Consider the following 45,127-nt stretch of genomic DNA (forward strand, 5'->3'; position numbering starts at 1 on the left):
GCTGCGTCCGTCTAGGGGTCTCCCCAACCCTCCCCTTGCAACCCTCTTGCTTGTCCCCCCCGGGGGGGGGGGGGGGCGGCCCCCCCCCCCCCCCCCCCCCCGCCCGTCCGAAGGGACCTCAGCGCAGGAAGGGGTCCACCGCGATCGCCAGGAAGAGCACCGACACGTAGGTGATCGACCAGTGGAAGAGCCGCATCTCCTTGAGCTTGCCGCCCGTGACCTCGGCCTTGGCGCGGTTCTGCAGACCGTGCGCCTCCCACAGCCACATGCCGCCGGCCAGCAGGGCGACCGCCGTGTAGAACCAGCCGGTGTAGCCCAGCGGCTGCAGCAGCAGCGACACGGCGACCATCACCCAGCTGTAGATGACGATCTGCCGGGCGACGACCTTGTTGGAGGCGATGACCGGGAGCATCGGCACGCCGACGCGCGCGTAGTCCTCCTTGACCTTCATGGACAGCGGCCAGTAGTGCGGCGGCGTCCAGAAGAACATGACCCCGAAGAGGATGATCGGCGCCCAGGACATCGAGTTCGTCACGGAGGACCAGCCGATGAGCACCGGCAGGCAGCCCGCGATGCCGCCCCAGACGATGTTCTGCGAGGTGCGGCGCTTGAGGATCATCGTGTAGACGACGACGTAGAAGAGGAGCGCGCCGAGCGACAGCCAGGCCGACAGCCAGTTCACAGTGAGGCCGAACAGCAGCGTCGAGACGATCGCCAGGGTGATGCCGAAGGTGAGGCACTCGCGCGGGCTGACCATGCCGGTCACCAGCGGCCGCTGTGAGGTGCGGTCCATCAGCGCGTCGATGTCGCGGTCGATGTACATGTTCAGCGCGTTGGCGCCGCCTGCGGACAGATAGCCGCCGACGCAGGTCAGCAGCACCAGCTTCAGATCCGGAACACCCTGCTCGGCGAGGAACATCACCGGAACGGTGGTGATGAGCAGAAGTTCGATGATCCGCGGCTTGGTCAACGCCACGAACGCCTTGACACGGGCCCCGAACGGCCGGTGACTCGGGCCCTGGCTCGTCCCGATTACCCCCGCAGGACGGGATTCAACGGCCGTCACGCACACCCCTGACAGAGACATCCCAGCAAGCCTCCCCGTGTGAAGTGGCGGTAAAGGCTCGCGCGTACCACGCCACTTTAGACGTTGCCCATACCTCGGCCTTCGCGGGGGTGGGGTCGTGTTGAGAAGGGCGCTCCGACGTGCGCCGGACCAGTCGATTGAGCGGTCAGATGAGCGCCTCCGTATTCACTTGCCGAATGCGGTTTCACCCAGTCGACAGGCGGATCCAGAAGAGTCCCGGCAGTCTGGTTTCCAGCGGAAAAACGCACGTACTTACGGGGGTAGGCTCAGCAACGGCCGGCCGACTCAGGACGCGCCGGCAGCCGGTGGGCGCCACGTGCACCGGCATCCGACATGTGGAGAGGAGCCCTGACTCAGGGTGAGCACCAAGCCGACCACCACAGACCTCGAGTGGACCGAACTGGACCAGCGGGCCGTGGACACCGCCCGCGTCCTGGCCGCCGATGCCGTACAGAAGGTTGGCAACGGCCATCCGGGTACGGCGATGAGCCTGGCGCCCGCCGCCTACACCCTCTTCCAGAAGGTGATGCGGCACGACCCCGCCGACGCGGACTGGGTCGGGCGCGACCGTTTCGTGCTGTCCGCCGGCCACTCGTCCCTGACCCTCTACACCCAGTTGTACCTGGCCGGCTTCGGCCTGGAGCTGGACGACCTGAAGTCCTTCAGGACGTGGGGCTCGAAGACCCCCGGTCACCCGGAGTACGGGCACACCACCGGCGTCGAGACCACGACCGGCCCCCTGGGCCAGGGTGTCGCCAACGCGGTGGGCATGGCGATGGCCGCCCGCTACGAGCGCGGCCTGTTCGACCCGGAGGCTCCCGAGGGCGAGTCGCCGTTCGACCACTTCGTCTACTGCATCGCCGGTGACGGCTGCCTCCAGGAGGGCATCTCCGCCGAGGCGTCCTCCATGGCCGGTCACCAGAGGCTGGGCAACCTGGTCCTGCTGTGGGACGACAACCACATCTCGATCGAGGGCGACACCGAGACCGCCGTCTCCGAGGACACCTGCAAGCGGTACGAGGCGTACGGCTGGCACGTGCAGCGCGTCGCCCCCAAGCCGGACGGCGACCTGGACCCGAACGCGATCTACGACGCGGTCCAGGAGGCGAAGAAGGTCACCGACCGCCCCTCCTTCATCGCGATGCGCTCGATCATCGCCTGGCCCGCCCCGAACGCGCAGAACACCGAGGCCGCCCACGGCTCGGCGCTCGGCGACGACGAGGTCGCCGCGACCAAGCGGGTCATGGGCTTCGACCCGGAGAAGACCTTCGAGGTCTCCGACGAGGTCATCGAGCACACCCGCAAGGCGCTGGAGAAGGGCCAGGCGGCCCGCGCGGTGTGGGAGAAGTCCTTCCAGCAGTGGCGGGACAACAACCCGGAGCGCGCCGCCGAGTACGAGCGCGTGGCCAAGGGCGAGCTGCCCAAGGGCTGGGAGGAGAGGATCCCGGTCTTCGAGGCGGGCAAGGGCGTCGCCACGCGTGCCGCGTCCGGCAAGGTCCTCCAGGCCCTCGGCGCGGTCATCCCCGAGCTGTGGGGCGGCTCGGCCGACCTCGCGGGCTCGAACAACACGACGATCGACAAGACGTCGTCCTTCCTCCCCGCGGGCAACCCGCTGCCGGAGGCCGACCCGTACGGCCGCACCATCCACTTCGGCATCCGCGAGCACGCGATGGCCGCGGAGATGAACGGCATCGCCCTGCACGGGAACACCCGCATCTACGGCGGAACGTTCCTGGTCTTCTCCGACTACATGCGCAACGCCGTCCGTCTGTCGGCGCTGATGCACCTGCCGGTGACGTACGTGTGGACGCACGACTCCATCGGCCTCGGCGAGGACGGCCCGACCCACCAGCCGGTCGAGCACCTGGCCTCGCTGCGCGCCATCCCGGGCCTGAACGTGGTCCGCCCGGCCGACGCCAACGAGACGGCGATCGCCTGGCGCGAGATCCTGCGCCGCTGGACGAAGGAGTTCGGCAAGGGCCAGCCGCACGGTCTGGCGCTGACCCGCCAGGGCGTGCCGACGTACGAGCCCAACGAGGACGCGGCCAAGGGCGGCTACGTCCTGTTCGAGGCCGAGGGCGGCGAGCCGCAGGTCGTGCTGATCGCCACCGGCTCCGAGGTGCACGTGGCCGTCGAGGCGCGCGAGGCGCTCCAGGCCGACGGTGTGCCCACGCGTGTCGTGTCGATGCCGTCCGTCGAGTGGTTCGAGCAGCAGGACCAGGGGTACCGGGACAGCGTCCTGCCCCCGTCCGTGAAGGCCCGGGTCGCGGTGGAGGCCGGGATCGGACTGACCTGGCACAAGTACGTGGGGGACGCCGGCCGCATCGTTTCCCTGGAGCACTTCGGTGCTTCGGCCGACGGCAAGGTGCTCTTCCAGGAGTTCGGCTTCACTGCCGAGAACGTGGCCGCCCAGGCGCGGGAATCGATCGCCGCGGCCCAGCGCTGACGCTCACACACGACACGTAGGAGATGCATTTTCCATGACAGACGCACTCAAGCGCCTCTCCGATGAAGGCGTCGCGATCTGGCTGGACGACCTGTCGCGCAAGCGGATCACGTCCGGCAACCTCGCCGAGCTGATCGACCAGCAGCACGTCGTGGGCGTCACCACCAACCCGTCGATCTTCCAGAAGGCGATCTCGCAGGGCGACGGCTACGACCAGCAGCTCTCGGACCTCGCCGTCCGCCGGGTGTCGGTCGAAGAGGCCATCCGGATGATCACCACGGCGGACGTCCGCGACGCCGCCGACATCCTGCGCCCGGTGTACGACAACACCGGCGGCAAGGACGGCCGGGTCTCCATCGAGGTCGACCCGCGCCTGGCGCACAACACGCACGCGACGGTCGCCGAGGCCAAGCAGCTGGCCTGGCTGGTGGACCGGCCCAACACCTTCATCAAGATCCCGGCCACCGAGGCGGGCCTCCCGGCGATCGCCGAGACCATCGGCCTGGGCATCAGCGTCAACGTCACGCTGATCTTCTCGCTGGAGCGCTACCGCAAGGTCATGGACGCCTTCCTGACCGGTCTGGAGAAGGCCAAGGAGCGCGGCCTGGACCTGTCAGAGATCCACTCGGTGGCGTCCTTCTTCGTGTCCCGCGTGGACACCGAGATCGACAAGCGGATCGACGCCCTCGGCACCGACGAGGCCAAGGCACTGCGCGGCAAGGCCGCCGTCGCCAACGCCCGCCTCGCCTACCAGGCGTACGAGGAGGTCTTCTCCTCCGACCGCTGGGCCGCCCTGGAGAAGGCCGGTGCCAACAAGCAGCGCCCGCTGTGGGCGTCGACCGGCGTCAAGGACAAGGCGTACAGCGACACCATGTACGTCACCGACCTGGTGGCGCCCAACACGGTGAACACGATGCCGGAGGCGACGCTGTTCGCCACCGAGGACCACGGCGAGATCACCGGCGACACCGTCGCCGGCACCTACGAGCAGGCCCGCGCGGACCTCGACGCGGTCGAGAAGCTGGGGATCTCCTACGACGAGGTGGTCCAGCTCCTCGAGAAGGAGGGTGTCGACAAGTTCGAGGACTCCTGGAACGACCTGCTCAAGTCGACGGAGGCAGAGCTCAAGCGCCTCGCTCCCTCGGAGGGCTAGAAATTGTCAAGCAGCAACCCGCTGCGTGACCCCGCAGACCGACGGCTCCCGCGCATCGCGGGGCCGTCGGGTCTGGTCATTTTCGGCGTCACCGGTGACCTCTCCCGCAAGAAGCTCATGCCCGCCGTGTACGACCTCGCCAACCGGGGTCTGCTGCCGCCGGGCTTCTCGCTCGTCGGGTTCGCGCGCCGCGACTGGGAGCACGAGGACTTCGCCCAGGTCGTGCACGACGCCGTCAAGGAGCACTCCCGCACACCGTTCCGTGAGGAGGTCTGGCAGCAGCTCATCCAGGGGATGCGCTTCGTCCAGGGCACCTTCGACGACGACGACGCCTTCGAGCGGCTGCGCGCCACCATCGACGACCTGGACAAGGCGCAGGGTACGGGCGGCAACTTCGCCTTCTACCTGTCGGTACCGCCGAAGTCCTTCCCGGTCGTCATCCAGCAGCTGAAGAAGCACCAGCTGGCCGACCAGACGAACGGCTCCTGGCGCCGTGCGGTGATCGAGAAGCCCTTCGGCCACGACCTGAAGTCGGCCGAGGAGCTCAACGCGATCGTCCACGAGGTCTTCGCTCCGGACCAGGTCTTCCGCATCGACCACTACCTGGGCAAGGAGACCGTCCAGAACATCCTGGCGCTGCGCTTCGCCAACACGATGTTCGAGCCGATCTGGAACCGGTCCTACGTGGACCACGTGCAGATCACCATGGCCGAGGACATCGGCATCGGCGGCCGGGCCGGCTACTACGACGGCATCGGCGCCGCCCGCGACGTCATCCAGAACCACCTCCTCCAGCTCCTCGCGCTCACCGCGATGGAAGAGCCCGCCTCCTTCGACGCGGACGCGCTGGCCGCCGAGAAGACCAAGGTGCTCGGCGCGGTCCGCCTCCCCAAGGACCTGGGCCGCGACACCGTGCACGCCCAGTACGCGGCGGGGTGGCAGGGCGGCGCGAAGGTCATCGGCTACCTCGAAGAGGACGGCATCGACGCGAAGTCGAAGACCGACACCTACGCCGCGATCAAGGTCGGCATCGACAACCGCCGCTGGGCGGGCGTCCCCTTCTACCTGCGCACCGGCAAGCGCCTGGGCCGCCGCGTCACCGAGATCGCGGTCGTCTTCCAGCGGGCCCCGCACTCCCCCTTCGACACGACGGCCACCGAGGAGCTGGGCTCGAACGCGATCGTCATCCGCGTCCAGCCCGACGAGGGCGTCACCGTCCGCTTCGGCTCCAAGGTGCCGGGCACGTCGATGGAGATCCGGGACGTGTCGATGGACTTCGCGTACGGCGAGTCCTTCACGGAGTCCAGCCCGGAGGCGTACGAGCGCCTCATCCTGGACGTCCTCCTGGGCGACGCGAACCTCTTCCCGCGCACGGAGGAGGTCGAGCTGTCCTGGAAGATCCTCGACCCGATCGAGGAGTACTGGGACGAGCACTGCGTCCCGGCCCGGTACCCGGCCGGCACCTGGGGCCCCGTCGAGGCGGACGAAATGCTCGAGCGAGACGGACGGAGCTGGCGCCGGCCATGAAGACAGACCTCACGGACACCACGGCCAGCAAGATCAACAAGGCGCTGGTGCTGGGTCGCCGGGCGATCGGCACGCCGGCCATCGGCATGGTGCTCACGCTGGTCATCGTCACCGACGAGGAGAACGCCTACGACGCGCTGAAGGCCGCGAGCGACGCGGCGCACGAGCACCCCTCGCGCACGCTGGTCGTCATCAAGCGCGTCTCCCGCTCCCCCCGGGACCGCACGAAGTCCCGCCTGGACGCCGAGGTCCGCCTCGGCGCCGACGCGGGCACCGGCGAGACGATCGTGCTGCGGCTGTACGGCGACGTGGTCGACCACGCCCAGTCGGTCGTCCTGCCGCTGCTGCTGCCGGACGCGCCGGTCGTGGTGTGGTGGCCGGTGAACGCGCCGCTGGACCCGGCCGGGGACCCGCTGGGCGCCCTGGCCCAGCGCCGGGTCACCGACACCTACGCCTGCGAGGAGCCGATCCGGGAACTGACGGCCCGCGCCGACGCCTACGCCCCGGGCGACACCGACCTGTCCTGGACCCGCATCACGCCGTGGCGCTCGATGCTGGCGGCGGCCCTGGACCAGGTCGACTGCGAGGTGCAGTCGGTCGAGGTGGAGGGCGAGGAGTACAACCCGAGCTGCGAGCTGCTGGCGATGTGGCTGGCGGACCGGCTGGACGTGCCGGTGCAGCGCACCGCGTCCGACGGCCCCGGCCTGACCGCGGTCCGCATGGACACCGACTGCGGTCCGGTCGTCCTGGACCGGGCCGACGGTTCGCTGGCGACGCTGTCCGTCAAGGGCCAGCCGTCGCGGGCGGTGGCGCTCAAGCGGCGTGAGACGGCCGAGCTGATCGCGGAGGAACTGCGGCGCCTCGACCCGGACGACACGTACGCGTCGGCGCTGCGGTACGGGGTGAACCGGCTGAACGCGCCGGGCGGCCCGGCCGACGGTAAGAGCGGCGACGGTGAGGAGGCGGTGGCCGTCCCCGCTCCCGTCGAGACGGCCGCGAAGGCTCCCGCGAAGAAGGCGGCGCGGGAGAAGGCACCGGTGAAGAAGGCGGCGGCGAAGTGAGCACTCCCCAGCTGGTCGTGCACCGCGACAAGGAGCTGATGGCCGAGGCCGCGGCGGCGCGGCTGATCACGAGGATCGTGGACGCGCAGGCTTCCCGGGGCTCTGCGTCCGTGGTCCTCACCGGCGGACGCAACGGCAACGGTCTGCTGACCGCGATCGCGGGCTCCCCGGCCCGGGACGCCGTCGACTGGTCCCGCCTGGACCTGTGGTGGGGCGACGAGCGCTTCCTGCCGGAGGGCGACCCGGAGCGCAATGTCACCCAGGCGCGGGAGGCCCTGCTGGACTCGGTGCCGCTGGACCCGGAGCGGGTGCACGCGATGCCGGCGTCCGACGGTCCGCACGGCTCGGACGCGGAGGCGGCGGCCGCCGCGTACGCGCGGGAACTGGCCGAGGCCTCGGTCCCCGAGAACCACGCGTCGGTCCCATCCTTCGACGTCCTCCTCCTGGGCGTCGGCCCGGACACGCACGTGGCGTCCCTGTTCCCGGAGCACCCGGGCGTCCGGGAGACCGACCGCACGGTCATCGGCGTCCACGGCTCCCCCAAGCCCCCGCCCACCCGCGTCTCCCTCACCCTTCCCGCCATCCGCACCGCCCGCGAGGTGTGGCTGCTGGCGGCGGGCGAGGACAAGGCGAACGCGGTGGCGATGGCCCTGTCGGGAGCGGGCGAGATCCAGGCCCCGGCGGCGGGGGCGCGGGGGCGGTCCCGCACGCTGTGGCTCCTGGACACGGCGGCGGCTTCGCGGCTGCCGAGGTCCCTCTACCCACCGGCGTCGGCCTGATCCAGCCCGTCGGAAGGGGCGGCGGGGGCGAGAACCCTCCCCGCCGCCCGCCCTCCGTCACTTCACGGACCCCGCCATGACCCCCTGCACAAAGTGCCGCTGGAACGCGAAGAACACCACCACCGGCACCACCAGCGACAGGAACGCCCCCGGCGCCAGCACGTCGATGTTGCTGCCGAACTGCCGGATCTGCGACTGGAGCTCCACCGTCAGCGGCTGCGACGAGCTGTCCGCGAACAGCAGCGCGACCAGCATGTCGTTCCACACCCACAGGAATTGGAAGATGGCGAGGCTGGCGATGGCCGGCTTCCCCACCGGCAGCACCAGCCGCGTGAAGACCCGCCACTCGTTGCCGCCGTCCATCCGCGCGGCCTCCAGCATCTCCTTGGGCATCTCGGCGAAGTAGTTCCGCAGCAGGAACACGGCGAACGGCAGCCCGTACGCCACGTGGAACAGCACCACACCCGGGATCGTCCCGAAGAGCCCGAGCTGCCCGAAGAGCTTGGCGACCGGCAGCAGCCCGATCTGCACGGGCACCACCAGCAGCGCGACGACGACCAGGAAGACCGCCTCGCGCCCCGGGAAGTCCAGCCAGGCGAAGGCGTACCCGGCGAGCGCTCCGACGACCACGACGAGCAGGGTCGTCGGCACGGAGATCAGCACCGTGTTCCAGAAGGCCTGGGTGATGCCCGAGTTGCCGAGCAGCGCCGAGTAGTTGTCGAGGGAGAGCTGCCCGGGGCTGGCCAGGGCCGTCCACCAGCCGCCCTTCGCCGTGTCCTCGGACGACCGCAGCGAGGACAGGAACAGCCCGGCCAGCGGCGTCATCCACACCAGCCCGATGAGCACGAGGAAGGCCTGGACGATCCCGTTGCCCAGATACCGCCGGACGGCGTTCATCGCTGACTCCTCTTGAAGCGGCGGACGTTGAAGACCATGGCCGGGACGACGAGCAGCAGGAGCAGTACGCCGAGCGCGCTGCCGAGCCCCTGGTTGTTGCCGCCGCCGAACGACACCAGCCACATCTGCGTCGCGAGTACCGTCGCGTCCTCCTGCACGGGGCCGGGCGCGATGATGTAGACGAGGTCAAAGACCTTCATCACGTTGATCACGAGGGTGATGAAGACGACCGTGAGCACCGGGGCCAGCAGCGGCACGGTGATCCGCCGGAAGATCTGCCACTCGTTGGCACCGTCCATCCGCGCCGCCTCCAGCGCGTCCCGCGGCAGCGAGGACAGCCCGGCGCCGATCAGCACCATCGCGAACCCGGTCCAGATCCACAGGTACGCCCCGATGATCGCGGGAGTGACGAGGGCGGGGCCGAGCCAGGAGACGCCCTCGTAGGGCGGGGCGAAGTTCGACGCGGGGAGCTTCACGGTGTAGGAGCCCTCGTCCAGCCCCTCGAAGCGGAAGGAGCCGTCGTCCCCGGTGGTCGTGGTCGCGACCGTACGGCCGTCGCGCACCGCCTCGACCGTCATCTCGGGCAGCCCGCTCTCCCGCCGGTCCACCCGGCCCTGCTCCCCTCCCCCGCCGGGTGTGAAGTCCAGGTAGACGACCCCGCGCACCTCGTCGGCGGCGGCGTCCCGTCCCGCCGCCCGGTACGCGTTCTCCGCACCGGACGGCAGATCGTCGGGGCCCACGCCGACCAGGCCGAGCGCCACCGTGTCACCGGGTGACACGCCCGCACCGGTCCGGTACGAGCCGTCGGCACCCTTGACCAGGCCGCCCTCCTGGCCCTCCCGTGCCCGGGCGCCCGGGTAGCTCGACGTGCCGGCGAAGGCGTCGTGCACGCCGGTCACGGCGGCGTTGAGGACGCCCTTGTCCGGGTCGTGGTCGTAGGCGAGCCGGAAGATGATGCCGGCGGCGAGGAAGGAGACCGCCATCGGCATGAAGAGCAGCAGCTTGAACGCGGTGGCCCAGCGGACCTTCTCCACCAGGACGGCGAGGATCAGCCCGAGGCCGGTCAGCAGCGTCGGCGCGACGACTACCCAGATCGCCGTGTTGCGGATGGCCTTGAGGGTGGCCGGGTCGCGGAACATCTCGGTGTAGTTGTCGCCGCCCACGAAGCGCGTCCCGGACGCGTCGAAGAAGCTCCGGCCGGCGGAGAACAGCACGGGGTAGACGACGAGGGCGCCCAGCAGGAGCAGCGCGGGCAGCACGAAGAGCAGGGCGACGGCCGCCCGGCGCCGCCGGGGGCGCCGCAGGGGCGCCGGGTCGGCAGCGGCGGGCGGGCTCGCCTCTTTCACCAGGGTGGAGGTCATGACCGGTCAGCCCTCAGCCCTTGTAGGCCTTGGCCGCCGCGGCCTCCAGCTCGGCGGCGGTCGCCTTCGGGTCGGAGGGGTCGCGCAGGAAGTCCTGGAGGATCTTCCACTCGCCCGCGCCCTTGGTGCCGCCGAAGGCCGCGGGTGCCTGGTCGGACATGTCGAAGCGGACCGAGTCGCCGGCGCCGACGAGGGACTCGGCGGTGGCCCGGGTGACGTCGTCGCCGTAGGAGGCGAGGTCGAGGTTCTTGTTCGGGGAGAGGAAGCCGCCCGCCTCGGCCCACACGGCCGCGGCCTCCGGCGTCGCGAGGTACTCCAGGAGCGCCATGCCGGCCTCGGAGTTCTTGCCGTCCTTCAGGACGACGGCCGCGTCACCGCCGCTGACCACCGGTGCCTCGCCGCCGTCGACCGCGGGGAACGGGAAGAAGTTCGCGTCCTTGCCGATCTCCTTGCCGAACTGGTCCTTGGCGACCCCGGCGACGAAGTCGCCCTCGTAGACCATGCCGGCCTCGGGCTTCGGACCGAAGACCTTCTCCACGGAGCCCGGGAAGTCGGTGTTCAGGGCGCCCTGCCGGCCGCCCTCGACGAGCTGCTTGTCCTTGAAGAGCTTGCCGAGGGTGGTGAGCGCCTCGACCACGCTCGCGTCGGTCCACTTCAGCTCGTGGGCGGCGAGGGCGTCGTACTTCTCGGGTCCGGCCTGGGAGAGGTAGATGTTCTCGAACCAGTCGGTCAGCGTCCAGCCGTCCTGCCCGGCGACCGAGAAGGCGGCGAGCCCGGAGTCGGAGACGGTCCGCCCGGCCTCCAGCATCTCGTCGTACGTCTTCGGCGGCTCGACCCCGGCCTGGGCGAGGGCGTCGGGGCTGTACCAGACGGTCGACTTGTGAGCGGCCTTGAAGTAGAGGCCGTAGAGGGTGTTGTCGACGGTCCCGTACGTCTTCCAGACGTCCGCGAAGTTCGAGTCGACGGACTTCTGGGCCGTCTTGGACAGCGGCTTCAGCCAGCCGTTGCCGGCGAACTGCCCCAGCACGCCGACCTGCGGGACCATCACGACATCGGGGGCGTTGCCGCCCTCGATCTTGCTGCCGACGACGGTGGAGACGTTGTCGCCGGTGGAGACGAAGGAGGTCTTGGCGCCGGTCTTCTCGGTGAAGGCGTCCAGCACCTTCTGGAAGTTCTCCTGCTCGGTGCCGGACCAGACGCCGGCCACGGTGACCGACTGTCCGCTGAGCGCCTTGTCGCCGCCGCCGGCCGTGACGGGTCCCGAGCCGCCGCAGGCGGTGGCGCCGAGGGCGAGGACGAGGGCGGTGCAGCCGGTGAGCAGGGAGGAGCGTCGTCGCATCATCGTTGATGTCCCTTCGAAGGGTCGGGTGGAGCGAGGTTAGAGGTCGGCGATCCACCAGGCGGCGGTGGAGCCGGGCAGGACGCCGGGCGGGCAGGGCCCGTCGCTGGCGAGCAGCGGGGCGCCGGGGACGGGGGCCGGCGTGGGGGCGGTGCCGAAGTTGACGGCGCAGACCAGGCCGTCGCCGCGGACGAAGGCCAGCACGCCGGGCGGGGTGTCCAGCCAGCGCAGGGTGCCCTCGCCCAGCTGGGGCAGTTCGGAGCGGAGTTGCAGGCCGTCGCGGTAGAGGTGCCAGAAGGAGCGGGTGTCGGCGAGGGCGCGGTCGGTGGCGTACTCGGCGAAGTACTCGGGCTGCGGCAGCCAGGGCTTGGCACTCCCGTCGCCGGAGGTGAAGCCGAACGGGGAGGCCTGTCCCGACCAGGGCAGCGGCACCCGGCAGCCGTCGCGGACGCGGGCGCGGCTGCCGGTGCGGTGGAAGATCGGGTCGGTGAGCACGTCGTCGGGCAGGTCGACGACCTCGGGCAGGCCCAGTTCCTCGCCCTGGTAGATGTACGCCGCTCCGGGCAGCGCCAGCATCAGCAGCGCGGCGGCGCGGGCGCGGGCGGTGCCGAGGCCGCTGCCGTCGGTGGCGGGTTCGCCGTAGCGGGTGACGGTGCGGACCTGGTCGTGGTTGTTGAGGACCCAGGTGACCGTGGAGCCGGTGCCGGCGATGTCCTGCATGGCCTCGGAGATGACCTTGCGGAAGGCGTCGGGGTCCCAGGGGGCGCCGAGGAGGTCGAAGAAGAAGGCCTGGTGGAGTTCGTCGGGGCGGACGTAGCGGGCGTGTTCGCGGGCGCTGGGCACCGACACCTCGCCGACGAGGAGGCGTTCGCGGCCGTCCCGGGCGGTGTACTCCTCACAGACCGCGCGCCAGTGCCGCCACACGTCGTGCACCTCGGGCCGGTTCCAGGCGAGCGGGTTGACCGAGTCGCGGGTGCGGGCGTCGGCCTCCGGGTCCGGGGAGTCGGGCAGTTCGGGGTGCTTGTAGAGGCCGGCGGCGACGTCGATGCGGAAGCCGTCGACGCCCCGGTCCAGCCAGAAGCGGAGTATCCGGTCGAACTCGGCCGCGACCTCGGGGGTGCGCCAGTTCCAGTCCGGCTGCTCGGGCGTGAACATGTGCAGGTACCACTGGCCGGGGCGGCCGTCGGGCTCCGTCACGCGGGTCCAGGCCGGACCGCCGAACATGGCGTGCCAGTTGTTCGGCGGCTCGTCGCCGTCCGGTCCGCGGCCGTCGGCGAAGTGGAAGCGGGCGCGGGCCGGGCTGCCGGGCGGGGAGGCCAGTGCCTCGCGGAACCACGGGTGCTCGCTGGAGCAGTGGTTGGGGACGATGTCGAGCAGGACCCGGATGCCGAGACGCCGGGCCGCGGCGACCAGCGCGTCGAACTCGTCGAGGTCGCCGAAGAGCGGGTCGACACCCCGGTAGTCGGCGACGTCGTAGCCGTGGTCGTGCTGGGGCGAGGGGTAGAAGGGGCTCAGCCAGATCCCGTCCACGCCGAGTTTGCGCAGGTACGGCAGTCCGGCCCGGACACCGGCGAGATCGCCGACGCCGTCGCCGGTGCTGTCGAGGAAGCTGCGGACGTAGACCTGGTAGATCACCGCGTCACGCCACCAGTGGTGCCTGTTCACCCCGGAACCTGTCTGTAGAGAGGGCCGCTGTTATGCATGCATGTTAGGTAGCGATGACGCGAGGGTGTCAATGAACGGAACAGAGACCACCGGACAGTTGGGGCTGCATATGCCTACTTTTCACCCCAGAGCGGACACAGATGAGACGCTGGCATTACCTAACGCGTAACTAGGAGATCGCGGCCAGCTCGCGCGCCAGTCGTCGCACCGCCGCCTCGGGCGTCTGCCGCCCGGTCATCGCGTCGTGCACGACCGCCTGCACGGCCAGGCTGACCTGGTCGTAGCGCGGGCTCTTGGGGCGCGGGGCGGCGGCGAGCACGCTCTGGCGCAGGGTCGGCAGGTAGGGGAACGCCTCGACGAGCGCGGGGTCCTCGTACAGGTCGGCCCGTACGGGCGGCAGCGCGCCGCGCGTGAGGACCTGGCGCTGGACGCGCTCGCTGGTGAGGTAGGCGATGAGGCGCGCGGCTGAGTCGGGGTGCCGGGCGTGGGTGCCCACGGCCAGGTTGGAGCCGCCGAGGACGCTGGTGCCGGGGCCGTGGGGGCCCGGCAGCGGCACGGCGCCGACCTTCCCGGCGACTTCGGAGTCCGGGGCGGAGGCGCTGACGTAGGCGTAGGGCCAGTTGCGCAGGAAGAGCAGGCGGCCGTCCTGGAAGGCCCGCTTGGACTCCTCCTCCTTGTAGGTCAGCGCCGCCTTCGGTATCCAGCCCTCGCGCACCCCGCGCGCCAGGAATCCGATGCCCTCGCGGGCCGCCGCCGAGTCCACGGTGACGCGTGCGCCCTCGTCGCCGAGGATGCCGCCGCCGGCCGAGTAGACGGCCTCGGCGGCGTTCACGGTCAGGCCCTCGTAGGGCAGGAACTGTCCGGCGTAGCCGTCCAGTCCGTGCTCCGGGGCGATGGTCTCGGCGTACCGTTCCAGCTCCGCCCAGGTGCGCGGCGGCGGGACGCCCTCGGCGGCCAGGACGTCCTTGCGGTACAGGAGCAGGCCGGCGTTGGTGACGTACGGGACGGCGTAGAGGCGGCCGTCGTAGGTCGCCGTGCCGACGACGGGCGGCAGGAAGGTGCCGAGCGGGAAGCGGTCCCGGGGCAGCGGGCGTATCCAGCCGGCGGCGGCGAACTCGGAGGTCCAGTTGACGTCGATGTTGAGGACGTCGAAGCGGTGCCGTCCGCCGTCGCGCAGGTCGGTGGCCATCTGCGCGCGGGTCTCGTCGGCGGAGTCGGGCAGTTCGACGAGGGTGACCCGCTCACCGGGGTGGGCGCGGTTCCAGCCCTCCAGCAGCGGGCCGAGGTAGCCGGTGAGGTCCCCCGCGGTGGCCAGGGTGAGCGGGCCGCGACCGCTCGCGGCACCCTCGTCCGCGCGGGCGCCGGAGGCCACGTACCCGGTCAGGACGACGAGGAGGACGAGGAGGCCCCTACCGGCGGCGTGGATCCACCGCATAGGTTCCTCCCTGTACACCCTCGTACACCGGGCCGCCCGCTCGCACCGGCACCGGGCGTCCTCGTCCCGGGTCAGAGGCCATGTATACCTGTTAGGTATGCGCGATACTAGGGCCTGGAGCACATCCGGGGACTCGAACAGAAGCGGGAGGACGGCTGAGTGCGCCTGCACCTCCTGGCTCTCCTGGCCCGCGGTCCGGCCCACGGCTACGAGCTGAAGCAGGACCTTGAGCAACTGCTGGGCTCCGCGTACCCTCAGCCGAACGTCGGCCAGATCTACGTCACCCTCGGCCGTCTCGAGAAGACGGGACTGATCGAGGGCGAGGACATCGAGCAGTCGAGCCGGCCCAACAAGAAGGTCTACCACCTCACCGAGGCCGGGCGCGACGAGCTGCGGGCCTGGTACGAGGAGACGGCGGACGAGCCGCGGGTGCGGGACGAGTTCTTCATGAAGCTCGCCCTGGCTCCGCAGACCGGGCTCGCCGACCAGATCGCCCTGATCAACAAGCAGCGGCGGCAGTACCTGAACACCATGCGGCAGCTGTCGAGGCTGGCCGCCGCCGAAGACCGGGACAACCGCGTCGCCCACCTCCTCATCGAGGGCGCGATGCTGCACCTGCAGGCCGACCTCGACTGGCTGGAGCGGTGCCAGGAAGAGCTGGAGGAGCTGGAGTGAGCGCTGGCACGAGTGCCGATCCCGCTCCCTTGCTGCGCGCCGAGGGCCTGGTCAAGACGCATCACGGGGAGGGCGCCCCGGCGCACGCCGTGCGCGGGGTCGACCTGTGCGTGCGGCGGGGCGAGTTCGTGGCGGTCACCGGGCCGTCCGGCGCGGGGAAGTCGACGCTGCTGCATCTGCTCGGCGGGCTCCAGCGGCCGGACGCCGGACGCCTCTGGCTGGACGGCGCGTGCACGGACGGATACAGCGAGAAACGCTGGGCGGTCGAGCGCAGGAAGCGGATCGGGATCGTCTTCCAGTTCTTCAACCTCGTCTCCGACCTGTCCGTCGCCGACAACGTCGAGCTGCCCGCCCTGCTCGCCGGGCTGCCGCCGAAGCGGGCGCGCGCCGAGCGGGAGGAGCTGCTGGCCGAGCTGGGCCTGACGGGCAAGGAGCGCAGTATGCCCGGTGAGCTGTCCGGCGGCGAGCAGCAGCGGGTGGCTCTGGCGCGGGCCCTGGTGAACCATCCGCCGCTGCTGCTGGCGGACGAGCCCGCGGGCAGCCTGGACAGCAAGGGCACCCGCGAGGTGATGCGGCTGCTGTCCCGCTTCCACCAGCGGGGCCAGACGATCCTGCTGGTCACCCATGACGCGCGGCTCGCCAGCGCCGCCGACCGGGTGATCAGCTTCTTCGACGGACGGATAGCCGACGACGCCGAACTGGACGCCGGTGCGCCGCCGCGCCGCCGCCCGGGGGCGTCCGCCGTGCTGGAACTCAAGGACTGACATGCGGGCGTACGACCACCGCGCGCACCGCGCACCGGAAGGCTGAGGCCCGTGCGAGCCACCCTGCGCTGGGCCCACTCCGATCTGCGCACGCACCGGGGCGAGGCGCTGTTCCTCGTCCTCGCCACCGCCGGGATCGTCGCCTCGCTGCTGCTGGCCACGGCCCTGTTCGGGTACGCGACCAACCCCTGGCAGCGGGTCTTCACGCAGGCCCGCGGCGCACACGTCTGGCTGCACACCGACCGCGCCGCCGACACCGGGAAGCTGGCCGCGCTGGACGGCGTCCAGTCCGTCGCCGGCCCCTATCCGACCGCCTCCGCCACCGTCGCCGTACGCGGCACCCGGGCCTCCGTCGAACTGCGCGGGACCGCCGAGGAGCCGGACGTGGGACGGCCGCTGCTCACCGCCGGGCACTGGCTCGACCCGGCCGATCCCGACGGGGTGGTTCTGGAGAGCCGTCTCGCCCGCGCGCTGCTGGCCCAGCCCGGCGACACCCTCACGCTGCCCGGCACACCGCGCACCCTCACGGTGCTCGGCATCGCCGACAGCCCCGAACGCCGCTACCGGCCGGGTGAGCAGCCGGGCCTGGTGTGGACACCGCCGGACGCGGTGCCCGATCCGGGCGGTCAGGTGATCGGGCTGCGGCTGACCGACCCCGAGGAGACGGACTACGCCGTGCAGCGGGCGGTGACCGTGCTGGGCGCCGGTGCGATCGGGCAGGTCTCCACCTGGGAACAGGCCCGTGCGGAGGCGCAGGGCGACAACCGCCTGCTCGGCCAGGTGCTCGGCCTGTTCGGGCTGGGCGCGCTGCTGGCCGCGGGGCTGGCGGTGCACGGGGCGATCGGCACCCGTATCCGCGGTCATCTGCGGGACATCTCGGTCCTGAAGGCGATCGGCTTCACCCCGGGCCAGGTGGTGCGGGTCTTCCTGCTCCAGCACCTCGCGTACGCGCTGCTCGGCGCCGTGGCCGCCGCCGGGCTCGCCCAGGCCCTCGGCAGCCGGGTCCCGGGGCGGCTCGGGGACGCGCTCGGCGTGTGGCAGGGACTGCCCGGGCACACCGTCGCGCTGTTGGCGGTACCGGCGTGCGTGGTCCTGTTCATCGGCGCCACCACCGGCCTCGCGGCCTGGCGGGCGGGCCGGGTGCCGCCGGTTCCGGTGCCGCGCCCGGCGGCGGCGCAGGGCGGCGGGCTGTCGGGGGCGGCTCGGCGGGTGCTGGGGCTGCGGGTGTTCCGGGTACGGGTACGGGGGCGAGGTGGCCGGGGTGCCGGGGATTCCGGCGTCCGGACCGTCGCGGTCTCCGGTCCGCCCACCCCGGCTGAGCCCGGCGCCCCGGGTCACGTGGACGCCGGCCCGGCGGGCAGCGGCGGCCCGGGGGCCAAAGACGTCGGCGGGCCGGGCCGTGCCGAGGCCGGGGACCCGGGCAGCCGAGGAGCCGGCACCGGTCGTCGCGGGGCGGCCGGCGAGCGGGCGTCCGGCACGCGCGAGCTGGAGGTGCGGGTGCCGCCCGCGCTCGTGCTCGGCTGGCACAAGGCGTTCGCCCGCCGCCCGCGCTCGTTCGCCACCGTCGCGCGCCTCACGCTGCCGCTGCTGCTGATCGTGGTCGCGATGAGCGCGTGGACCACCATCGACCGCTTCCACGACCGCCCCGAGCAGATCGGCCTGCCGACCGCGCTCACGGTCCGCGCCGAGGCCGGTTCCGTCACGGCCGGCACCCGGGCCCTGCTGGAGCGCGACGCCGGTGTCGCCGCCGCCTACCCGGGTGTCGAGGTGGCCGCCCTGGTGCCGGGGCAGACCGCGACGATCGCGCTGCGCGGGCTCGGCACCCGCGAGGACCCGTACCCGTACGCGCTGGCCGAGGGCCGCCGTGCGAACGGGCCGGACGAGGCGGTGGCCGGGCAGGGGCTGCTGGACCTGCTGGAGGTCGGGGTCGGCGACTGGGTGCGGATGACCGTCGGGGACCGGCCGCAGATCCTGCACATCGTGGGCCGCAGCATCGAGCCGGAGAACGCGGGCCGGGTCATCTCGACGTCCCTGGACACCCTCCGGGAGAACGACCCGCGGCTCGAACCGGCCCTCTACCAGCTGCGTCTGCACTCCGGCGCCGACCCGGACGAGGTCGCCGGCCGGCTCGCCGAGGCCGGGCACGGACGGTTCGACGTGCACGCCGTGGCGAACCCGGCCGACGGGCTGTCCCCGCTGCGCCCAGTGGTCCTCGGGCTGATCGCCGTACTCGCGCTCGTCGGGCTGATCGAACTGCTCACCGCGATCGGCGGCACCGTCCGGGAGAGCGAACGGGACCTGCTCGCCCTCAGGGCGATCGGACTGTCCCCGCGCCAGATCACCGGCATCACGGTCACGGCCACCGGCTGCACCGCCCTGGCGGCCGTGCTCCTGGCCGCCGTCCTCGGGCTGCCGCTCGCCCATTGGCTGATCGACGCCCAGGGCGCCTCCAGCGGTATCGGCGCGGGGATCGCCCAGGCCCCTTCACCGGTGCTCCTGGTGCTGGTGGGCACGGCGGCCGTGCTCGGTGCGGCGGCGCTGGCCGCGGTGCCGTCGGCCCGTGCGGCCCGGCGCCGGCTCGCGGACACGCTCAGCGCGGTGGCCTGACCGGACCGGCCGGGCCACCGCTCACGCGCTCTTCGCTCACCGCCGGCCGCGCAGCTCCCGGTAGGCGGCGACCAGCGCCTGGGTGGAGGCGTCCAGGCCGGGGACCGAGCCCGCCGCGGCAGCGGCTGATGAAAACGTCTCGGTGAGGGCGGGTTCGAGGCGCTTGGCGAGGACCTTGCCGAGTTCGACGCCCCACTGGTCGAAGGAGTCGATGTTCCAGACCGCGCCCTGGACGAACACCTTGTGCTCGTAGAGGGCGACGAGCTGCCCGAGCACCGACGGGGTCAGCTCGCGGGCGAGGATGGTGGTCGTCGGGTGGTCGCCCTTGAACGTCTTGTGCGGGACCAGCTCCTCCGGGACGCCCTCGGCGCGCACCTCGTCGGGTGTCTTGCCGAAGGCGAGCGCCTGGGTCTGGGCGAAGAAGTTGGCCATCAGCAGGTCGTGCTGGGCCTTCAGCTCGTCGCTGAGCTCGGCGACCGGCTGGGCGAACCCGATGAAGTCCGCGGGGATGAGCTTCGTGCCCTGGTGGATCAACTGGTAGTAGGCGTGCTGCCCGTTGGTGCCGGGCGTGCCCCACACGACCGGGCCGGTCTGCCACGCGACCTCGCGTCCGTCCCGGCCGACGTACTTGCCGTTGGACTCCATGTCGAGCTGCTGGAGGTAGGCGGTGAACCTCGACAGGTAGTGGCTGTACGGCAGTACGGCGTGCGACTGGGCGCCCAGGAAGTTGCCGTACCAGATGCCCAGCAGGCCCATCAGCAGGGGCACGTTGGACTCGGCGGGGGCGGTGCGGAAGTGTTCGTCGACGAGGTGGAAGCCGTCGAGCATCTCGCGGAAACGGTCCGGGCCGATGGCGATCATCAGGGAGAGGCCGATCGCCGAGTCGTACGAGTAGCGGCCGCCGACCCAGTCCCAGAACTCGAACATGTTGGCCGTGTCGATGCCGAACTCGGCGACCTTCTCGGCGTTCGTCGACAGGGCGACGAAGTGCTTGGCGACCGCGGCCCCGTCACCGAGGGCGTTCAGCAGCCAGGTCCGGGCGGAGGTGGCGTTGGTGACCGTCTCGATGGTGGTGAAGGTCTTGGAGGCGATGACGAACAGCGTCTCGGCCGGGTCCAGGTCGCGGGTGGCCTCGTGCAGGTCGGCGCCGTCGACGTTGGAGACGAAACGGACCGTCAGGTCCCGGTCGGTGAAGGCGCGCAGCACCTCGTACGCCATCGCCGGGCCCAGGTCGGAGCCGCCGATGCCGACGTTGACGACGTTCCTGATGCGCTTGCCGGTGTGGCCCTTCCACTCCCCGGAGCGGACCCGGTGGGAGAAGTCGGCCATCTTGTCGAGGACGGCGTGGACCTTGGGGACGACGTTCTCGCCGTCGACCTCGATCACCGCGTCCCGCGGGGCGCGCAGCGCGGTGTGCAGGACCGCCCGGTCCTCGGTGATGTTGATCCGCTCGCCGCGGAACATGGCGTCGCGCAGCCCGAAGACGTCGGTGGCGGCGGCCAGCTCGCGCAGCAGCCGCAGGGTCTCGTCGGTGACGAGGTGCTTGGAGTAGTCGACGTACAGGTCTCCCACCCGGAGCGTGCAGCCGGTGCCGCGGTCCGGGTCGGCGGCGAAGAGTTCGCGCAGCCGCACCTCTCCGAGCTGGTCACGATGCTTGGCCAGCGCGGTCCATTCGGGCGTCTGGTCGAGCCTGGTACGGCCGTCTGCGTTCATGTCGGACGTCAGCCTTCTTCCTTGGGTGTCCCAGCTGTCCCGGCTGGTCCAACCTAATTGATCAGTACGGTCAGTACGGAAGAAGAGCGACAGCGACGGGGACTAGATCTCGCCCCGCAGTTTCGCGAGCGCCTCGGCGAGGATCGCCTCGCCGTCCGCGTCGCTGCGGCGCTCGCGCACGTATGCGAGGTGGGTCTTGTACGGCTCGGTGCGCGGCGGGTCCGGCGGGTTGTCCCGGTCCTGTCCGGCGGGGAAGCCGCAGCGCGGGCAGTCCCAGGTCTCCGGGACCTGGGCGTCGCTCGCGAAGCTCGGCTGTGTCTCGTGTCCGTTGGAGCACCAGAAGGAGATGCGCAGACGCGGCGCGGACTCGCCGCGCTCGGCCTCGCCCATCGGCCCCGCCCCGACCCGGCTTCCCCGGATCGCGTTGCCACTTGCCACGGTGTAACTCCCTGCGTGATGGTGCCGCGAAGCGAGTCGGCGTTTCGCTTCGCTGCGAGCGCCTCAGTCTACGTAAGGCCCAACGCGCGTCCAGTGATTGGAGTTACAAGCTCCAGCGCTCAGACGCAAGCCCCATGATAGGCGGCGCCTTGCGGCGCGTACCGAACATGGGGCTTTACGTGCTCGAGTGCGTGACGTGTCAGTTGTTCGCCTTCATCAGCAGGCCGAGCACCATGATGCACGCGAACCACAGCAGACCGACCACCACGGTGATCCGGTCGAGGTTGCGCTCGGCGACCGAGGAGCCGCCGACGGACGACTGCATGCCGCCACCGAACATGTCGGAGAGGCCGCCGCCCTTCCCCTTGTGCATCAGCACCAGCAGCATCAGCAGCAGGCTGAATACGATCAGGGTGATCGAGAACCCCAAAACCACGGCTGGACCAACTTCCTCGGATTCGGATGAACGACGGGGGCACGGTGACAGCAGGCCACCATGCCCCCGCAAGGGTACGACGTATCGCCGCTAGCGCATACTCACCGGTCGACCTGCCGTCCGGCTCACTGGTCGCGGAAGCGGACGATCTTGACGAACTCGTCCGAGTCCAGCGAGGCACCGCCGACCAGGGCGCCGTCGATGTCGGCCTGGGACATGATCTCGGCGACGTTGCCGGACTTGACCGAGCCGCCGTACTGGATGCGGACCTTGTCGGCCAGCTCCTGCGAGTACAGCTCGGCGAGCTTGCCGCGGATGGCCGCGCAGACCTCCTGGGCGTCCTCGGCGCCGCAGACCTTGCCGGTGCCGATGGCCCACACGGGCTCGTAGGCGATCACGACCGACTCGGCCTGCTCGGCGGGGAGATCCTTCAGGCCGCCCTCGACCTGGGCGAGGGTGTGGGCGACGTGGTTGCCCGCCTCACGGACGTCCAGCTCCTCGCCGACGCACAGGATCGGGGTCAGACCGTGCTTGTAGGCGGCCTTGACCTTGGCGTTGACCAGCTCGTCGGTCTCGGCGTGGTACTGCCGGCGCTCGGAGTGGCCGATCGCCACGTAGGTGCAGCGCAGCTTGGCCAGCATCGGGCCGGAGATCTCGCCGGTGTAGGCGCCGCCGTCGTGGGCGGAGACGTCCTGGGCGCCGTACTTGATCTTCAGCTTGTCGTGCTCGACCAGGGTCTGCACCGAGCGCAGGTCGGTGAAGGGGACGAGGACGGCTACCTCGACGGCGTCGTAGTCCTTGTCCGCGAGGGCGAAGGCGAGCTTCTGGACGTGGGCGATGGCCTCGAGGTGGTTGAGGTTCATCTTCCAGTTGCCCGCCATCAGCGGCGTGCGGGTGGTCATCGGGGTCAGTCCTCCAGTGCGGCGAGGCCGGGGAGCGTCTTGCCCTCGAGGTATTCGAGGGAGGCGCCGCCGCCGGTCGAGATGTGGCCGAATGCGTTCTCGTCGAAGCCGAGCGTGCGGACGGCCGCGGCGGAGTCGCCGCCGCCGACCACGGTGAAGCCCGGGGCGTCGACGAGGGCCTGGGCGACCGCCTTGGTGCCCTCGGCGTAGTCGGGGTGCTCGAAGACGCCCATCGGGCCGTTCCAGAAGACGGTGGCGGCGTCGGCGAGCTTCGAGGCGTACAGCTTGCGGGTCTCGGGACCGATGTCCAGACCCTCCTGGTCGGCGGGGATGGCGTCCGCGGCGACGGTGGCGGGGTCGGCCGGAGCCTTGGTCTTCAGGTCCGGGAACTCGGACGAGACCAGCACGTCGACCGGGAGGACCAGCTCGACGCCGTTCTTCTCGGCGCGCTCCATGTACTCCTTGACGACCGGGATCTGGTCCTCCTGGAGCAGCGAGATGCCGACCTCGTGGCCCTTGGCCTTGAGGAAGGTGTACGCCATGCCGCCGCCGATGAGGAGCCGGTCGGCCTTGCCGAGCAGCTGGTCGATGACGGCGAGCTTGTCGGAGACCTTGGCGCCGCCGAGGGCGACCACGTAGGGGCGCTGGACGTCGTCGGTGAGCTTCTTCAGGACGCCGACCTCGGTGGCGATGAGGTAGCCGGCGTAGTGCGGGAGCTTCTTCGGCAGGTCGTAGACCGACGCGTGCCGCCGGTGCACGGCGCCGAAGCCGTCGCCGACGTACACGTCCGCGAGGCCGGCCAGCTTGTCGGCGAAGGCGGCGCGCTCGGCGTCGTCCTTGCTGGTCTCGCCGGCGTTGAAGCGAAGGTTCTCGATGACCGCGACCTGGCCGTCCGCGAGGCCGGCGACCGTGGACTCGGCGGCGGTGCCGACCGTGTCCTCAGCGAAGGCGACGTCGGTGCCCTCACCGAGCAGCTCACCGAGGCGGGCGGCGGCGGGGGCGAGGGAGAAGGCCGGGTCCGGGGCGCCCTTGGGGCGGCCCAGGTGCGAGGCGACGATCACGCGCGCGCCCGCGTCGGCCAGGGCCTTGACGGTGGGCACCACGGCGCGGATGCGGCCGTCGTCGGTGATGGTGGTGCCGTCGAGCGGCACGTTGAGGTCGGCGCGGACGAAGACGCGCTTGCCGGTGACGCCTTCGGAGAGCAGTTCGTCGATCGTCTTCATGCAGTGGGCTCCTGGGTTCTCGGATCGCTCGTGATCCTACGAGGGCCGGCAGCCGCGGACGCGACGCAGGGCCCGGACAGCGCGGCCTTGCGCTGCCCGAGCCCTGCTACCGCATGCGAGGTGCCTGCTGGGTCCGGCTGGATCAGAGCTGGTTGCCGACGAAGACCGTGAGGTCGACGAGGCGGTTGGAGTAGCCCCACTCGTTGTCGTACCAGCCGATGACCTTCACGTTCTTGCCGTCCTGGACCATGGTCAGGGACGAGTCGAAGGTGCAGGACGCCGGGGCGTTGACGATGTCCGAGGAGACGATCGCGTCCTCGGTGTACTCCAGGATGCCCTTGAGCTCACCCTCGGCGGCCTTCTGGAAGGCGGCGTTGACCTCTTCCTTGGTGACCTCGCGGCCGAGCTCCAGGACGAGGTCGGTGACCGATCCGGTCGGGACCGGGACGCGCATGGCGATGCCGTCCAGCTTGCCCTTGAGCTGCGGGAGGACCAGCGCGGTGGCCTTGGCGGCACCCGTGGTGGTCGGGATGATGTTCTCCGCGGCGGCACGGGCGCGGCGCAGGTCCTTGTGCGGGAAGTCCAGGATGCGCTGGTCGTTCGTGTACGCGTGGACCGTCGTCATCAGGCCCTTGACGATGCCGAAGTTCTCGTCGAGGACCTTGGCCATCGGCGCCACGCAGTTGGTGGTGCAGGAGGCGTTGGAGATGACGTGGTGGTTCGCCGGGTCGTACTTGTCCTGGTTGACGCCCATCACGATGGTGACGTCCTCGTCCTTGGCCGGGGCCGAGATGAGGACCTTCTTCGCGCCGCCCGCGATGTGCTTCTCGGCGTCGGCCTTCTTCGTGAAGATGCCGGTCGACTCGATGACGACGTCGACACCCAGCTCGCCCCAGGGGATGTCGGCCGGGTTGCGCTCGGCGAGGACCTTGATGGTCTTGTCGCCGACGGTGATGGTGTCCTCGGTGTGCGAGACCTCGTACGGGAGGCGCCCGAGGATGGTGTCGTACTTCAGCAGGTGGGCGGTGGTCGCGGTGTCACCCAGGTCGTTGACAGCCACGATCTCGATGTCTGCACCCTGCTCCAGCAGCGCGCGGAAGTAGTTACGACCGATGCGGCCAAAGCCGTTGATGCCTACGCGGATCGTCACGAACCGATCTCCTCGTTGGTACGCCGGCCCGATGTGCCGGCGAGCTGTATTTGGGATGTCCCCGACCACCACCGACCCTACCTCTCCGGGGCCCCGGGGGTGACATCGAGACGCCCCATTCCCGGCAGGGCGGCCCGTACCCGCCAGTAGGGGTACGGACCGCCCGGGGCGACGGGGACCGATCACCCGATTTCGCTACACCGTGTCAGTCCCCCGCATCCCGGTTTTCACTCGTCCAGGGCACGCAGCGCCTGCCGGACCAGTGCCGTCCGGGCGGCGGGTTCGGTGAGGTGCTCCAGGCCGAAACCGAGCAGCACGGTGTCGTCCGTGGTGATGGCGCCGTAGGTCTGGAACAGGGTGCCGGTGCGGGTCCAGTCCTTCAGGACGGCGGGGCTGCCGGCCGGCGGTCCCGCCACCTGCCAGGCGCCGAGCGAGGTCTCGAAGCCCTCGGTCTGCGCGGCGGTGCCGCCGACGACCAGCGAGGCCTCGTCGGCGAGGACGCCGCGTCCGCCGCTGCCGGGGTCGGTGACGTAGGCGAGGGACACCTCGACGGACTTCCCGGCGTAGGCGCTCAGGTCGAACTCGACCTGCCGCCATCCCCCGGAGGAGCCGGTGAGGCTGTTCCACTGCCCGGTGGTGCCGGTGGCGGTGCAGCCGTCGTCGGACAGGGTGAGGTAGTGCTCCAGCCAGGGGTGCTCGCCCATGTAGAAGCCGGCCCCGCACTCGGACGGTACGGCGGTGCCGGTCGCGCCGCCGGCCTCGGGGAGCGTGGTCCAGTCGTCGGCGCCGGTGGTGTGCGCCTCGACCAGGGCGTGGTCGTAGCCGCGTTCGGTGTCCCACAGGAGCTGGGTGCGCAGGGTGGGGCGGTCGGCGGCGGTGACACCGGTGAGGTCGACGGTGCGGGTGAGGCGCTTGTAGGCGTCGTCGGTGTGGACGGCGGCGGCCATCCACTCGCCCGCGTAGGGCCCGTACGGGTTGACGGTCCCGGCGAACTTCCCGGCGCCCTCGCTGGCGAACTGGGGGTAGGTGCCGGCGGGCAGCTGGTCCGAGGTGACGCTGTAGGTCCCGGCCGCGTCCAGCGGGTTGCCCGGGGCGTCACCGAGGGCGCCGGTGGTGCCGCCGAGCTTGCCGGAGCCGGTGAATCCGGTGGCTCCGGAGGTCGAGGTGCGAGTGTAGGCGCCCAGGTAGTACTGGCTGAAGTCGTTCGACAGCGTGCCGTCGCCGAGGTCGACGCTGCCGCCGGCCCGCTCGCCCGCCTCGATCAGCCTGCCGCCCTCGTTGAGGTAGGCGCGGAGCTGGAGCTGGGTGGCGTTGCCCGGGTTCGCCGCACCGGTGTAGTGGACGACGGTGTCGAAGTGGCCGAGGACGCCGAGCGCGTCGGGCGCGCCCTGGGTGGCGACGTCCCAGACGGCCGCCCGCTTGCCGTTGGCCCTGAGGGCGTCCACGTACGTCTGTGCCTGTGTGGCCTTCGCGCCCTCCTCGGCGACGACGAGGACGTCCGCGCGGGGCCGCTCGGCGATCGTGTACGTGAAGTGCTCGCTCTCGGTCCGCTTGCCCTTCTTCGTCTCGCCGGTGAACCAGACCTCGACCTTGTCGCCGCGGTCGCCGTCCTTGACCTTGGCGCGGTACTCGTCGAAGTAGAGGTTGTCCTCACCGCCGTACGTCTCGCCGCCGCGCCAGGGCTTCAGGGCCATGTCGTGGACGCGTCCGCCGTTGACCCGGTATTTCAGCTCCTTGTCGCGCACCGACTTGCGCGCTACGACGGAGACCTCCTGGTCGGCGCCGCGCGAGTAGGACGTGGTGAAGGGGGCCGGGGTGAAGTCGGCGGCCTCGACACCTACGGACGACGACGGGCGGTCGGGGTGCGCGGCGGACTCGGCGACGGAGAGCGCGAAGGGGATGTTCTTCTCGAACTCCTCCTGGATCAGCTTCTCGTCGTCGGGGAAGTTGAAGCCGGACTGGCAGTCGCCCGCGTTCCACTCGTCGTCGGGGTACTGGTCGGAGATGGTCTGGCAGGTCGACATCTCCGGGGTGAACATCGCCACGCCGTTGACGTTGGCCGCGTGGCCGTCCGCCTCGCCGTTGGTGGTGTAGAGCTCCGAGGAGACCTGCGGGCGGTAGCCCGGGATCGCGGAGTTCTCGGGCGTGCCGGCGAGCGCCTGGTAGAGGACGTCGTCCGGGGTGTGGGTGGCGACCTGCCAGCCGACGCCGTAGAGGAGCAGTTCGGCGGCGGAGTGGTAGTTGATGCCGTAGGCGAAGCCGATCCGCTTCTGGAAGCGGTCCAGGGCCTTGGTCTCGGGCTCGGAGTTCGGGCCGGCGCCGCGGTAGGTCTGGCTGGTGGGGTTCGGGGACGAGCCCTCGTCGTCGTAGCCCCACTTGTAGGCGAAGTTGCGGTTGAGGTCGACGCCGTCGCCGGTGCTGATGGTGCCGTCGCCGTTGTTGTCGCGCAGGTTCTTGCGCCACAGGCGGTTGTCGGTGTTCTCGAAGGTGTAGTCGTAGCCGTCGGGGTTGGCCGACAGCAGGAACCACAGTTCGGTGGAGTCGACCAGCTTCTTGATCCGCCGGTCCTTCTTGTAGTTGTCCAGGTAGTGGTGCATCAGCCGCCGGGTCATCTCCGGGGTGATCCACTCTCGCGCGTGCTGGTTGGACATGTAGAGGACGGCGGGCTTGGAGCCGTCCCGGGTCTTGTCCGCGTGCTTGGTGAGCTTGAGGGCGAGGAATGTCCTTGCCGTTCACCGTCTTGCCGATGGAGACGACCTTGGTGAGGCGGGGGTGTTCCCGCGCGGTGCGGAGGATCTCCTCCTCGAGGCCGCCGCTGCCGCTGTAGGGGCGGAAGACGCCTTCGGCGGCGTCCTCGACCCGCTTCTCGGCACGGGTGGAGAGGGTGTGCTCCTTGAGGTCGACGCCCTGTTTCTCCAGCTTCCCGGCCTGCTGGTCGGTGAGGTAGACCTCGACGGTGGCGGTGCCCTTGTCGGGGATCCGCTCACCGAGTTCGTGGCCGTCCTGGCCGGCGGCCAGCAGCAGGGGGACCTGCTCCTGGGTGACGTCGGCGCGGAAGACCTTGACCTCGTCCGCGTCGGTGTCCGCGGAGTCCGAGGGTTGTGCCTGGGCGATGGGTGCGAAGCTCGCTCCGCCGATCAGGAGCGCGCCGACAGCGAGGATCGATCTCGCTCTTCGTCTCATGAACCCCCCTAGATGGGGCCTGTCCGACAGGCCTGGGTTCGCCACAGCAGCGAACAGATGCCAGGCTCATGACAGCTCATGATCGAGTCAAGAGCGCGGGAAGGACACGCGAAGGCGGATGCGGGCCACCCGAGTGGGCGCTTGCCCGGCTGGTTGACGACTCAGTTGCTGCGGGGTCGGGGTGCGTGCGGTGGGCCGTCGTGCGTTCGGTCGGCCGACAGGCTTGGGAGGGCCGGCCGGGCGAGGGACCAGCCCGGTCGGCTTGCGCGCCCTGTCGGCTTGCCCGCCCGGTCGTCCGACCCGCTCGATAGCCCGGTCGGACGAGGGGCCAGCCGGTTCGGTCGGCCGGCGGACTTGTGTGCCCGGCCAGACGGCAGACGTGCGCGCCCGGCCAGCCGGCAGGCGCTGCACCCCGGACGACCGACCGGCTTGCCCACCCCATCGGGCGCGAGGCCAACCAGTCCGATCGGCCGACAGGCCTGCGCTGTCAGACGGCAGACGCGCGCCCCCTCAATCGACCCGCTCCGCGCGTCCGGTCAGCCGACCGGCTTGCCAAACCCAGTACGACGACAGACCTGCCCGCCCGGCCAGACAGCGGCCATGCGAGCCCCGTCAGCCGACAGGCTCCGCACCCCCGGACGGCCGACCGGCCTGTCGACTCAGTCGGCCGAGAGCCCACCCGCCCGGTCGGCCAGCAGGCCTGCGCGCCCCGTCAGCCGACAGGCCTGCGCGTCCGGTCAGCCGACCAGGTTGTCGGCCAGTTCGTCGCTGAGGTTGGCGTCCGTGCCGGGGATGCCGAGGTCGGAGGCCCTCTTGTCGGCCATGGCAAGCAGTCGGCGGATGCGGCCGGCGACGGCGTCCTTGGTCAGCGGCGGGTCGGCGAGGGCGCCCAGCTCCTCCAGCGAGGCCTGCTTGTGCTCCATCCGCAGCCGGCCCGCGGCGGCGAGGTGCTCGGGCACGTCGTCGGCGAGGATCTCCAGGGCCCGCTGGACCCGGGCCCCGGCGGCGACGGCCGCGCGGGCCGAGCGGCGCAGGTTGGCGTCGTCGAAGTTGGCGAGGCGGTTGGCGGTGGCCCGGACCTCGCGGCGCATCCGCCGCTCCTCCCAGGCCAGCACCGAGTCGTGTGCGCCGAGCCGGGTGAGCAGGGCGCCGATCGCGTCGCCGTCGCGAACCACGACCCGGTCCACGCCCCGCACCTCGCGGGCCTTGGCGGCGATCGACAGCCGACGGGCGGCGCCGACCAGGGCGAGCGCGGCCTCGGGGCCCGGACAGGTGACCTCCAGGGAGGAGGACCGGCCGGGCTCGGTGAGCGAACCGTGCGCCAGGAACGCGCCCCGCCAGGCGGCCTCGGCGTCGCAGGTGGCCCCCGAGACCACCTGCGGCGGCAGACCGCGGATGGGCCGGCCCCGCCCGTCGACCAGGCCGGTCTGCCGGGCGAGCTGGTCACCGCCCGCGACCACCCGAACGACGTAACGCGACCCGCGGCGCAGCCCGCCGGGCGCCATCACGATCAGCTCGGAACTGTGCCCGAAGATCTCCAGGATGTCCCGCTTGAGCCGGCGCGCCGCGTTCGCCGTGTCCAGCTCCGCCTCGATCACGATGCGCCCGCTCACCAGGTGAAGGCCGCCGGCGAACCGCAGAACGGCGGAGACCTCCGCCTTTCTGCAGCAGGTCCGGGTGACGGGGAGCCGGGAGATCTCGTCCTTCACCGCTGCCGTCATCGCCATGGGCCGATCCTTCCATGCATCCGAAAAATACGGTCGTACGCGGCGGCCAGCAGCTCCGGGTCGTGCCTCGGGGTCCCGTCGGTCCGGGCTACCGGAGCCAGCTCGACCGCGGCGCCGAACCGTTTCGCGGCATCGGTGAGCGAGTCACGGTCGGGCACGGCGGCCTCGTCGGCCAGCACCACGTCCAGGGCGAGTTTAGGGGCGTGTCGTCCCAAAACCTCCAAATGACGCTGCGGTGAGAAGCCCTCGGTTTCCCCGGGCTGCGGCGCGAGGTTCAGGGAGAGCACCCGGCGCGCCTTCGTCTCGACGAGCGCGTCCAGCAGGTCGGGCACGAGCAGGTGCGGGATGACCGAGGAGAACCAGGAGCCGGGGCCGAGCACCACCCAGTCGGCGTCCAGGACGGCCTCGACCGCCTCGGGGACGGCCGGCGGGTCGTTCGGCACCAGGTGCACGGACTGCACCTCCCCCGGGGTGAGCGCCACGGTCGCCTGACCACGCACGGTGTCCACCTCGTCGGGCCGCTCCGGGTCGTGCCCCTTCACCAGGGCCTGCAGCTCCAGCGGCACGGCGGACATGGGCAGCACCCGTCCGTGCGCGCCGAGCAGCTTGCCGACCAGGTCGAGGGCCTGGACGTGGTCACCGAGCTGCTCCCACAGGGCGACGATCAGCAGATTGCCGACCGCGTGTTCGTGCAGGTCGCCCTGGGACTGGAAGCGGTGCTGGATGACGCGGGCCCAGGTCTGGCCCCAGTCGTCGTCGCCGCACAGCGCGGCCAGCGCCTTGCGCAGGTCGCCGGGCGGCAGCACACCGAGCTCGTCACGGAGGCGCCCGCTGGAACCGCCGTCGTCGGCCACGGTGACGACCGCGGTGAGGTCGCCGGTGATCCGGCGCAGTGCGGCGAGCGAGGCGGACAGGCCCATGCCGCCGCCGAGGGCGACGACCTTGGGCTGGGTGCCCCGGCGGCGCGGCTTGCCGCCGCGCGCCTGCTCGGGCCGGGCGGCGCGGGCCTCGGCGGGTCTGCCGCCGCGCCCTTCGGGCACGACCCGGCGCAGCCTGCTCAGCCGCGGAGTACGTCCTGTCATTCCCGTCCCATGTCCCGGTGGACGACCACCGTCTCCACGCCCTCGGCGGCGAGCCGGGCGGCGAGCTTCTCCGACATGGCCACGGACCGGTGCTTGCCGCCGGTGCAGCCGACGGCGACGGTCACATAGCGCTTGCCCTCCCGACGGTAACCCGCCGCGATCATCTGGAGCAGCTCGGTGTAGCGGTCGAGGAACTCCTTGGCCCCGGGCCGGCTGAGGACATAGGAGGACACCTCCTCGTTCAGGCCGGTGAACGGGCGCAGCTCCGGGACCCAGTGCGGGTTGGGCAGGAAGCGCATGTCCACGACCAGGTCGGCGTCGACCGGGAGGCCGTACTTGAAGCCGAAGGACATGACGGTGGCCCGCAGCTCGGGCTCCTCGTCCCCGGCGAACTGGGCGTCCATCTTGGCGCGCAGCTCGTGCACGTTGAGACTGGAGGTGTCGATCACCAGGTCGGCGTCGCCGCGCAGCTCGCGCAGCAGCTCCCGCTCGGCGGCGATGCCGTCCACGATGCGGCCGTCGCCCTGGAGGGGGTGCGGCCGGCGCACCGACTCGAAGCGGCGCACCAGGGCGTCGTCGGAGGACTCCAGGAAGACGATCCTGCGGGTGACGCCGCGGGCGTCGAGGTCGGCGAGTGATTCGCGCAGGTTGTCGAAGAAGCGCCGGCCGCGGACGTCGACGACGACCGCGATCCGCGCCACGTTGCCCTGCGAGCGGGCGCCGAGCTCCACCATGGTGGGGATCAACGCGGGCGGCAGGTTGTCGACGACGAACCAGCCGAGGTCCTCCAGACACTTGGCGGCCGTCGAGCGGCCGGCCCCGGACATGCCGGAGATGATCACCAGCTCGGGGATGGCCGCCTCGTGCGCCCCGGCTGTTTCCTTGCCCGTACTCACCTGTGCTCCGTCGTTCTGGCGCGGGTCCGGTCCGGCCGTCCGCGGGTCCGCGTCCTCGCCGGCCGTGCCGTGGGCCTGTTCTCGTCCCGCTGTGGGCTGTGCCTCGTGCTCGGTCATCTCTCCTGCCCCCGTCGTTCGTCCGGGGTGCCCGCGGGCACGGGCTCCCCCGGGGCATCCGCCGTCGTCTCGGGTGCCCCGTCCTCGTCATCCATGATCTCTCCGGTCGCCGTGTTCACGGCGGGCGCGGCCGGAGTGGCCCGGGCGAGGGCCACGGCGACGGTCTCCGCCGTCTTGCGGCCTATGCCGGGCACCGCGCAGATCTGGTCGATCGTCGCCGACCTGAGCTTCTTCACCGAGCCGAAGTGCTTGATCAGCGCCTGCTTGCGGGTCTCCCCCAGTCCGGGCACGTCGTCCAGGGGGCTCGACCGGAAGCGCTTGGCGCGCTTGGCGCGCTGGTAGGTGATCGCGAAGCGGTGGGCCTCGTCACGGACCCGCTGGAGCAGGTACAGGCCCTCGCTGGTGCGGGGCAGGACCACCGGGTCGTCGTCGCCGGGCAGCCACACCTCCTCCAGACGCTTGGCGAGGCCGCAGACGGCGATGTCGTCGATCCCCAGCTCGTCCAGCGCCCGCTGGGCCGCCGCGACCTGCGGCTGCCCGCCGTCGACGACGACGAGCTGGGGCGGGTAGGCGAAGCGTCTGGGCCTGCCGTCGTCGTCCTTGAGGGCGGGGCCGTCCACGAGGGCCTCGCCATCGGCCTGCGCGGCCGGGCCGTCCGTGAGGGACCGGCCGTCGGCGCCCTTCTCGGCACCAGCTGCTTCCGCCGCGTCCGCGTCCGGGCCGTCCGCCCACTCGCCGGTCCTCTCCTTCTCGGCGAGGTAGCGGCGGAAGCGGCGGGTGATGACCTCGTGCATGGAACGGACGTCGTCCTGTCCCGCGAAGCCCTTGATCTGGAACCGGCGGTATTCGCTCTTCCGGGCCAGCCCGTCCTCGAAGACGACCATGGAGGCCACGACGTCGTCGCCCTGGAGGTGCGAGATGTCGTAGCACTCGATGCGCAGCGGGGCGCTGTCCAGGTCCAGGGCCTCGGCGATCTCCTCCAGCGCGCGCGAGCGCGTGGTCAGGTCGGAGGCGCGCTTGGTCTTGTGCAGGACGAGCGCCTGCTGGGCGTTGCGCTGGACGGTCTCCATCAGCGCCTTCTTGTCGCCACGCTGCGGGATGCGCAGCGAGACCCCCGAGCCCCGGCGCTCGGTCAGCCACTGCTGGACCGGCTCCACCGGGTCGGGCAGGGCGGGGACCAGGACCTCCTTGGGGACGGCGTCCCCGGTTTCCTCGCCGTAGAGCTGCTGGAGGGCGTGCTCGACGAGGGCGCCGGTGGTGATCTCCTCCACCTTGTCGGTGACCCAGCCGCGCTGGCCGCGCACCCGTCCGCCGCGCACGTGGAAAATCTGGACGGCCGCCTCCAGCTCGTCCTCGGCGACCGCGATCAGGTCGGCGTCGGTCGCGTCGGCGAGCACGACCGCGCTCTTCTCCATGGCCTTCTTCAGGGCGCCGATGTCGTCGCGCAGGCGTGCCGCCCGCTCGTACTCCAGGTCCTCGGCCGCGTCGGCCATCTGCCGCTCCAGACGGCGCAGGTAGGTGCCGGTGCGGCCGGCCATGAAGTCGCAGAACTCCTCGGCGAGCTCCCGGTGGTCCTCGGGGGCGATCCGCTCCACGCAGGGCGCGGAGCACTTGCCGATGTAGCCGAGCAGGCAGGGGCGGCCGGTGCGGGCCGCGTTCTTGAAGACGCCGGCGGAGCAGGTACGCACCGGGAAGACGCGCAGCAGGAGGTCGACCGTGTCGCGGATCGCCCAGGCGTGTCCGTACGGCCCGAAGTAGCGCACGCCCTTCTTCTTGTGGCCGCGCATCACCTGCACGCGCGGGAACTCCTCGTTCATCGTCACCGCGAGGTACGGGTAGCTCTTGTCGTCGCGGTACTTGACGTTGAACCGGGGGTCGTACTCCTTGATCCAGGAGTACTCCAGCTGCAGCGCCTCGACCTCCGTGGACACCACCGTCCACTCCACGGAGGCGGCCGTGGTGACCATGGTGCGGGTGCGGGGGTGCAGGTTCGCCAGGTCCTGGAAGTAGTTCGCCAGGCGCTGGCGCAGGCTCTTCGCCTTTCCGACGTAGATCACCCGGCGGTGCTCGTCACGGAACCTGTACACCCCCGGGGAGTCCGGGATCTCACCCGGCCTGGGGCGGTAGCTGGAGGGGTCGGCCATGACTCACACCCTACTGGCGGGGACCGACACTCCGGCGGGGCTGTGGACGACGGGCCGCGGGACCTGTGGACACCGGCCGCGGGGGCACGTGGACACCCCGGCGCGCGGCTGGGGCGAGACGGTCCGGGGCCGGCCGGTCACGCCGGGTGCCCTCGGGACGCCCGGCCCGTGCGTTCTCGGCCAGGACCGCGTCACGGTCGGGCTTCAGGTGTTGTCGCGACCAGGCCAACACGCTTCAATGCGGGGGGACTCGGGGCCCTGAGGCGCGGCGCACGGATGTGCAGACCCCTGCGCCACGACCGGGGGGGGGCGGCCCCGGTCGATCCACGTCGAACGGTCTGACCAGCCGTCGTGTCCTTCACAGAAAGGCCCCTGCATGCCGCACGCCACCCAGCACCTGGACGTCGCCACCGCGGACCTCGACTCGGCCCTGCGCGGTGGCCCCTTCCACGTGGCCCTGCGCGCCGCGATCGCCGCTCGCGGGCTGCCGCTGCAGCGCGTGCAGCACCATCTGTCGCGCCGCGGGGTGAAGGTGGGCGTCACGAGCCTCAGCTACTGGCAGCAGGGCGCCCGGCGCCCCCAGCGCCCGGAGTCGCTGCGGGCCGTGCGGGCCCTGGAGGAGATACTCCAGCTGCCCGAGGAGTCACTGATACGCCTGCTGTCCGAGGCCGAGGAGGCCCCTTCGGACCGGCGGCCCGCCGCCCGCTCCTACCGCGCCCACGTGGAGGCCTCCGGTGTCCTGGAGCGGCTGCTGGCCGAGCTGGGCCATCCCCCGTCGGACGGCGGGGTACACGTCCTCGGGCACCACGAACGGATCCGGATCGGAGCCCGCCGCGAGCTCGCCGCCCGCGAGTCGCACCACATCGTCCGCGCCCACCGCGACGGCGTCGACCGCTTCGTCGCCGTCCACCACGGCGACCCGGGCTGCGCTCCCGCGCGGATGACCGTTCACGCGCTGGAGAACTGCCGCACGGGACGGGTCCGCACCCACCACGACACCGGTGTGCTGGTGACCGAGCTGCTCTTCGACACGCGTCTGCGGGCCGGCGACACCCACCTCTTCCGCTACGGCGTCGAGGACGGCACGGCGGGGGTGAGCCGCGAATACGTCCGCGGGTTCGGCGCGGCGGGCGGGCAGTACGCCCTCCAGGTGCGGTTCGACGCGGCGGCCCTGCCGGTGCGCTGCCACCGGTTCACTCAGCACTCGCCGGCGGCTCCGCGCGGTGGCCGGCAGGAGCTCGTCCTCAGCGGGCGGCACCACTCCGTGCACCTCGTGGAACCGCGGATGCGGTCGGGGATGCTCGGGATCGGGTGGGACTGGGAGTGAACGGGCGGGAACCCCGGTGAGCGGGCGGCCGCGGTCCCGACCGGTCAGGTACCGGGGCTCGCGACGATCCGGCCCTGCTTCACCTCGACCGGCAGCTCGATGAGCGGCACGGTCGCCGGGGCGTGCAGCACCTCGCCGGTCCGGGCGTCGAACTCGCTGCCGTGACAGGGGCAGACGAGTTTCGTCCCCTCCAGCTTCCTGATGGGGCACCCCGCGTGCGTACAGACCGTGCTGAACGCCTTCAGGGAGCCGTCCTCGGCCCGGCTGACCACAACGTTGTGGTCCCGGTCCAGCTTCGTCGCCCCCTTGGCGACCGCCCCGTCCGCGCCGAGGTCGACGGGTGCGGTCGGGCGGGCGGGCGCGGCACCGTCGTCGCCCGGTGAGCAGGCGGCCGCGCCGAGGCCGGCGACGGGCGTGAGGGCCGCCGTACGCAGGACGGTACGGCGGCTCGGGGCGGGACGGCCGGGCATGCGGACTCCACTGGTCAGGGGGTGTGCAGGGCGACGATATCCGGCGGCCGGGGCCGCGCCGCGGGGTGGGTGCGCGGAAGTGGCGCTGGTCCGGAGGCCTTCGGAGCGGGGTGGCGCATACGTTCGCGCAAGCGTTTACGCGCCCGCTGGGGATGGGGTACGGTCCCGGCCAGACGCGCACGGTGCGGTGTGGCGGCCGACGCGGCCGTACACGGGAAGGGGAGCCGTCGATGGCGACCATGGCCGATGTCGCACGGAGCGCCGGAGTCTCCGTGGCGACCGTCTCGCACGTGCTCAACGACACCCGTCCGGTGCTGCCCCACACCCGGCGGGCGGTGCTGGACGCCGTGGAGCGGCTCGGCTACACCCCGAACACCCTCGCCCGCTCCCTGGTGACCTCCCGCACCCGCTCCATCGGGCTGGCGGTGTCGGCGATCAGCAACCCGTACTTCACTGAGATCCTCCAGGGCGTCGAGGCCGCCGCCCTGGAGCACGGCTACGGCCTGCTCATCGCCGATCCGCACGACGACCCCGAACACGAGCGCAAGGCCGTCCGGCTGCTGCACGAGCGTCGCGTGGACGGCATGATCGTCGCGCCCTCCGCCGACCCGCGCGACCTCGTCGCCTACCTCGGCCGCCACCGGGTGCCGACCGTGTTCCTCGACCGGGTCGTGGACACCCCGGACGGCGACGGCGCCCCGCGCTTCGACCAGGTCTGCGCCGAGGGCGCCGAGCCGACGGCCCGGCTGGTGACCCATCTCGCCGGGCTCGGCCACCGCGGGATCGGTCTGGTGGCGGGCCGGCGGGGGTTCAGCACGACGCGTGAGCGGATCACCGGGTACCGGCACGGCCTCGCCGCCGCCGGGTTGCCCTACGACGAACGGCTCCTGGTCCACGGCGACTCGGAGGCGGCGGGCGGCGAACGGGCCACGACCGCCGTGCTGTCCCTGCCGGTGCCGCCCACCGCGCTGGTCACCGCCAACAACGCGATGACCATCGGAGCGCTGCGCGCCGTGCGGGACCGCGGTCTGTCCGTGCCCGGCGACCTCGCACTGTGCTGCTTCGACGACTTCCCCTGGGCCGACCTGTTCTCCCCCCGGCTCACGGCTGTGGCGCAGCCCAGCAGGGAGCTCGGCACCCGGGCCGTCCGGTTGCTGCTGGACCGCCTCGCCGAGCCGGATCGGCCCGCCAGGACCGTGCGGTTGCCGTGCGCCTTCGTGCACCGCACCTCGTGCGGCTGCCCCGAGCGGGGCGAACAGCCCGAGCAAGCTTCCGTAATGGTTCACGAAAGGACACTCCCGTGATCGTCGTCGCCGGTGAGGCCCTGATCGACCTGGTACCGCAGGGCACGGGCGCCCTCGCCGCCCTGCGCCCGGCGCTCGGCGGCGGGCCCTACAACACGGCGGTCGCCCTGGGCCGGCTCGGCTCCCCCGCCGCCTTCTGCTCCCGGGTGTCCCACGACGCCTTCGGCGAGGCGCTGCTGGAGCGGCTGCGCGAGACCGGTGTGGACGTCACGCCGGTGCAGCGGGGGGCCGAGCCGACGACCCTCGCCGTGGCCTCGGTGGACGCGGACGGTAGCGCCGCCTACTCCTTCTACGTGGACGGGACGGCGGACCGGCTGTTCTCGGTGCCCGCCGTGCTGCCGTCGGATACCCGTGCGGTCTCCTTCGGGACCTGCTCGCTGGTGCTGGAGCCGGGCGCGAGCGCCTACGAGGAACTGCTGCGGGAGACGGCCGCGCGGGGCGTCTTCACGGCGCTGGATCCCAACATCCGGACCGGCCTGATCCCGGACCCCGACGCCTACCGGGCCCGGTTCAAGAGCTGGCTGCCGTCCGTGGCCCTGCTGAAACTGTCCGCCGAGGACGCCGAGTGGCTCGGCGGCACGCCCCGGGAATGGCTGGCGGCCGGTCCGGCGGCGGTCGTGGTCACCCGGGGCGGTGCCGGGCTGACGGCATACACCCGCGACGGGAGCGAGTACTCGGTGCCGGGCGAGCGGGTCGAGGTGGTGGACACGATCGGCGCGGGCGACACGGTGAACGCGGCGCTGCTGCACGGCCTCGCGGTACGGGACGCGCTCAGCGCGGAGGCGGTGGCCGCACTGGGGCCGGAGGGCTGGGCGGGACTGCTGGGCTTCGCCGCCCGCGCCGCGGCGGTCACCTGCTCGCGGGCGGGCGCGGAGCCGCCGTACGCTCACGAGGTGACCGGCTGAGCGCCGACGGCACCGGCCCCTGCCGCGGGCGTCGGCCCGTCGGCCGTACCGAGGTCAGCGAACAGACAGGTTCAGCGCGTCGGCGACGGCGTCGGGCACCTGGACGGACGGGTTGCGGTCGCGGACCTGTCCCAGCCGGGTGCGGTACTCGACGCGGACCCCGGCGAGCGTGGCCGTTCGGCGCGGCACCGGCCGGGGTCGGCATGCAGTTCGTGGAGTCGGCCGGTGCCTGAGCGGCTGGGCCGGGCGAGCGCCGAGCCGGGCTCCACGGGATCGTCCGTGGAGCCCGGCTCGGCTCCGGTTCAGGCTTTGCTCGTCCGCGTCGTCTTCTTCGCGGCGCTCTTGGTGGCGGTCTTGGCCGTCTTGGTGGCGGGCTTCTTCGCCGCCGTGCCGGTGACCGCCTTGGTGGTGGTCTTCTTGGCGGACGCCTTGGCCGCCACCGTCTTCGCCGCCGCCTTGCGCGGGGCCTTCACGGGGGCGGCGTCGCTGATGCGGTCCGCGCCGAGGACGTCCCGCAGGAACTTCCCGGTGTGGCTGGCGGGCACGGCGGCGACCTGCTCGGGCGTGCCCTCGGCGACCACCAGGCCACCGCCGGCGCCGCCCTCGGGGCCCATGTCGACGACCCAGTCTGCGGTCTTGATCACGTCGAGGTTGTGCTCGATGACGATGACCGAGTTGCCCTTGTCGACGAGGCCGGACAGGACGGTGAGCAGCTTGCTGATGTCCTCGAAGTGCAGCCCGGTGGTCGGCTCGTCCAGGACGTAGACCGTGCGTCCGGTGGAGCGGCGCTGCAGCTCGCTGGCGAGCTTGACGCGCTGGGCCTCACCGCCGGAGAGGGTGGTCGCGGACTGGCCGAGCCGGACGTAGCCGAGACCGACGTCCTTGAGGGTCTTCATGTGCCGGGAGATCGCGGGGACCGCCTCGAAGAAGTCCGTGGCCTCCTCGATCGGCATGTTCAGCACGTCGGCGATGGACTTGCCCTTGTAGTGGACCTCCAGGGTCTCCCGGTTGTACCGGGCGCCGTGGCAGACCTCGCACGGGACGTAGACGTCCGGGAGGAAGTTCATCTCGATCTTGATGGTGCCGTCGCCCGCGCAGTTCTCGCAGCGGCCGCCCTTGACGTTGAAGGAGAAGCGGCCGGGCAGATAGCCGCGGACCTTCGCCTCGGTCGTCTCGGCGAACAGCTTGCGGATGTGGTCGAAGACACCGGTGTACGTCGCCGGGTTGGACCGCGGGGTGCGGCCGATGGGCGACTGGTCGACGTGCACGACCTTGTCGACGAGGTCGTCGCCGTCCACGCGCGTGTGCCGGCCGGGCACGTTGCGCGCGCCGTTCAGCTCGCGGGCCAGGTGGGTGTAAAGGATGTCGTTGACCAGGGTCGACTTGCCGGAGCCGGAGACGCCGGTGACGGCCGTGAAGACGCCGAGCGGGAAGGAGACGTCGATGTCCTGGAGGTTGTTCTCGCGGGCGCCGTGCACGGTGAGCTGCCGGGCCGGGTCGCGGGGGCGCCGGATGTCGGGCAGCGGGATGGCCTTGCGGCCGGACAGGTAGAGGCCGGTCTGCGACTCGGCGTTGTCCAGCAGCTCCTTGAGTGAGCCGCTGTGTACCACCTTGCCGCCGTGCTCGCCGGCGCCGGGACCGATGTCGACGATCCAGTCGGCGACCTTGATGGTGTCCTCGTCGTGCTCGACGACGATGAGGGTGTTGCCCATGTCGCGGAGCCGGACGAGGGTCTCGATCAGCCGGTGGTTGTCGCGCTGGTGCAGGCCGATGGACGGCTCGTCGAGGACGTAGAGCACGCCGACGAGGCCGGAGCCGATCTGGGTGGCCAGGCGGATGCGCTGGGCCTCGCCGCCGGAGAGGGTGCCGGCCGCGCGGTTCAGCGAGAGGTAGTCCAGGCCGACGTCGACCAGGAACCGCAGCCGCTCGTTGACCTCCTTCAGGACGCGCTCGGCGATCTTCTTGTCGCGGGCGTTGAGCTTCAGCTCGCCCAGGAAGTCCGCGCAGTCGCTGATGGACATCGCCGACACCTCGGCGATCGACTTGCCCATGACGGTGACCGCGAGGACGAGGGGCTTGAGGCGCGTGCCCTCACAGGTGGGGCAGGGCACCTCGCGCATGTAGCCCTCGAAGCGCTCGCGGCTGGCGTCGCTCTCGGCCTCGCTGTGCCGGCGCTTGACGAAGGGGATCGCGCCCTCGAAGGCCGTGGTGTAGCGGCGCTCGCGCCCGTACCGGTTGCGGTAGCGGACCTCGACCTGGGTCTTGTGGCCGTTCAGCAGGGCCTTGCGGGCGCGCAGCGGCAGACCGGCGAAGGGGATGTCCGTGCGGAAGCCGAGGGCGTCCGCGAGGGCACCGATGAGGCGGCCGAAGTAGTCCTTGGTGTGCCCGTGCGACCAGGGGTGGATGGCTCCCTCGTCGAGGGACTTCTCCTCGTCGGGGACGATCAGCTCCGGGTCGACCTCCATGCGCGTGCCGATGCCGGAGCAGTCGGGGCAGGCGCCGAAGGGCGAGTTGAAGGAGAAGGAGCGGGGCTCCAGCTCCTCGAAGGACAGGTCGTCGTACGGGCAGTACAGGTGCTCGGAGTACATGCGCTCGCGCTCGGGGTCGTCCTCGGGGAGGTCGACGAAGTCGAGCACGACCATGCCGCCGGACAGACCGAGCGCGGTCTCCACGGAGTCGGTGAGCCGGCGCTTGGCAGTGTCCTTCACCGTGAGGCGGTCGACGACCACCTCGATGGTGTGCTTCTCCTGCTTCTTGAGCGTGGGCGGGTTGGAGAGCTGGATCGTCTCGCCGTCCACCCGCGCGCGGGAGTAGCCCTTGGTCTGGAGGTCCGAGAAGAGGTCGACGAACTCGCCCTTGCGCTCGCGCACCAGCGGTGACAGCACCTGGAAGCGGCTGCCCTCGGGCAGCTCCAGGACCTTGTCGACGATGGCCTGCGGCGACTGGCGCGAGATCGGCCGGGAGCACTGAGGGCAGTGGGGCTTGCCGATGCGCGCGAAGAGCAGGCGCAGGTAGTCGTAGACCTCGGTGATGGTGCCGACCGTGGAGCGCGGGTTGCGGGAGGTCGACTTCTGGTCGATGGAGACCGCCGGGGAGAGCCCCTCGATGAAGTCGACATCCGGCTTGTCCATCTGGCCGAGGAACTGCCGGGCGTAGGAGGAGAGCGACTCCACGTAGCGCCGCTGGCCCTCGGCGAAGATGGTGTCGAAGGCCAGGGAGGACTTGCCCGACCCGGACAGGCCCGTGAAGACGATGAGCGAGTCGCGAGGCAGGTCGAGCGAGACGTTCTTCAGGTTGTGCTCGCGCGCGCCACGGACGATGAGACGGTCGGCCACGCCGGTCCGCACCTTTCTTGAGAGAAGTGACAGGGGCGAGGCCCCCGTCTTTCTCAGACTAGGGGGAGCCACTGACAACGCCGGTCGGATTCACCGGTTGTCAACAAACCCCGACTTCCCAGCATGCCCGACGCCGCTTCCGACCATATAGCACGCACATTCGAATCGCGGGGGCCGTTCACAACCTTCACCCGAAGGTGTGGCGCGGTCTAGGGTCAGCACCATGATTGATCACGCTCATGACCTGGTGTGTGTACAGGACGCCACCGACCGGCTGCTCGCCGCGGTCGGGAAACTGGACAACGCGTCCGTGACGGAGTCGTCACGGCTTCCCGGCTGGAGCCGTGGCCACGTCCTCGCCCACCTCGCCCGCAACGCGGACGCCCTCGTGAACGTCCTCGAAGGACGCCCCATGTACGTCTCCGGCGAGGCCCGGGACGCCGACATCGAGCGGGACGCGCCACGCCCCCTCGACGCCCAGCTCGCCGACGTGCGCGAGAGCGCGGCCCGCTTCCAGGGCGCCGCCGCCGTCCCCGCGGACTGGTCGCGCACGGTGGAGCTGCGCAACGGGATCACCGACTCGGCGTCCCGGCTGCCGTTCCGGCGCTGGGTCGAGGTCGAGCTGCACCACGTGGACCTGGGCATCGGGTACGAGCTGGAGGATCTTCCGGCGGAGTTCACGGAGCGGGAGACCGACTTCCTCGCCGCGCGGTTCGCCGGGCACCCGGACGTGGCCTCCACCCGGCTCACCGACGGCACGCGCGCGTGGCGCACGGGCCGGGAGGCGGACGCTCCCGAAGTGACCGTCACCGGACGCCCGGCCGACCTGCTCGGCTGGCTCGCCGGACGCCGCGCGGGCTCCGCGCTGACGGTGGAGGGCGGTCCGCTGCCGGCGCTGCCTCCGCTGTAGCGTCCCCGGGAGGCGGTCTGCGGGCCGCCTCCCGGCGCTAGGCTGGCCTGCATGACGTACAGCGGAGAGGTCAGGGTCGGCGGACCCGCCGACGTGCACGAACTCAAAGACCTGATGATCACCAAGGTCGCGGTCGGCCCGATGGACAACAACGCCTATCTGCTGCGCTGCCGGGCCACCGACGAGCAGCTGCTGATCGATGCCGCCAACGACGCGCACACGCTGCTCGGCACGATCGGTGACGACGGCATCGCCTCCGTCGTCACCACCCACCGGCACGGCGACCACTGGCAGGCGCTCGCCGAGGTCGTCGCGGCCACCGGGGCCCGCACCCACGCCGGACGGCACGACGCCGAGGGTATCCCCGTGCCGACCGACGTCCCGCTCGACGACGGCGACACGGTCCGGGTGGGGCAGGTGGAGCTCACGGCACGCCACCTGGTCGGGCACACACCGGGCTCCATCGTCCTGGTGTACGACGACCCGCACGGGCATCCCCATGTGTTCACCGGGGACTGCCTCTTTCCGGGAGGTGTGGGCAACACCCATGACGATCCCAAGGCGTTCGCGAGCCTGATGCGGGACGTGCAGACCAAGGTCTTCGATGTGCTCCCGGACGAGACGTGGGTCTATCCCGGGCACGGCAGGGACACCACGCTCGGCGCGGAACGGCCGCACCTGCCGGAGTGGCACGCGCGCGGCTGGTGAGGCCACGGGGCACGGAGGGGCCGGCCTCGGTGTCGCAAGGCCGGCCGCGCCTCAGGCTTGGGCCGTTCCCGTCCCGGCCAGCACCGCGATCCGCTCCACGCCGAACACGTACCCCTGCACCCCGCACCCCGCGATCACCCCGTCGGCGCGCTGCGACACGTAGGAGTGGTGCCGGAACGGCTCACGCTGGTGGATGTTGGAGATGTGGACCTCCACCACCGGCAGGCCGTCGCAGGTGTTGAGCGCGTCCAGGATCGCGACGGAGGTGTGCGAGTAGGCGGCGGGATTGATCACGATCCCGCAGTGGTTCAGCCGGGCCTCGTGGATCCAGTCGACCAGTTCGCCCTCGTGGTTGGACTGCCGGAAGTCCACCGTGCCGCCGTGTGCCGCCGCCGCCTTCACGCACCGCGCCTCGACGTCGGCGAGGGTGTCGGAGCCGTAGATCTCCGGCTGGCGCTGGCCCAGCAGGTTCAGGTTGGGGCCGTTGAGGATCATGATCGGGGCGTTCGCCAGGGTGCGGGGCACGGTTCCTCCGGTCCGTTCGGGTGCGGCGGTCCTCGTACGGGCCGCCGCTCGGACCCCGGTTTATCACGGTGCGCCGACCGCCCGGCCGGCCCTACCCTCCGTCCATGACGACGATCGAGTACCCGCCCAAGCCGTCGCCCGGTGACCGCGTCGCGGTGATATCGCCGTCCTCAGGGCTGCCGGGGCTCTTCCCGCTCCCCTACGAGCTGGGCCTGGAGCGGCTGCGCAAGGAGTTCGGCCTGGAGCCCGTCGAGTATCCGGCGACGCGGAAGATGGGCTCGACGCCGGCCGAGCGGGCCGCCGACATCCACGCGGCCTTCGCCGACCCGGGGATCAAGGCCGTCATCGCGTCGATCGGCGGCGACGACCAGATCACCGTCCTGCCGCTGCTGGACCGGGAGCTGATCCGGGCCAACCCGAAGCCGTTCTTCGGCGTGAGCGACAACACGAACCTGCTCGCGTACCTGCGCAACACGGGCATCGTCGGCTACCACGGCGCGAGCGTCATGGTGGAGCTGGGCCGTCCCGTCGCCATGCACCCGCAGACCGCCGACTCACTGCGCGCGGCGCTGTTCACGTCCGGCCCGTACGAGCTCAGGCCCGCCGAGCGCTTCAACGACGTCAACCGCGACTGGGCCGACCCGGCCACCTTCGAGGCGGAACCGTCGATGCGGACCGGGTCGGGCTGGTCCTGGGTGAACGCCGACCGGGTGGTCGAGGGACGGACCTGGGGCGGCTGCCTGGAGATCCTGGCCTGGCTGCTGATGGCCGACCGCGAGATCGCCCGCGACCCGGCGGAGTACGACGGCGGCGTGCTGCTCCTGGAGACCTCCGAGGAGCTGCCGAGCGCGGCGGAGGTCTTCCGCACCCTGCGCAACATGGGCGAGCGCGGGCTGCTCGGCCGCTTCTCCGCACTGCTGATGGCCCGCCCGAAGACCTGGTCCTTCGAGCGCCCCAACAGCCCCGAGGAGGGTGAACGGTACGCGGCGCAGCAGCGCGAGGCGGTGCTGCGGGCGATGCGGGTCTACGCCCCCGAGGCCACGATCGTCTTCGACGTGGACTTCGGCCACACCGATCCGCAGGTCGTCGTCCCGTACGGAGGGACCGTGCGGGTCGACGGGCCCGCGCGGCGCATCACCGTCACGTACTGACGCTCCCCGCGTTCGGGGGATCGGCCGGCGCGAGGGATTGATCGCGAGTTCCAGGTACGCCGCGAACAGCACCGATACTGGCCACGGCGGAACCGAGAGCGAGGTTCAGGCTGGTCTGCACCCGGTCGCCGCGCGCGGAGCGCAACGCGGCGATGATCTCGGGGAGCAGTACGAGCAGGGCGATGACGACACCGACGACGGCGTGGTGCAGCCCGCGGCCTTCACCCCGTCCTCGACGGTGGGCGACACCCCTTTGGCCAGGCCGGCCACACCATCGGGGCCAGGGCGAGCAGCGCCAGGCTGATCAGTGCGGTGCGGGCGGACGGTCCCTGGGCGTGGTTCTCGGCGGCGATCACCTCGCGCTGCCGGGTGATCGGCAGGAAGTAGTCCCTGTGTCAGGGCCGCGCTCTTGTCGCCGCCGTCGGCCATCAGGGACCCGCGAAGGGTTCGCCGACCCCGCGTCCCCAGGTGGAGACCAGCAGCACGACCGCGACCACGGGCGTGACGGCCGTCCATTGGGTGACGAACTCCCTGGGAGGACTCCAGCACGCGGCCCCGAACGGAAGAGCGGCGGGGGGGGGGGCGCCCCCCCCCCCCCCCCCGGGGGGGGGGCCGGGGGGGGGGGGGGGGGGTGGGGGGGGGGGGGGGGTGGGTGGGTGGGGGGCGAGGCGGGCCGGGGTGCCGC

At 71.5% G+C, this 45,127-nt stretch carries 34 protein-coding genes and 2 pseudogenes; 14 read left to right on the forward strand and 22 right to left on the reverse strand.

The genetic code is table 11. The annotated features are described in order from the left end of the window. Nucleotides 1–118 precede the first annotated feature (118 nt). Nucleotides 119–1,072, reverse strand: a complete 954-nt coding sequence (locus ACFW47_RS30725) for a heme o synthase (RefSeq protein ID WP_386282928.1) — start codon at nt 1,070–1,072, stop codon at nt 119–121. A 373-nt stretch (nt 1,073–1,445) separates the two neighbouring features. Between ACFW47_RS30725 and tkt the strand changes: the two genes are divergently transcribed. From tkt to pgl, 5 genes are read left to right on the forward strand one after another with little or no spacing between them, the layout of a single operon-like run. Beyond that, nucleotides 1,446–3,533, forward strand: coding sequence for a transketolase (gene tkt / locus ACFW47_RS30730; protein WP_386307732.1), 2,088 nt, complete (start codon nt 1,446–1,448; stop codon nt 3,531–3,533). A 34-nt stretch (nt 3,534–3,567) separates the two neighbouring features. After that, nucleotides 3,568–4,686, forward strand: coding sequence for a transaldolase (tal, locus tag ACFW47_RS30735; RefSeq protein WP_386307733.1), 1,119 nt, complete (start codon nt 3,568–3,570; stop codon nt 4,684–4,686). Between the two features lie 3 nt (nt 4,687–4,689). Further along, nucleotides 4,690–6,213 (forward strand): glucose-6-phosphate dehydrogenase, encoded by a 1,524-nt coding sequence (zwf, locus tag ACFW47_RS30740; RefSeq protein ID WP_386282400.1) that lies wholly within the window; start codon nt 4,690–4,692, stop codon nt 6,211–6,213. Further along, nucleotides 6,210–7,274 (forward strand): glucose-6-phosphate dehydrogenase assembly protein OpcA, encoded by a 1,065-nt coding sequence (gene opcA, locus ACFW47_RS30745; RefSeq protein WP_386307735.1) that lies wholly within the window; start codon nt 6,210–6,212, stop codon nt 7,272–7,274. The genes zwf and opcA overlap by 4 nt, the downstream gene beginning before the upstream one ends. Next, nucleotides 7,271–8,053: a 6-phosphogluconolactonase gene (gene pgl / locus ACFW47_RS30750; protein ID WP_386282404.1), complete on the forward strand. Its 783-nt coding sequence runs from the start codon at nt 7,271–7,273 to the stop codon at nt 8,051–8,053. Before opcA ends, pgl begins: the two co-directional genes overlap by 4 nt. A 57-nt stretch (nt 8,054–8,110) precedes the next feature. Here pgl and ACFW47_RS30755 read toward each other — a convergent pair whose 3' ends face one another. The 5 genes from ACFW47_RS30755 to ACFW47_RS30775 form a co-directional block, all read right to left on the reverse strand. Beyond that, nucleotides 8,111–8,950 (reverse strand): carbohydrate ABC transporter permease, encoded by an 840-nt coding sequence (locus ACFW47_RS30755; protein ID WP_386307736.1) that lies wholly within the window; start codon nt 8,948–8,950, stop codon nt 8,111–8,113. Then, nucleotides 8,947–10,311, reverse strand: a complete 1,365-nt coding sequence (locus tag ACFW47_RS30760) for an ABC transporter permease subunit (RefSeq protein WP_386307738.1) — start codon at nt 10,309–10,311, stop codon at nt 8,947–8,949. Before ACFW47_RS30760 ends, ACFW47_RS30755 begins: the two co-directional genes overlap by 4 nt. A gap of 13 nt (nt 10,312–10,324) precedes the next feature. Continuing rightward, nucleotides 10,325–11,653 carry an ABC transporter substrate-binding protein gene (locus tag ACFW47_RS30765; protein ID WP_386282412.1) on the reverse strand — a complete coding sequence of 443 codons (1,329 nt, stop codon included), beginning with the start codon at nt 11,651–11,653 and terminating at the stop codon, nt 10,325–10,327. 36 nt (nt 11,654–11,689) lie between these two features. Further along, a complete protein-coding gene (locus ACFW47_RS30770) occupies nt 11,690–13,315 on the reverse strand; it encodes a glycoside hydrolase family 13 protein (RefSeq protein WP_386307740.1) in 1,626 nt (541 codons plus the stop codon). Between the two features lie 169 nt (nt 13,316–13,484). Beyond that, nucleotides 13,485–14,750, reverse strand: a complete 1,266-nt coding sequence (locus ACFW47_RS30775) for an ABC transporter substrate-binding protein (protein WP_386282417.1) — start codon at nt 14,748–14,750, stop codon at nt 13,485–13,487. 159 nt (nt 14,751–14,909) lie between these two features. On the opposite strand from ACFW47_RS30775, the gene ACFW47_RS30780 reads away from it, so the two are divergent. From ACFW47_RS30780 to ACFW47_RS30790, 3 genes are read left to right on the forward strand one after another with little or no spacing between them, the layout of a single operon-like run. Then, nucleotides 14,910–15,425, forward strand: a complete 516-nt coding sequence (locus tag ACFW47_RS30780) for a PadR family transcriptional regulator (protein ID WP_383280405.1) — start codon at nt 14,910–14,912, stop codon at nt 15,423–15,425. After that, a complete protein-coding gene (locus ACFW47_RS30785) occupies nt 15,422–16,189 on the forward strand; it encodes an ABC transporter ATP-binding protein (protein WP_386282420.1) in 768 nt (255 codons plus the stop codon). The genes ACFW47_RS30780 and ACFW47_RS30785 overlap by 4 nt, the downstream gene beginning before the upstream one ends. 51 nt (nt 16,190–16,240) lie before the next feature. Then, entirely contained in the window at nt 16,241–18,796 is a 2,556-nt protein-coding gene (locus ACFW47_RS30790; RefSeq protein ID WP_386307742.1) for an FtsX-like permease family protein, read from the forward strand. A gap of 36 nt (nt 18,797–18,832) precedes the next feature. Here ACFW47_RS30790 and pgi read toward each other — a convergent pair whose 3' ends face one another. From pgi to uvrC, 11 genes and pseudogenes are all read right to left on the reverse strand, one after another. Continuing rightward, nucleotides 18,833–20,509, reverse strand: coding sequence for a glucose-6-phosphate isomerase (pgi, locus tag ACFW47_RS30795; RefSeq protein ID WP_386282425.1), 1,677 nt, complete (start codon nt 20,507–20,509; stop codon nt 18,833–18,835). A 102-nt stretch (nt 20,510–20,611) separates the two neighbouring features. Next, nucleotides 20,612–20,899: an RNA polymerase-binding protein RbpA gene (locus ACFW47_RS30800; RefSeq protein ID WP_007448238.1), complete on the reverse strand. Its 288-nt coding sequence runs from the start codon at nt 20,897–20,899 to the stop codon at nt 20,612–20,614. A gap of 247 nt (nt 20,900–21,146) precedes the next feature. Continuing rightward, nucleotides 21,147–21,383 (reverse strand): preprotein translocase subunit SecG, encoded by a 237-nt coding sequence (gene secG / locus ACFW47_RS30805; RefSeq protein ID WP_386282427.1) that lies wholly within the window; start codon nt 21,381–21,383, stop codon nt 21,147–21,149. 125 nt (nt 21,384–21,508) lie between these two features. Next, on the reverse strand, nt 21,509–22,285 hold the full coding sequence (gene tpiA / locus ACFW47_RS30810) for a triose-phosphate isomerase (protein WP_386282429.1): 777 nt from the start codon (nt 22,283–22,285) through the stop codon (nt 21,509–21,511). Nucleotides 22,286–22,290: 5 nt separating this feature from the next. Next, nucleotides 22,291–23,508, reverse strand: coding sequence for a phosphoglycerate kinase (locus ACFW47_RS30815; protein WP_386282431.1), 1,218 nt, complete (start codon nt 23,506–23,508; stop codon nt 22,291–22,293). Between the two features lie 142 nt (nt 23,509–23,650). Beyond that, nucleotides 23,651–24,658, reverse strand: coding sequence for a type I glyceraldehyde-3-phosphate dehydrogenase (gene gap / locus ACFW47_RS30820; protein ID WP_073721661.1), 1,008 nt, complete (start codon nt 24,656–24,658; stop codon nt 23,651–23,653). 227 nt (nt 24,659–24,885) lie between these two features. Beyond that, a pseudogene (locus ACFW47_RS30825) lies at nt 24,886–27,841 on the reverse strand (M14 family zinc carboxypeptidase). A 737-nt stretch (nt 27,842–28,578) separates the two neighbouring features. Continuing rightward, complete coding sequence (gene whiA / locus ACFW47_RS30830) at nt 28,579–29,568, reverse strand: DNA-binding protein WhiA (protein WP_019331050.1); 990 nt, start codon at nt 29,566–29,568, stop codon at nt 28,579–28,581. Continuing rightward, nucleotides 29,559–30,650 carry a uridine diphosphate-N-acetylglucosamine-binding protein YvcK gene (gene yvcK / locus ACFW47_RS30835; protein WP_386282436.1) on the reverse strand — a complete coding sequence of 364 codons (1,092 nt, stop codon included), beginning with the start codon at nt 30,648–30,650 and terminating at the stop codon, nt 29,559–29,561. The genes whiA and yvcK overlap by 10 nt, the downstream gene beginning before the upstream one ends. Further along, nucleotides 30,647–31,663 (reverse strand): RNase adapter RapZ, encoded by a 1,017-nt coding sequence (rapZ, locus tag ACFW47_RS30840; protein WP_386307744.1) that lies wholly within the window; start codon nt 31,661–31,663, stop codon nt 30,647–30,649. The genes yvcK and rapZ overlap by 4 nt, the downstream gene beginning before the upstream one ends. After that, entirely contained in the window at nt 31,660–33,807 is a 2,148-nt protein-coding gene (uvrC, locus tag ACFW47_RS30845) for an excinuclease ABC subunit UvrC (RefSeq protein WP_386307745.1), read from the reverse strand. The genes rapZ and uvrC overlap by 4 nt, the downstream gene beginning before the upstream one ends. A 376-nt stretch (nt 33,808–34,183) precedes the next feature. On the opposite strand from uvrC, the gene ACFW47_RS30850 reads away from it, so the two are divergent. Further along, nucleotides 34,184–35,134, forward strand: coding sequence for a hypothetical protein (locus ACFW47_RS30850; RefSeq protein WP_386282443.1), 951 nt, complete (start codon nt 34,184–34,186; stop codon nt 35,132–35,134). A 44-nt stretch (nt 35,135–35,178) separates the two neighbouring features. Here the strand turns inward: ACFW47_RS30850 and ACFW47_RS30855 are convergent, their stop codons facing one another. Further along, complete coding sequence (locus ACFW47_RS30855) at nt 35,179–35,604, reverse strand: Rieske (2Fe-2S) protein (RefSeq protein ID WP_217254279.1); 426 nt, start codon at nt 35,602–35,604, stop codon at nt 35,179–35,181. Between the two features lie 230 nt (nt 35,605–35,834). Between ACFW47_RS30855 and ACFW47_RS30860 the strand changes: the two genes are divergently transcribed. Beyond that, nucleotides 35,835–36,908 (forward strand): LacI family DNA-binding transcriptional regulator, encoded by a 1,074-nt coding sequence (locus tag ACFW47_RS30860; protein WP_386282447.1) that lies wholly within the window; start codon nt 35,835–35,837, stop codon nt 36,906–36,908. Further along, nucleotides 36,905–37,813, forward strand: a complete 909-nt coding sequence (locus tag ACFW47_RS30865; RefSeq protein ID WP_386282449.1) for a carbohydrate kinase — start codon at nt 36,905–36,907, stop codon at nt 37,811–37,813. The genes ACFW47_RS30860 and ACFW47_RS30865 overlap by 4 nt, the downstream gene beginning before the upstream one ends. Nucleotides 37,814–37,867: 54 nt before the next feature. Here the strand turns inward: ACFW47_RS30865 and ACFW47_RS30870 are convergent, their stop codons facing one another. Then, the gene (locus tag ACFW47_RS30870) at nt 37,868–38,002 is read right to left on the reverse strand and encodes a hypothetical protein (RefSeq protein ID WP_386282451.1); all 135 of its coding nucleotides are present in this window, start codon (nt 38,000–38,002) and stop codon (nt 37,868–37,870) included. Nucleotides 38,003–38,115: 113 nt separating this feature from the next. Continuing rightward, the gene (gene uvrA, locus ACFW47_RS30875; RefSeq protein WP_386282454.1) at nt 38,116–41,148 is read right to left on the reverse strand and encodes an excinuclease ABC subunit UvrA; all 3,033 of its coding nucleotides are present in this window, start codon (nt 41,146–41,148) and stop codon (nt 38,116–38,118) included. A gap of 223 nt (nt 41,149–41,371) precedes the next feature. Here uvrA and ACFW47_RS30880 point away from each other — a divergent pair, with 223 nt between their 5' ends. Next, the gene (locus ACFW47_RS30880; protein WP_386307747.1) at nt 41,372–42,058 is read left to right on the forward strand and encodes a maleylpyruvate isomerase family mycothiol-dependent enzyme; all 687 of its coding nucleotides are present in this window, start codon (nt 41,372–41,374) and stop codon (nt 42,056–42,058) included. 51 nt (nt 42,059–42,109) lie between these two features. Continuing rightward, a complete protein-coding gene (locus tag ACFW47_RS30885) occupies nt 42,110–42,766 on the forward strand; it encodes an MBL fold metallo-hydrolase (protein ID WP_386282459.1) in 657 nt (218 codons plus the stop codon). Between the two features lie 51 nt (nt 42,767–42,817). Here ACFW47_RS30885 and aroQ read toward each other — a convergent pair whose 3' ends face one another. Further along, the gene (aroQ, locus tag ACFW47_RS30890) at nt 42,818–43,291 is read right to left on the reverse strand and encodes a type II 3-dehydroquinate dehydratase (RefSeq protein WP_386282462.1); all 474 of its coding nucleotides are present in this window, start codon (nt 43,289–43,291) and stop codon (nt 42,818–42,820) included. A gap of 104 nt (nt 43,292–43,395) precedes the next feature. Here aroQ and ACFW47_RS30895 point away from each other — a divergent pair, with 104 nt between their 5' ends. Further along, nucleotides 43,396–44,442, forward strand: a complete 1,047-nt coding sequence (locus ACFW47_RS30895) for a S66 peptidase family protein (RefSeq protein WP_386307750.1) — start codon at nt 43,396–43,398, stop codon at nt 44,440–44,442. A gap of 70 nt (nt 44,443–44,512) precedes the next feature. On the opposite strand, the pseudogene ACFW47_RS30900 reads toward ACFW47_RS30895, so the two are convergent. Then, nucleotides 44,513–44,837: pseudogene (locus tag ACFW47_RS30900) on the reverse strand (ionic transporter y4hA); the annotation flags it as partial. Nucleotides 44,838–45,127: the final 290 nt, after the last annotated feature.

Source organism: Streptomyces sp. NPDC058796 (genome assembly GCF_042745235.1).
GTDB lineage: Bacteria > Actinomycetota > Actinomycetes > Streptomycetales > Streptomycetaceae > Streptomyces.

Bases quoted from the DNA above. Each gene is read 5' to 3' on its own strand.
- ACFW47_RS30800 (WP_007448238.1), bottom strand. From the start codon at position 20,899: ATGGGCGAGGCCGAGCGCGGCGAGTCCGCGCCGCGTCTGCGCATCTCC.
- whiA (WP_019331050.1), bottom strand. From the start codon at position 29,568: ATGGCGATGACGGCAGCGGTGAAGGACGAGATCTCCCGGCTCCCCGTC.
- ACFW47_RS30855 (WP_217254279.1), bottom strand. From the start codon at position 35,604: ATGCCCGGCCGTCCCGCCCCGAGCCGCCGTACCGTCCTGCGTACGGCG.
- uvrC (WP_386307745.1), bottom strand. From the start codon at position 33,807: ATGGCCGACCCCTCCAGCTACCGCCCCAGGCCGGGTGAGATCCCGGAC.
- ACFW47_RS30880 (WP_386307747.1), top strand. From the start codon at position 41,372: ATGATTGATCACGCTCATGACCTGGTGTGTGTACAGGACGCCACCGAC.
- ACFW47_RS30775 (WP_386282417.1), bottom strand. From the start codon at position 14,750: ATGCGGTGGATCCACGCCGCCGGTAGGGGCCTCCTCGTCCTCCTCGTC.
- ACFW47_RS30755 (WP_386307736.1), bottom strand. From the start codon at position 8,950: ATGAACGCCGTCCGGCGGTATCTGGGCAACGGGATCGTCCAGGCCTTC.
- ACFW47_RS30885 (WP_386282459.1), top strand. From the start codon at position 42,110: ATGACGTACAGCGGAGAGGTCAGGGTCGGCGGACCCGCCGACGTGCAC.
- tal (WP_386307733.1), top strand. From the start codon at position 3,568: ATGACAGACGCACTCAAGCGCCTCTCCGATGAAGGCGTCGCGATCTGG.
- ACFW47_RS30850 (WP_386282443.1), top strand. From the start codon at position 34,184: ATGCCGCACGCCACCCAGCACCTGGACGTCGCCACCGCGGACCTCGAC.
- tpiA (WP_386282429.1), bottom strand. From the start codon at position 22,285: ATGACCACCCGCACGCCGCTGATGGCGGGCAACTGGAAGATGAACCTC.
- rapZ (WP_386307744.1), bottom strand. From the start codon at position 31,663: ATGACCGAGCACGAGGCACAGCCCACAGCGGGACGAGAACAGGCCCAC.
- ACFW47_RS30895 (WP_386307750.1), top strand. From the start codon at position 43,396: ATGACGACGATCGAGTACCCGCCCAAGCCGTCGCCCGGTGACCGCGTC.
- ACFW47_RS30765 (WP_386282412.1), bottom strand. From the start codon at position 11,653: ATGATGCGACGACGCTCCTCCCTGCTCACCGGCTGCACCGCCCTCGTC.
- opcA (WP_386307735.1), top strand. From the start codon at position 6,210: ATGAAGACAGACCTCACGGACACCACGGCCAGCAAGATCAACAAGGCG.
- pgi (WP_386282425.1), bottom strand. From the start codon at position 20,509: ATGAACGCAGACGGCCGTACCAGGCTCGACCAGACGCCCGAATGGACC.
- yvcK (WP_386282436.1), bottom strand. From the start codon at position 30,650: ATGACAGGACGTACTCCGCGGCTGAGCAGGCTGCGCCGGGTCGTGCCC.
- ACFW47_RS30860 (WP_386282447.1), top strand. From the start codon at position 35,835: ATGGCGACCATGGCCGATGTCGCACGGAGCGCCGGAGTCTCCGTGGCG.
- ACFW47_RS30815 (WP_386282431.1), bottom strand. From the start codon at position 23,508: ATGAAGACGATCGACGAACTGCTCTCCGAAGGCGTCACCGGCAAGCGC.
- ACFW47_RS30760 (WP_386307738.1), bottom strand. From the start codon at position 10,311: ATGACCTCCACCCTGGTGAAAGAGGCGAGCCCGCCCGCCGCTGCCGAC.